The sequence below is a fragment of the Streptomyces sp. NPDC006610 genome, from assembly GCF_040611575.1.
GTDB lineage: Bacteria > Actinomycetota > Actinomycetes > Streptomycetales > Streptomycetaceae > Streptomyces.
Genome location: NZ_JBEXOP010000040.1, coordinates 1 through 57,327, shown reverse-complemented (window position 1 = coordinate 57,327; position 57,327 = coordinate 1). Strand labels below are relative to the sequence as shown.

The 57,327-nt window shown below is 73.7% G+C and carries 49 protein-coding genes and 1 pseudogene (1 of these 50 only partly in view); 27 read left to right on the top strand and 23 right to left on the bottom strand.

Going from position 1 to position 57,327, the window contains the following annotated elements:
* The 4 genes from ABZY13_RS26955 to ABZY13_RS26940 form a co-directional block, all read left to right on the top strand.
* Positions 1-897, top strand: partial view of a glycoside hydrolase family 13 protein gene (locus ABZY13_RS26955; protein WP_356635148.1) — the 3' portion only. 729 nt of this gene lie to the left of the window's left edge; the window shows 897 of its 1,626 coding nt (coding positions 730-1,626); its start codon lies off the left edge, out of view; its stop codon occupies positions 895-897.
* Positions 898-967: 70 nt separating this feature from the next.
* Positions 968-1,978: a LacI family DNA-binding transcriptional regulator gene (locus tag ABZY13_RS26950; protein ID WP_356635146.1), complete on the top strand. Its 1,011-nt coding sequence runs from the start codon at positions 968-970 to the stop codon at positions 1,976-1,978.
* A gap of 327 nt (positions 1,979-2,305) precedes the next feature.
* Positions 2,306-5,683 carry a CARDB domain-containing protein gene (locus ABZY13_RS26945; protein WP_356635144.1) on the top strand — a complete coding sequence of 1,126 codons (3,378 nt, stop codon included), beginning with the start codon at positions 2,306-2,308 and terminating at the stop codon, positions 5,681-5,683.
* Positions 5,684-5,747: 64 nt separating this feature from the next.
* Positions 5,748-10,037, top strand: coding sequence for a discoidin domain-containing protein (locus ABZY13_RS26940; protein WP_356635142.1), 4,290 nt, complete (start codon positions 5,748-5,750; stop codon positions 10,035-10,037).
* Positions 10,038-10,122: 85 nt separating this feature from the next.
* On the opposite strand, the gene ABZY13_RS26935 is transcribed toward ABZY13_RS26940, so the two are convergent.
* On the bottom strand, positions 10,123-10,965 hold the full coding sequence (locus ABZY13_RS26935) for a GntR family transcriptional regulator (protein ID WP_356635140.1): 843 nt from the start codon (positions 10,963-10,965) through the stop codon (positions 10,123-10,125).
* Between the two features lie 273 nt (positions 10,966-11,238).
* Between ABZY13_RS26935 and ABZY13_RS26930 the strand changes: the two genes are divergently transcribed.
* Together ABZY13_RS26930 and ABZY13_RS26925 are read left to right on the top strand one after the other, a co-directional pair.
* Complete coding sequence (locus ABZY13_RS26930; protein WP_356635138.1) at positions 11,239-12,678, top strand: cellulose binding domain-containing protein; 1,440 nt, start codon at positions 11,239-11,241, stop codon at positions 12,676-12,678.
* Between the two features lie 317 nt (positions 12,679-12,995).
* Positions 12,996-15,128 (top strand): cellulose binding domain-containing protein, encoded by a 2,133-nt coding sequence (locus ABZY13_RS26925; protein ID WP_356635136.1) that lies wholly within the window; start codon positions 12,996-12,998, stop codon positions 15,126-15,128.
* Between the two features lie 190 nt (positions 15,129-15,318).
* Here the strand turns inward: ABZY13_RS26925 and ABZY13_RS26920 are convergent, their stop codons facing one another.
* The 3 genes from ABZY13_RS26920 to ABZY13_RS26910 form a co-directional block, all read right to left on the bottom strand.
* Complete coding sequence (locus ABZY13_RS26920; RefSeq protein WP_356635134.1) at positions 15,319-15,573, bottom strand: EF-hand domain-containing protein; 255 nt, start codon at positions 15,571-15,573, stop codon at positions 15,319-15,321.
* Positions 15,574-15,730: 157 nt separating this feature from the next.
* Positions 15,731-16,201, bottom strand: a complete 471-nt coding sequence (locus tag ABZY13_RS26915; protein ID WP_356635132.1) for a hypothetical protein — start codon at positions 16,199-16,201, stop codon at positions 15,731-15,733.
* A gap of 13 nt (positions 16,202-16,214) precedes the next feature.
* Entirely contained in the window at positions 16,215-16,592 is a 378-nt protein-coding gene (locus ABZY13_RS26910) for a metalloregulator ArsR/SmtB family transcription factor (RefSeq protein WP_356635130.1), read from the bottom strand.
* Positions 16,593-16,811: 219 nt separating this feature from the next.
* Here ABZY13_RS26910 and ABZY13_RS26905 point away from each other — a divergent pair, with 219 nt between their 5' ends.
* From ABZY13_RS26905 to ABZY13_RS26885, 5 genes are read left to right on the top strand one after another with little or no spacing between them, the layout of a single operon-like run.
* Positions 16,812-18,398 carry an ABC transporter substrate-binding protein gene (locus ABZY13_RS26905; RefSeq protein ID WP_356635128.1) on the top strand — a complete coding sequence of 529 codons (1,587 nt, stop codon included), beginning with the start codon at positions 16,812-16,814 and terminating at the stop codon, positions 18,396-18,398.
* A 20-nt stretch (positions 18,399-18,418) separates the two neighbouring features.
* The gene (locus tag ABZY13_RS26900; protein WP_356635126.1) at positions 18,419-19,387 is read left to right on the top strand and encodes an ABC transporter permease; all 969 of its coding nucleotides are present in this window, start codon (positions 18,419-18,421) and stop codon (positions 19,385-19,387) included.
* A 5-nt stretch (positions 19,388-19,392) separates the two neighbouring features.
* A complete protein-coding gene (locus ABZY13_RS26895; RefSeq protein WP_356635124.1) occupies positions 19,393-20,271 on the top strand; it encodes an ABC transporter permease in 879 nt (292 codons plus the stop codon).
* Positions 20,268-21,248, top strand: coding sequence for an ABC transporter ATP-binding protein (locus tag ABZY13_RS26890; RefSeq protein WP_356635122.1), 981 nt, complete (start codon positions 20,268-20,270; stop codon positions 21,246-21,248). Before ABZY13_RS26895 ends, ABZY13_RS26890 begins: the two co-directional genes overlap by 4 nt.
* Positions 21,241-21,888 carry an ATP-binding cassette domain-containing protein gene (locus ABZY13_RS26885; protein ID WP_356635120.1) on the top strand — a complete coding sequence of 216 codons (648 nt, stop codon included), beginning with the start codon at positions 21,241-21,243 and terminating at the stop codon, positions 21,886-21,888. Before ABZY13_RS26890 ends, ABZY13_RS26885 begins: the two co-directional genes overlap by 8 nt.
* Positions 21,889-21,979: 91 nt before the next feature.
* Here ABZY13_RS26885 and ABZY13_RS26880 read toward each other — a convergent pair whose 3' ends face one another.
* Positions 21,980-23,554, bottom strand: coding sequence for a carboxylesterase/lipase family protein (locus tag ABZY13_RS26880; protein WP_356635118.1), 1,575 nt, complete (start codon positions 23,552-23,554; stop codon positions 21,980-21,982).
* 275 nt (positions 23,555-23,829) lie between these two features.
* On the opposite strand from ABZY13_RS26880, the gene ABZY13_RS26875 reads away from it, so the two are divergent.
* The 3 genes from ABZY13_RS26875 to ABZY13_RS26865 are packed head-to-tail and all read left to right on the top strand — an operon-like array spanning position 23,830 to position 25,647.
* A complete protein-coding gene (locus ABZY13_RS26875; protein ID WP_356635116.1) occupies positions 23,830-24,807 on the top strand; it encodes a pirin family protein in 978 nt (325 codons plus the stop codon).
* 14 nt (positions 24,808-24,821) lie between these two features.
* Entirely contained in the window at positions 24,822-25,349 is a 528-nt protein-coding gene (locus tag ABZY13_RS26870; RefSeq protein ID WP_356635114.1) for an AAA family ATPase, read from the top strand.
* Entirely contained in the window at positions 25,324-25,647 is a 324-nt protein-coding gene (locus ABZY13_RS26865; protein WP_356635112.1) for a hypothetical protein, read from the top strand. Before ABZY13_RS26870 ends, ABZY13_RS26865 begins: the two co-directional genes overlap by 26 nt.
* A gap of 15 nt (positions 25,648-25,662) precedes the next feature.
* Here the strand turns inward: ABZY13_RS26865 and ABZY13_RS26860 are convergent, their stop codons facing one another.
* The 3 genes from ABZY13_RS26860 to ABZY13_RS26850 all read right to left on the bottom strand — a co-directional run bounded on the left by ABZY13_RS26860 (position 25,663) and on the right by ABZY13_RS26850 (position 29,096).
* Positions 25,663-27,336, bottom strand: coding sequence for a RecQ family ATP-dependent DNA helicase (locus tag ABZY13_RS26860; RefSeq protein ID WP_356635109.1), 1,674 nt, complete (start codon positions 27,334-27,336; stop codon positions 25,663-25,665).
* Positions 27,337-27,413: 77 nt separating this feature from the next.
* Positions 27,414-27,971 carry a class F sortase gene (locus ABZY13_RS26855; protein ID WP_356635106.1) on the bottom strand — a complete coding sequence of 186 codons (558 nt, stop codon included), beginning with the start codon at positions 27,969-27,971 and terminating at the stop codon, positions 27,414-27,416.
* Positions 27,972-27,998: 27 nt separating this feature from the next.
* A complete protein-coding gene (locus tag ABZY13_RS26850; protein ID WP_356635104.1) occupies positions 27,999-29,096 on the bottom strand; it encodes a DUF4142 domain-containing protein in 1,098 nt (365 codons plus the stop codon).
* Positions 29,097-29,346: 250 nt separating this feature from the next.
* Here ABZY13_RS26850 and ABZY13_RS26845 point away from each other — a divergent pair, with 250 nt between their 5' ends.
* Both ABZY13_RS26845 and ABZY13_RS26840 read left to right on the top strand, forming a co-directional pair.
* Complete coding sequence (locus ABZY13_RS26845) at positions 29,347-29,757, top strand: SseB family protein (RefSeq protein WP_356635102.1); 411 nt, start codon at positions 29,347-29,349, stop codon at positions 29,755-29,757.
* A 169-nt stretch (positions 29,758-29,926) separates the two neighbouring features.
* A complete protein-coding gene (locus ABZY13_RS26840; protein WP_356635100.1) occupies positions 29,927-30,739 on the top strand; it encodes an MBL fold metallo-hydrolase in 813 nt (270 codons plus the stop codon).
* Between the two features lie 26 nt (positions 30,740-30,765).
* On the opposite strand, the gene ABZY13_RS26835 is transcribed toward ABZY13_RS26840, so the two are convergent.
* The 7 genes from ABZY13_RS26835 to ABZY13_RS26805 form a co-directional block, all read right to left on the bottom strand.
* Positions 30,766-31,602, bottom strand: coding sequence for an arylamine N-acetyltransferase (locus ABZY13_RS26835; protein ID WP_356635098.1), 837 nt, complete (start codon positions 31,600-31,602; stop codon positions 30,766-30,768).
* Between the two features lie 178 nt (positions 31,603-31,780).
* Entirely contained in the window at positions 31,781-32,206 is a 426-nt protein-coding gene (locus ABZY13_RS26830; RefSeq protein ID WP_356635096.1) for a MarR family transcriptional regulator, read from the bottom strand.
* Positions 32,207-32,249: 43 nt separating this feature from the next.
* On the bottom strand, positions 32,250-32,606 hold the full coding sequence (locus ABZY13_RS26825) for a VOC family protein (protein WP_356635094.1): 357 nt from the start codon (positions 32,604-32,606) through the stop codon (positions 32,250-32,252).
* A 136-nt stretch (positions 32,607-32,742) separates the two neighbouring features.
* Entirely contained in the window at positions 32,743-33,774 is a 1,032-nt protein-coding gene (locus ABZY13_RS26820) for a LacI family DNA-binding transcriptional regulator (RefSeq protein ID WP_356635092.1), read from the bottom strand.
* Positions 33,771-34,676, bottom strand: coding sequence for a carbohydrate ABC transporter permease (locus tag ABZY13_RS26815; RefSeq protein WP_356635090.1), 906 nt, complete (start codon positions 34,674-34,676; stop codon positions 33,771-33,773). Before ABZY13_RS26815 ends, ABZY13_RS26820 begins: the two co-directional genes overlap by 4 nt.
* Entirely contained in the window at positions 34,673-35,599 is a 927-nt protein-coding gene (locus ABZY13_RS26810; protein WP_356635088.1) for a sugar ABC transporter permease, read from the bottom strand. Before ABZY13_RS26810 ends, ABZY13_RS26815 begins: the two co-directional genes overlap by 4 nt.
* A complete protein-coding gene (locus ABZY13_RS26805) occupies positions 35,596-36,915 on the bottom strand; it encodes an extracellular solute-binding protein (protein WP_356635086.1) in 1,320 nt (439 codons plus the stop codon). Before ABZY13_RS26805 ends, ABZY13_RS26810 begins: the two co-directional genes overlap by 4 nt.
* A 181-nt stretch (positions 36,916-37,096) precedes the next feature.
* Between ABZY13_RS26805 and ABZY13_RS26800 the strand changes: the two genes are divergently transcribed.
* The 9 genes from ABZY13_RS26800 to ABZY13_RS26760 all read left to right on the top strand — a co-directional run bounded on the left by ABZY13_RS26800 (position 37,097) and on the right by ABZY13_RS26760 (position 47,403).
* Positions 37,097-39,118 carry a beta-galactosidase gene (locus tag ABZY13_RS26800; RefSeq protein WP_356635084.1) on the top strand — a complete coding sequence of 674 codons (2,022 nt, stop codon included), beginning with the start codon at positions 37,097-37,099 and terminating at the stop codon, positions 39,116-39,118.
* 113 nt (positions 39,119-39,231) lie between these two features.
* The gene (locus tag ABZY13_RS26795; protein WP_356635082.1) at positions 39,232-40,794 is read left to right on the top strand and encodes an arabinogalactan endo-1,4-beta-galactosidase; all 1,563 of its coding nucleotides are present in this window, start codon (positions 39,232-39,234) and stop codon (positions 40,792-40,794) included.
* A 177-nt stretch (positions 40,795-40,971) separates the two neighbouring features.
* The gene (gene crcB / locus ABZY13_RS26790; RefSeq protein ID WP_356635080.1) at positions 40,972-41,433 is read left to right on the top strand and encodes a fluoride efflux transporter CrcB; all 462 of its coding nucleotides are present in this window, start codon (positions 40,972-40,974) and stop codon (positions 41,431-41,433) included.
* A complete protein-coding gene (locus tag ABZY13_RS26785) occupies positions 41,430-41,789 on the top strand; it encodes a DUF190 domain-containing protein (protein ID WP_356635078.1) in 360 nt (119 codons plus the stop codon). Before crcB (ABZY13_RS26790) ends, ABZY13_RS26785 begins: the two co-directional genes overlap by 4 nt.
* Positions 41,786-42,160: a fluoride efflux transporter CrcB gene (gene crcB / locus ABZY13_RS26780; protein ID WP_356635076.1), complete on the top strand. Its 375-nt coding sequence runs from the start codon at positions 41,786-41,788 to the stop codon at positions 42,158-42,160. The genes ABZY13_RS26785 and crcB (ABZY13_RS26780) overlap by 4 nt, the downstream gene beginning before the upstream one ends.
* Before the next feature lie 496 nt (positions 42,161-42,656).
* Entirely contained in the window at positions 42,657-43,469 is an 813-nt protein-coding gene (locus ABZY13_RS26775) for an FCD domain-containing protein (protein WP_356635074.1), read from the top strand.
* Between the two features lie 11 nt (positions 43,470-43,480).
* Positions 43,481-44,497 carry an asparaginase gene (locus tag ABZY13_RS26770; protein WP_356635072.1) on the top strand — a complete coding sequence of 339 codons (1,017 nt, stop codon included), beginning with the start codon at positions 43,481-43,483 and terminating at the stop codon, positions 44,495-44,497.
* A gap of 153 nt (positions 44,498-44,650) precedes the next feature.
* Positions 44,651-46,045 carry a polyprenol phosphomannose-dependent alpha 1,6 mannosyltransferase MptB gene (mptB, locus tag ABZY13_RS26765; RefSeq protein ID WP_356635070.1) on the top strand — a complete coding sequence of 465 codons (1,395 nt, stop codon included), beginning with the start codon at positions 44,651-44,653 and terminating at the stop codon, positions 46,043-46,045.
* Positions 46,042-47,403 carry a glycosyltransferase 87 family protein gene (locus ABZY13_RS26760; protein WP_356635068.1) on the top strand — a complete coding sequence of 454 codons (1,362 nt, stop codon included), beginning with the start codon at positions 46,042-46,044 and terminating at the stop codon, positions 47,401-47,403. Before mptB ends, ABZY13_RS26760 begins: the two co-directional genes overlap by 4 nt.
* 38 nt (positions 47,404-47,441) lie before the next feature.
* On the opposite strand, the pseudogene ABZY13_RS26755 reads toward ABZY13_RS26760, so the two are convergent.
* A pseudogene (locus ABZY13_RS26755) lies at positions 47,442-48,188 on the bottom strand (serine hydrolase); the annotation flags it as partial.
* Between the two features lie 234 nt (positions 48,189-48,422).
* Positions 48,423-49,568, bottom strand: coding sequence for a transcription termination factor Rho (rho, locus tag ABZY13_RS26750; RefSeq protein ID WP_356635066.1), 1,146 nt, complete (start codon positions 49,566-49,568; stop codon positions 48,423-48,425).
* 373 nt (positions 49,569-49,941) lie between these two features.
* On the opposite strand from rho, the gene ABZY13_RS26745 reads away from it, so the two are divergent.
* Positions 49,942-50,706 carry a class I SAM-dependent methyltransferase gene (locus tag ABZY13_RS26745; RefSeq protein WP_356635064.1) on the top strand — a complete coding sequence of 255 codons (765 nt, stop codon included), beginning with the start codon at positions 49,942-49,944 and terminating at the stop codon, positions 50,704-50,706.
* Here the strand turns inward: ABZY13_RS26745 and ABZY13_RS26740 are convergent.
* From ABZY13_RS26740 to ABZY13_RS26715, 6 genes are all read right to left on the bottom strand, one after another.
* Positions 50,684-51,415, bottom strand: a complete 732-nt coding sequence (locus ABZY13_RS26740) for a GntR family transcriptional regulator (protein ID WP_356635062.1) — start codon at positions 51,413-51,415, stop codon at positions 50,684-50,686. The two genes, ABZY13_RS26745 and ABZY13_RS26740, sit on opposite strands and share 23 nt — an antisense overlap.
* A 129-nt stretch (positions 51,416-51,544) precedes the next feature.
* The gene (locus ABZY13_RS26735; protein ID WP_356635060.1) at positions 51,545-52,711 is read right to left on the bottom strand and encodes a serine hydrolase domain-containing protein; all 1,167 of its coding nucleotides are present in this window, start codon (positions 52,709-52,711) and stop codon (positions 51,545-51,547) included.
* A 157-nt stretch (positions 52,712-52,868) separates the two neighbouring features.
* Entirely contained in the window at positions 52,869-53,837 is a 969-nt protein-coding gene (locus ABZY13_RS26730) for an acetylxylan esterase (RefSeq protein ID WP_356635058.1), read from the bottom strand.
* Between the two features lie 102 nt (positions 53,838-53,939).
* Positions 53,940-54,155: a hypothetical protein gene (locus ABZY13_RS26725; RefSeq protein WP_356635056.1), complete on the bottom strand. Its 216-nt coding sequence runs from the start codon at positions 54,153-54,155 to the stop codon at positions 53,940-53,942.
* 459 nt (positions 54,156-54,614) lie between these two features.
* Complete coding sequence (locus ABZY13_RS26720; RefSeq protein ID WP_356635054.1) at positions 54,615-55,379, bottom strand: ferredoxin reductase; 765 nt, start codon at positions 55,377-55,379, stop codon at positions 54,615-54,617.
* The gene (locus tag ABZY13_RS26715; protein WP_356635052.1) at positions 55,372-55,977 is read right to left on the bottom strand and encodes a sulfite oxidase-like oxidoreductase; all 606 of its coding nucleotides are present in this window, start codon (positions 55,975-55,977) and stop codon (positions 55,372-55,374) included. Before ABZY13_RS26715 ends, ABZY13_RS26720 begins: the two co-directional genes overlap by 8 nt.
* 244 nt (positions 55,978-56,221) lie before the next feature.
* Between ABZY13_RS26715 and ABZY13_RS26710 the strand changes: the two genes are divergently transcribed.
* Positions 56,222-57,040 carry a putative protein N(5)-glutamine methyltransferase gene (locus tag ABZY13_RS26710; RefSeq protein WP_356635050.1) on the top strand — a complete coding sequence of 273 codons (819 nt, stop codon included), beginning with the start codon at positions 56,222-56,224 and terminating at the stop codon, positions 57,038-57,040.
* Positions 57,041-57,327 lie beyond the last annotated feature (287 nt).

Genomic DNA, 57,327 nt, shown 5'->3' with positions numbered 1-57,327 from the left:
TCCTGGCGGGCGATCGCCGACGAGTACGGCGGCGTCTTCGTGGGCGAGGTCTGGCTGCCCGACGCCGAGCGCTTCGCCCGCTACCTCCGCCCCGACGAACTGCACACCGCCTTCAACTTCTCCTTCCTCACGTGCCCCTGGGACGCCGGCTGCCTGCGCCGCGCCATCGACGCCACCCTCGCCGAGCACGCCCCCGTCGGCGCCCCCGCCACCTGGGTCCTGTGCAACCACGACGTCACCCGCACCGTCACGCGCTACGGACGCGCCGACACCGGCTTCGACTTCGCCACGAAGCGCTTCGGTACCCCGACCGACCTGCAGCTCGGCACCCGCCGTGCCCGTGCGGCCGCCCTGCTCACCCTCGCTCTGCCCGGCTCGGTCTACCTCTACCAGGGGGAGGAACTCGGCCTGCCCGAGGCCGACATCCCGCTCGACCGCATCCAGGACCCCATGCACTTCCGCTCCGGCGGCACCGACCCCGGCCGCGACGGCTGCCGGGTCCCCCTGCCGTGGGAGGCGGAGGCCAGATGGTACGGCTTCGGCGCCGGCGACGAGCCGTGGCTGCCGCAGCCCGACGACTGGGCCCCCTACGCCGTCGACCGCCAGGCCGCCGCCCCGGACTCGATGCTCGCGCTCTACAAAGAGGCGCTGCGGCAACGGCGTTCGGGCGCGGGCTTCGGCGACGGACCGCTGACCTGGCTCCCCGTCGGCGAGGACGTCCTCGCCTTCGCCCGGCCGCAGGGCCTGCTGTGCGTCGTCAACCTCTCGGACGTGCCCGCCGTGCTCCCCGAGCACGAGCGGCTGCTGCTCGCCAGCGGACCGCTGGACGCCGAGGGGCGGCTTCCGGCGGACACGGCGGTGTGGCTGCGCGCCCGGTCGTCCGACCTCGCAACGTGACGGCACCGCATGGTCGCGGGGAGCGTGAACGACGCAACTGGCTTGCGTAGTTTGCGATAATCTTGCGTTCATGACGCGAGGACTTGCGCTGGTGGCGAAGAAGGTGGGGGTGAGCGAGGCCACGGTCAGCCGTGTCCTCAACGGCAAGCCGGGGGTCTCCGAAAGGACCCGCCAGGCCGTGCTCACGGCCCTCGACGTGCTCGGTTACGAGCGGCCCACGCAACTGCGCGGGGAGCGCGCCCGGCTCGTCGGCCTGGTGCTCCCGGAGTTGCAGAACCCCATCTTCCCGGCGTTCGCCGAGGTCATCGGAGGCGCCCTCGCCCAGCAGGGGCTCACGCCCGTCCTGTGCACGCAGACCAGAGGCGGTGTCTCCGAGGCCGATTACGTGGACCTGCTGCTCCAGCAGCAGGTCTCCGGTGTGATCTTCGCCGGGGGCCTGTTCGCGCAGGCCGACGCGCCGCACGAGCACTACCGCCGGCTGGCCGAGCGGAAGATCCCGGTCGTCCTCGTCAACGCCTCGATCGAAGGGCTCGACTTCCCCTGCGTCGCCTGCGACGACGCCGTCGCCGTCGAGCAGGCGTGGCGGCATCTCGCCTCGCTCGGCCACGAGCGGATCGGTCTCGTCCTCGGCCCCGACGACCATGTGCCCTCGCGCCGCAAGCTGGAGGCCGCCCGGGCGGCGGCGCGGACCACGGGTACGCAGTGGGACGACCTGCTCGTGCAGCGGTCGATCTTCTCGCTGGAAGGAGGGCAGGCCGCGGCCTCGCGTCTGCTGGCGCGGGGCGTCACCGGCATCGTGTGCGGCAGCGACCCGCTCGCGCTCGGGGCCGTCCGGGCCGCCCGCCGCCACGGCCTGCGGGTTCCGTCCGACGTGTCGGTCGTCGGTTTCGACGACTCGGCCTTCATGACCTGCACGGAGCCGCCGCTGTCGACGGTGCGCCAGCCCATCGAGGCCATGGGGCGCGCGGCCGTCGACCTGCTGTGCGCCCAGATCCTGGGAACGCAGGCGCACCCCGGCGAACTGCTCTTCGAGCCGGAACTCGTGGTCCGCGCGTCGACCGCCCCGCCGCCGGCCGGCTGATCGCGTCCCCCTTCCCCCACCTGCCCGGATCCGGGCCCTTCCCGGCCCCTTCTCGGCCCTCCCGGTCCGCGTCACCTCACGGCACCGGTGTCACCGCCGCCCCGTCGGCTCCGACGCCGGTGCCGTCCGCGTTCTCGGGACGGCCGTCGACGTCGGCGGGCCGACCGGTGCCGCGGATGACCGGACCGTTGACAAAGCCGTCACGCGGTAGAAACCTGTCTCCCCGATGACGCAAATCTGACGCAGATTTACTCAAAATCCTAGCCCTGCGTCGCCACTTCCCATCAGCCATGCCGGGCGCACGCCCGCGTGGTGGAGAGGCGCCCCATGAGAGGCACACAGACACGCAGACGGACAGGGGTCGGCCTGCTGACGGCGGGACTGATCGCCGTCGGTCTGCTTCCCGCCCCGGCGCAAGCCGCGCCCCAGGCGGCGGCGGAGACCAACCTCGCCCTCGGCAGAGCGGCGACGGCCGGCGGAGCCCATGGCGGCTACCCGGCGTCCAACGTCACCGACGGAAGCCAGCAGTCGTACTGGGAGGGCCCGTCGGGCTCCTTCCCGCAGTGGGTGCAGGTCGACCTCGGCGCAGCGGTCCCGCTGGACCGCGTCGCGCTGAAGCTGCCCACCGGCTGGGAGGCGCGCTCCCAGTCCCTGGCCGTCCTCGGCAGCACCGACGGCAACTCCTTCGGCACGCTCGCCGCCGCGGCGGCCCGCTCCTTCGACCCGGCCGCGGCCAACACCGTGGCCATCGACCTGCCCGCCGAGAAGGCGCGGTACGTGCGCGTTCAGGTCACGTCCAACTCGGGCTGGAACGCAGCCCAGCTGTCCGAGCTGGAGGTCTACGGCGACGAAGGGCCCGTCGACCCGCCGGTCGAGGGCACGAACCTCGCCCGGAACAAGCCGATCGAGGCGACGTCCGTGACGCAGAACTACACCGCGGCCAACGCCAACGACGACAACACCGGCACCTACTGGGAGTCCGCGGGCTTCCCGTCGAGCCTGACGGCGAAGCTCGGCGCCGACGCGGACGTCGAGGCCGTGGTCGTCAAGCTCAACCCCGACCCGGTCTGGGGGCCGCGCACCCAGTCGCTCCAGGTCCTCGGCCGCGCGTCGGGTGCCTCCGGCTTCACCTCCCTGAAGGCCCGCGCCGACTACGCCTTCAGCCCGTCGGGCAACAAGAACACCGTGACCATCCCGGTCACCGGCCGCGTCGCCGACGTACGGCTCACCTTCTTCTCCAACACCGGTGCCCCCGGCGCCCAGGTCGCCGAGTTCCAGGTGCTCGGCAGGGCCACGCCCCAGCCCGACCTCGTCGTCACCGACCTGACCTGGTCGCCCGCCTCCCCGTCCGAGGCCGACGACGTCACGGTGCGGGCCACCGTACGCAACGCGGGCAGCGCACCGGCCCCCGCCACGACGGTCGCCGTCAGCGTCGAGGGCACCGTCGCCGGCTCCGCCCCGGTCGCCGCCCTGGCCGCGGGCGCCTCCACGACCGTCGGCGTCCCCGTGGGCCGGCGCCCGCAGGGCTCGTACACCGTCTCGGCCGCCGCGGACCCGACCGACACCGTCGTGGAACTGGACAACGGCAACAACAGCCGCACCGCCGCGACGAAACTGACCGTCGCGCAGAGCCCGGGCCCGGACCTGCGCGTCACCGGCATCACCACCAACCCGGCGACACCCGCGGTCGGCGCCGACGTGTCCTTCACGGTGGCGGTGAACAACCGCGGCACCACCTCCGCCCCCGCGGGCACCATCACCCGCCTCACCGTCGGCGACACCACGCTCCAGGGCACCACCGGCGCCGTCGCGGCGGGGGGCACGACCACCGTCGCCCTCTCCGGCACCTGGACCGCCAAGAGCGGCGGCGCCACCCTGACCGCCACGGCCGACGCCACCGGCGCCCTCACCGAGACCGACGAGAACAACAACGTCTTCGCGCGCTCCCTCGTCGTCGGACGGGGCGCGGCCGTTCCCTACACCGAGTACGAGGCAGAGGACGGCAGTTACGACGGAACGCTCCTCACCGCCGACCGCAAGCGCACCTTCGGGCACACCAACTTCGCCACCGAGTCCTCCGGCCGCCGTTCCGTGCGGCTCGACGACACCGGCGACCACGTGGAGTTCACCTCCACCGGCGCCGCCAACTCCATCGTGGTGCGCAACTCCGTCCCGGACGCGGCCACGGGCGGCGGGCGCGAGGCGACCCTCAGCCTCTACGCCGACGGGAAGTTCGTCCGCAAGCTGACCCTGTCGTCCAAGCACAGCTGGCTGTACGGCACCACCGACGACCCGGAGGGACTGACCAACACCCCCGGCGGGGACGCACGCCGGCTGTTCGACGAGTCCCACGCGCTGCTGACCCAGAGCTATCCGGCGGGCACGAAGTTCCGCCTCCAGCGGGACGCCGGCGACACCGCCGCCTTCTACGTCGTCGACCTGATCGACCTGGAGCAGGTCGCCCCGCCCGCGGCCAAGCCCGCCGGGTGCGTCTCCATCACCGAGTACGGCGCCGTCCCCAACGACGGCATCGACGACACCGACGCCCTCCAGCGGGCCGTCACCGCCGACCAGAAGGGCGAGATCCCCTGCGTGTGGATCCCCGCCGGTCAGTGGCGCCAGGAGCAGAAGATCCTCACCGACGACCCGCACAACCGCGGCCAGTACAACATGGTGGGCATCCGGGACGTCACCATCCGCGGCGCCGGCATGTGGCACTCCCAGCTGTACACCCTCACCCCGCCGCACCAGGCGGGCGGCATCAACCACCCGCACGAGGGCAACTTCGGCTTCGACATCGACCACAACACCCAGATCTCCGACATCGCCATCTTCGGTTCCGGCACCATCCGCGGGGGCGACGGCGGCGCCGAGGGCGGCGTCGGCCTCAACGGCCGCTTCGGCAAGGGCACCAGGATCAGCAACGTGTGGATCGAGCACGCCAACGTCGGCGTCTGGGCCGGCCGCGACTACAGCAACCTCCCCGAACTCTGGGGCCCTGGCGACGGCCTCGAATTCACCGGCATGCGCATCCGCAACACCTACGCCGACGGCATCAACTTCGCCAACGGCACCCGCAACTCGACCGTGTACAACTCCTCGTTCCGCAACACCGGCGACGACGCCCTCGCGGTGTGGGCGAGCAAGTACGTCAAGGACACCTCGGTCGACGTCGGCCACGACAACCACTTCCGCAACAACACCGTCCAGCTGCCGTGGCGCGCCAACGGCATCGCGATCTACGGCGGTCACGGCAACACCGTGGAGAACAACGTCGTCGCCGACACCATGAACTACCCGGGCATCATGCTGGCCACCGACCACGACCCGCTGCCGTTCTCCGGGCAGACCCTGATCGCGAACAACGGCCTGTACCGTACGGGCGGCGCGTTCTGGAACGAGGACCAGGAGTTCGGCGCGATCACCCTCTTCGCACAGGGTCCGGACATCCCCGGCGTCATCATCCGGGACACCGACATCGTCGACTCCACCTATGACGGCATCCAGTTCAAGACCGGCGGCGGCGCGATGCCGGACGTGAAGGTCAGCAACGTCCGCATCGACAAGTCGGTCAACGGCTGCGGCGTCCTCGCGATGAGCGGGGCCAGGGGCAGCGCCACCCTCACCGACGTCACCATCACCGACTCGGCGGAGAGCGACATCTGCGTCGAGCCGGGCTCGCAGTTCGTCATCCACCGCGGCTGACACCCGTGCGCCGGTCCGCCGGCGCACGGCTCCCCCCTCCCTCCCCGTCGACCTGCGAGGACAGATGAGAATCCCCACCTGGAGATCACGGTGCCTGAGCGCCGTGATCGCGACGAGCCTGCTGGCGCTGGGCGGTCCGCTCGCGACCGCCCGCGCGGCGGGCGGGCCCAACATCGCGCTCGGCGACACCGCGTCGTCGAGCAGCTCCCACGCCGAGTACCGCGCCGCCCACGTCACGGACGGCGACCAGGGCACCTACTGGCAGAGCGCCGGCTCCGGCCTGCCCCAGTGGGTGCAGGCCGACCTCGGCACGACCACCCGTGTGGACGAGGTCGTCCTCAAGCTGCCCGCCCACTGGGAGAGCCGCAACCAGACGCTCTCCGTGCAGGGCAGCACCGACGGCACGAGTTTCACCACGCTGAAGAGTTCCGCGGGTTACGCCTTCACCCCGGGCGCGGGCAACACGGTCACCGTGTCCTTCCCGGCCACGCAGACCCGCTTCGTCCGCGTCGACATCACCGCCAACACCGGCTGGCAGGCGGCCCAGCTCTCCGAACTGGAGGTGTACTCGGCGACCGAGTCCACCGCCGACCTCGCCGCCGGACGTCCCCTGACGGCCAGCAGCCACACCCAGGTGTACACGGCCGCCAACGCGGGCGACGGCAACCGGGCCACCTACTGGGAGAGCGCCAACAACAGCCTGCCCCAGTGGATCCAGACCGACCTCGGCGCCTCCCGCGCCGTCAACCGCGTCGTGCTGAAGCTGCCGCCCGGCTGGGAGAGCCGCACCCAGACGCTGAAGCTCCAGGGCAGCACGAACGGCACCGACTTCACCGACCTGTCCGCCTCCCGGGACCACGCCTTCACCGCGGCGAACGACAACACGGCGACGATGACCCTCGACACCGCCACCACCCGCCACGTGCGTGTACTGTTCACCGCCAACTCGGTGCAGAACGCCGGCCAGTTGTCGGAGCTGGAGGTCTACGGCCCGCAGACCGGCGACACCCGGGCGCCGACGGCCCCGGCGAACCTGGCCCTCACCGAGCCCGCCGCCGACCGGATCCGGCTCACCTGGACCGCGTCGACCGACAACGTCGGCGTCACCGGCTACGACGTCTACGCCAACGGCGAACTGCTGACCGGACTCCCCGGGAACGTCACCACGTACACCGACACCCGGCCCGCGAACGCCACCGTGTCCTACCGCGTGCGCGCCAGGGACGCCGCCGGCAACCAGTCCGCCGACAGCAACACCGTCACCCGCATCGGCGACGCCGGCGACACGCAGGCGCCGACGGCCCCGGCGAACCTGGCCCTCACCGAGCCCGCCGCCGACCGGATCCGGCTCACCTGGACCGCGTCGACCGACAACGTCGGCGTCACCGGCTACGAGATCTACGCCAACAACGTGCTGCGCGACACCGTCGCCGGGAACACCACCACGTACACCGACACCCAGCCGGCCTCCGCCACCGTCACCTACCGCGTCCGCGCCAAGGACGCCGCCGGCAACCGGTCCGCCGACAGCAACGCGGTCACCAGGAACGGCTCCGGCAACACCGGCTCCAACCTCGCCGTCGGCAAGCCGATCGAGGCCTCCTCCACCGTGCACACCTACGCCGCGGCCAACGCCAACGACAACAGCACCGCCACCTACTGGGAGGGCGCCGGCGGCGGCTACCCCCACACCCTCACCGTCAGGCTGGGCGCCAACGCCGACCTCGACCGGCTCGTCCTCAAGCTGAACCCGGACAGCGCCTGGTCCGCCCGCTCCCAGACGATCGAGGTCCTCGGCCGGGAACAGGACGCCACCGCCTTCTTCGGCCTGGTCGCCGCCAAGAGCCACGCCTTCGACCCGGCGACCGGCAACACCGTCACGATCCCGGTCACCGGCCGCGTGGCCGACGTCCGGCTGAGGTTCACCGCCAACACCGGCGCCCCGGCCGGCCAGCTCGCCGAGTTCCAGGTCGTCGGCGTCCCGGCGCCCAACCCCGACCTCGTCGTCACCGGCCTGACCACCACGCCCGCCGCCCCCGTGGAGTCGGACGACATCACCGTCTCGGCCACCGTCCGCAACGACGGCCCGGCCGCCGCGCACGCGCACACGCTCGCGCTGCGCCTGAACGGCACCGAAGCGGCCACCGCACCGGTCGGCGACCTCGCGCCGGGCGCCCAGACCACCGTCACCGCATCCCTGGGCGCGCGCGACGCCGGCTCGTACGAGCTGAGCGCGATCGCCGACAGGACGAACAGGGTCGTCGAACAGAACGAGACCAACAACACCTACACCCGCCCCACCGCCCTGGTCGTCAAGCCGGTCGCCGGCTCGGACCTGGTCGCCGGCCCGGTGACCACCACCCCGTCCAGCCCCGCCGCCGGCGACAGCGTCACCTTCACGGCGCCGGTGCGGAACCAGGGCACCGAGGCCGCCGCGGCAGGCGCCCACGCAGTGACGCTCACCCTCGTCGACGGCAGCGGCGCCACGGTCAGGACCCTGACCGGCACGCACACCGGCGCCCTCGCCGCCGGCGCCACGGCCGAGGTGACCCTCGGCCCCTGGACCGCGGCCAACGGCTCGTACACCGTGCGGACCGTCATCGCCGCCGACGCCAACGAACCGCCGGTCAAGCGGGAGAACAACACCTCCACCCAGCCGCTGTTCGTCGGACGCGGCGCGAACATGCCGTACGACATGTACGAGGCGGAGGACGGCACACCGGGCGGCGGCGCCCAGGTCGTCGGACCGAACCGGACCGTCGGCGACATCGCGGGCGAGGCCTCCGGCCGCAGGGCGGTGACCCTCGACGCGACGGGGGAGTACATCGAGTTCACCACCCGCCGCCCGACGAACACCCTGGTGACCCGCTTCTCGATCCCCGACGCGCCGGGCGGCGGAGGCATCGACTCCACGATCAACGTCTACGTCGACGGGGTCCTCGAGAAGGCGATGCCGCTGACGTCCAAGTACGCCTGGCTGTACGGCGCCGAGACCTCGCCCGGCAACTCGCCGGCGGCGGGCGCCCCGCGGCACATCTACGACGAGGCGCACCTCCTGCTCGGCGAGACCGTCCCGGCGGGCGCGCGGATCCGGCTGCAGAAGGACGCCGCGAACACCACCACGTACGCCATCGACTTCGTGAACCTGGAGCAGGTCGCCCCCGCGGCGAACCCGGACCCGGCGACGTACGCCGTGCCGGCCGGCACCACCCACCAGGACGTGCAGAACGCGCTCGACAGGGTCCGCATGGACACCACCGGCAAGCTCGCCGGGGTCTACCTGCCGCCCGGCGACTACCAGACCGCCGGCAAGTTCCAGGTGTACGGCAAGGCGGTGAAGGTGGTCGGCGCCGGCCCCTGGTACACGAGGTTCCGTGCGCCGGGCGCCCAGGAGAACACCGACATCGGCTTCCGCGCGGAGGCGACGGCCAAGGGCTCACTCTTCAAGGGCTTCGCCTACTTCGGCAACTACACCTCGCGCATCGACGGGCCCGGCAAGGTGTTCGACTTCGCCAACGTCTCCGACATCGTCATCGAGGACATCTGGAACGAGCACATGGTCTGCCTCTACTGGGGCGCCAACACGGACCGGATCACGATCAGGAACTCCCGCATCCGCAACATGTTCGCCGACGGCGTCAACATGACCAACGGCTCCACCGACAACCTGGTCAGCAACAACGACGCCCGCGCCACCGGCGACGACAGCTTCGCGCTGTTCTCGGCGATCGACGCGGGCGGCGCCGACATGAAGAACAACGTCTACGAGAACCTGACCAGCACCCTCACCTGGCGCGCCGCCGGCCTGGCCGTCTACGGCGGCTACGACAACACCTTCCGCAACATCCGTATCGCGGACACCCTCGTCTATTCCGGCATCACGATCTCGTCGCTCGACTTCGGCTACCCGATGAACGGCTTCGGCGCCGGGCCCACGACCGTCGAGAACGTGTCGATCGTGCGGGCGGGCGGCCACTTCTGGGGCAACCAGACCTTCCCCGGCATCTGGCTCTTCTCCGCCTCGAAGGTCTTCCAGGGCATCCGTGTCAACCACGTCGACATCGTCGACCCCACCTACAGCGGCATCATGTTCCAGACCAAGTACAGCGGGAGCACGCCGGAGAACCCCGTCAAGGACACCGTCTTCACCGACATCTCCATCACCGGGGCCCGCAGGAGCGGCGACGCCTGGAACGCGAAGTCCGGCATCGGCGTCTGGGCCAACGAGATGCCCGAGCCGGGCCAGGGTCCCGCCGTCGGCGAGGCCACCTTCAACTGCCTTCGCATGAACGGCAACGCGGAGGACGTCCGGAACACCACCAGCACCTTCAAGCTCCACATCAACCCCTGCTGAGCCGGGGCTCCGGCCCCTCGCGGGAGTGGGACCGGCGCCCGCCGCGATCCGCGGCGGGCGCCGGTCCCTTGTCGCCTTCCAGGGCTCAGCGCGCTCTGTGCACGTCGCCCAGGGTCGAGGCGGAGACCGCGTCGCCGTGCGGGAGGTCGCCCGGCGGAATGCCCGGATGGTGGCCGGCGGACCGGGAGACGGGCGCGGTGCCGGCGGGCACGGCGCCGACTTCGAGGGTGAGGCGGGAGACGATGCGGTAGCGGTCCCCGCGGTAGAGCGAGTGGACGTACTCCACCGGGCGTCCGCCGGTGTCGGTGGTCAGGCGCTCGAAGAGCAGGGCGGGGGAGAGCTCCGGCACGTCCAGGACGGCCGCCTCCTCACGGGTCACCACGGTCGGTTCGATCGACTGCGTCGCCTCGCTCACGTGCACGCCGTGGTGCGTGCGCAGATGCTCGTACAGGTCCCCCTGTTCCAGTTCCGCCGCGGTGAGACCGGGGACCAGGCCGGCGGGGATGTGCAGGTGCTCCACGGCCATCGGGGCGCCGTCGACCAGACGCAGCCGGGCCACGTAGACGATGTCCGCGGCGGGAGACAGACGCAGCCTGCGGCCCACCCGGGCGCCCGCCGGCAGGACGGCGAACTCCAGCAGCCGGCTCGACCAGACCCCCGACGCCGGGGGCACCCCGAGCGAGTGGTGGCCCGCCACCAGTTCCTGGGTGATCTTCTCCGGCGCGACGAAGACGCCCCGGCCGTGCGCGCGGACGAGGACACCGGAGGTGACCAGTTCGTCCACGGCCGACCGCAAGGTGGGGCGGGACACCCCGAGCCGCGCGCACAGGGTCCGCTCGGAGGGGAGGGCGTCCCCCGGCCGGCGTGCCTCCACCATCTCCAGGACGGCGTCACGGACCCGCTCGCGTTTGAGCACGCTTGCCCTCATCTCCCCTCCGCCGACCCCTGCCGCCGCGACGACAGGACGGACTGGTCAATACCAGTTAAACGCCGATCGCTCATCGGCGGAAGCGTTTCTGCTCCTTCGGCTCGAGGCAAATGCCGTTGTTTCAAGGGGGGTTGACGACCCGATTGGTCTATGCCACTTTCTTCCCTCATCGACAGGTCACCTGTCCAGTGGACAACCGGTCGGCCGGACCGACTCCGCCCCCACCCCCCACGCACGCCCCCACCGGGCCTGGACATCACGGAGGACACCACTGTGACCAGCAACGACACCCGACCCTCCCGACGCCGCACCCGCCTGCGCGCCGCCGTCGCCACGGCCGCCGCGACCGTCCTGGGCGCCGCCGCTCTCGCCGCCCTGCCGGGCACCGCCGCCGCAGCGGGCGGACTGTCGGTGCAGTACCGCACCAGCGCCCCCGGCGCCACCGCCGACCAGAGCGAACCCTGGTTCAAGGTGCGCAACACCGCCGACACCGCCCTGCCGCTGAGCGAGGTCAGGCTCCGCTACTACTTCAAGGCCGACTCGCCCGGCGCGGTCTACCGCTTCGCCTGCTCCTGGGCGGCCAAGGGCTGCGCCAACATCACCGGCGTCTTCGGCACCCTCGCCAACCCGACCGACACCGCCGACCGCTACCTGGAGATCGGCTTCACCTCCGGCGCGGGCTCCCTCGCGCCGGGCGCCGACACCGGCGACATGCAGCTGCGCTTCCACCAGTCCACCTGGCAGCCGCTGCGGCAGAGCGACGACTACTCCTTCAACGCCGCCCAGACCGCCTACGGCGACTGGACCAAGGTCACCGCCACCCGCGCCGGCCAGCAGGTCTGGGGCGTCGCACCGGCCGGCGGCGGCCCCACCGACCCGCCGCCCACCACGCCCCCGCCCGGCGGCTCCGGCACCCTGTGGGACGACTTCAGCTACACCTCGCACACCGACCCGAGGATCTCCGCCAACGGCTGGAGCGTCCGCTCCAACTCCGGCGGCCCCGGCGTCCCCGGCGCCATCTGGGACCCGTCCAACGTGACCTTCTCCACCAGCAACGGCAACACCGTCATGCGGATGGAGACCTCTACGGCCGGCACCCCCGCCACCACCGAGCAGACCGAGATCCTCACCAAGGCGACCAAGTTCCGCAACGGCACCTATGCCGCCCGCGTCAGGTTCAGCGACGCCCCCCAGTACGGCCCGGACGGCGACCGCCTCGTCCAGACCTTCTTCACCATCAACGACCTCAAGGCCCCGATGGCCGACGACTACGCCGAGTACGACTTCGAGTACCTCCCCAACGGCGGCTGGGGCGAGCCCGCGAACATCCTCTACACGACCTCCTGGGAAACCTACAACCCCGACCCGTGGCAGGCGGTCAACCAGCACACCGAGAGCCGCCAGAGCTACGCGGGCTGGCACGACCTGGTGCTCACCATCGACGGCAGCTCCATCAAGTACTACGTCGACGGCCGGCACTTCGGCACGCACGACGCCGCCTACCTGCCCGAGCGGCCCATGTCGATCAACTTCAACCAGTGGCTGATCGACCTCCAGGGCCAGACGTCGACCACGCCGAGGGCGTACGAGGAGCAGGTCGACTACGTCCTCCACGTCAAGGACCAGGTCCTCACTCCCGCCCAGGTCCAGGCGAAGGTCGACGCCTACCGCTCGGCCGGCACCGCCTTCGAGGACACGGTGCCCGCGGGCTGACAGGGCGCAGGTCCGCGCGACACGCGGGCGGAACCGTCCGGTGGCGGGATGTACGGGCCCCGCCGCCGGAGGGCTCCGCCCGTCCGTCTTCCCCCGCCCCGTCCCCGCCGCCCCCTCCCCGACACGCCCTCTCGCCGTCTCCGTCCTGCCCTTCTGCCGTCCCCGTCCCGTCCGTTGACAGATCATCACGTCACTTCCATCATGGGAGCGCTCCCACCGGCGGGATCATGCCGCCGCTCGCTCGTGCACCACACGTCGCACCGCACCGCAGCCACGCACCGTTCCCCGTGCCGCCTGCTCCTAGGGAGGACCCCCGCATGCCCCACCCCCACAGATCCGGCCGGCCGGCCGGCACCGGTCTGCGCCGCCTCGTGCGGACCGCCGCCGCCCTGGCCGCCGGTCTCGCCCTGCTGTCCCCGCCGGGCGCGGCCGGCGTCGCCTCGGCGGCGTCGCAGGAGGAGCCCGCCGCGGACGTCGCGGTCCGGATCAACACCCAGGCCGCGCTGGGCCGCATGACCGACGTCGCGCGCGGTGTCAACGCCGCCATCTGGGACTCGCACATGAACGACCCGGAGGTCGCCGACCTGATGAAGGCGGCCGACGTCGGGGCGATGCGCTACCCCGGCGGCTCCTACGCGGACATCTACCACTGGGAGACCCATACGGCGCCCGGCGGATACGTCGCCCCCGGCACCGGCTTCGACGCCTTCATGGGCACCGTCCGCGCCACCGGCGCCCAGCCCATCCTGATCGCCAACTACGGTTCGGGCACGCCCGAGGAGGCGGCCGGCTGGGTCCGGTACGCCAACGTCACCAAGGACTACGACGCCAAGTACTGGGAGATCGGCAACGAGATCTACGGCAACGGCCACTACGGCAGCGGCTGGGAGCACGACGAGCACCCCGACAAGAGCCCCAAGGAGTACGCCCGTCAGGTCCGCGCCTACGCCGAGGCCATGAAGGCCGTCGACCCGACCATCAAGATCGGCGCGGTGCTCACCACCCCGGGCCACTGGCCGGACGGCGTGGTCGGCGCGGGCGATCCGGGCGACTGGAACCACACCGTGCTCTCCCAGGTCACCGACGTCATCGACTTCGTGAGCGTGCACTGGTACGCGGGCGGCGCCGACACCACCGCCGAGGCCGCCATGAACCGGCTCACCAGGCTCCCCGGCGAACTGCGCGAGGTCCGCAACCAGTTGGACCGGTACGCCGGCGCCGACTCGCCGCGCATCGGCATCGCCCTCACCGAGATCAACACCAACACCGGCGGCGCCATGCTCACCGCGCGCCCCAACGGCCTGTTCGCCGCCGACGCGTTCATGACGGCGCTGGAGAACGGCGTCTTCACGGTCGAGTGGTGGGACACCCACAACGGACCGGGCCGCATCACCACCGTCGACGGCGAGACCGACTACGGCGACATGGGCATGCTCTCCAGCGGCGGCTGCACCGGTGACGTGTGCGAACCGGCGCCCAACACGCCGTTCCACCCGTACTACGGCATGAAGATGACCAGCGAACTCGGCGGTGCGGGTGACACGTTGGTCGCCGCCGCGTCCTCCGCGCAGGACGTCTCCGCGCACGCCGTGCACCGCCGCGACGGCAGGCTCAGCGTGCTGCTGATCAACAAGGACCAGGACGCCGCACGGACCGTGGACCTGGACTACGCGGGCTTCACCCCGTCCGCCGCCGCACCCGAGGTCAGCCGCTACGCGCGCGGCGACAGCGACATCACCGACGTCGCCGCCGGCCCCGCCGCCGCCTCCCAGGTCACCGTGCCGCCGTACGGGATGCTCGCCGTCACCCTCACTCCCAAGGCCGGCACCGGGCCCGCCGCCTCCGCGGCAGGCACCCCGGGAACCCCGCGCCTGGAGTCGGTGACCGACACCACCGCCCGCCTGTCGTGGCAGGGCGCGCCCGGCGCGGCCCGCTACCTGGTCCAGGCACGCGACGGCGCCCACACCCGGCTGATCGGCGAGGCCACCGGCACGTCCGTCACCCTGCGGAACCTGCCCCCGGGCAGCTCCCACACGGTCAACGTGCTCGCGGCCGACGCCTCCGGCCGCCTGTCCGCCCCGTCCGATCCGCTCACCTTCACCACCGGCACCCCCGGGGAGGCATCCTGCGCGGTGACGTACCACCGTGACACGAGCTGGGGCAACGGCTTCGTGGCCACGGTCACCGTGCGGAACCTCTCCGACACCCCGATCACCGGCTGGACCGTGGACTGGGACTGGCCGACCGACCGCCAGTCGGTGTCCAACGGCTGGAACGCCACGTTCCAGCAGACCGGCCGGCACGTCCGGGTGACGGCGCCCGACGGCGCCGGAGCGCTCGCCGCGGGCGGCACGTCGTCGGCCTCCTTCGGGTTCGTCGGCGCCAACGACGGGCCCAACCCCGATCCGACGGTCTTCCGCCTGAACGGCGCCGTCTGCTCGGCCGGCTGACACCCGCTCCGCCCGGGAGCGGTGGCAGGACCACCTGCTCCCGGGCGAACCGGCCGGCCCGGTCCGACTGCGGATTGCCGGTGCGGACGCCCGCCCCGGGAGCCCGCCGAGGACCGCCGGGGCTCGTGTCTCCTGCGAGACGTATCCGGAGCGGGCCCTCTCCAGGGCCGGGGTAGACCAGGGGAAGGGATCAGCTCCAGCCGAACCGGCGGTCCACCACCGCCGCGAACTCCTCCGGGGTGAGGACGGCGTCCCCGTTCTGGTCGGCGGCGTCGAAGAGGGCGGAGGACGCCTCGGCGTCCTGGACGCCCCAGAACGGCAGGACGCCCGAAGCGGCCAGGGAAGGGCCCTTCGTGCGCAGGGCTACGATCACCTCTTCCCTGGTCAGCGTGCCGTTGTGGTCAAGGTCGAGGGCCTCGAACAGCTTGCGGGCCTTGTCGCTCATACCTCGTCCTCGTCGTTCGGCGGCAGCGGGCCGGTCCGTCCCGCTCATGGGGAGAACGCCTCGTGCGGCGGTCCGGTTCCGTCTGGCTCCGGGCTGGGGGGCGACGCGTACGAAGCCGGGTGTCCGTCCGACGCGGCGGTGGGGCTCAGGCGTGCTGCTACGCGGCCTCGCGCAGGTCGAGCAGTTGCCGCGTGTGCCCGGGTACGTGGTTTTCGGCCAGACCGTCGATGAGCCCCGCCAGCGGCACCGGCTGGTCCAGCACCACGGCGTCGTGGGACAGCAGGAGCGTCGGCACCGGGACCGAGGCGTCCTCCTCGCCGAGGCGGTCCGCGATGTCGCACAGGACGCCCGCCTGGGCGCGGACGTGCACGACGAGGTCGGCGCGCCCCGTGTGCCCGGCGACGATGCGGCGCAGGTTCCAGGTGTCGAGGCAGACGCGGTTGTCGAAGGAGGGCCGTCTGCCGGCGACCATGTCGAGGGCGACCGCCGTGACCGAGGCGTCGACGCTGAGGAGGTGAGCCAGGATCAGGTCGGCGTTCCATCCTCCGTCGTCGGGCTCGCCGAGACCGGGCAGGGCCGCCGTGTCGAGCAGGGCCTCGTAGGCGTCCCGCAGTGCTGTCGTGTCCATGGCTGTGCCTCTCTCAGTCGTGGTCCGGCGGATCCGGGTCCCCCTCCGCCGCCTCGGCGACCCGTTTGACGTGCGCCAGCCGGCGGTCCCACTCGGACGCGAGCGAGGCCATCCAACGGGCCGTCGCGTCCAGGGCCGCGGGGCGCACGGCGTACCGCACCTCGCGGCCGGCCCGGCTCGCCGACACCAGTCCGGCGGCGTCCAGGACGGCCAGGTGCTTGACCACGGCCTGCCGCGAGACGGGGAGTCGCCCGGCGAGCGTCGTGGCGGTGGCCTCGCCCCGCGCGGCGAGCAGATCGAGCAGCCGGCGCCGCGTCGGGTCGGCCAGCGCGCCCAGGACGCCGTCGACGGTCTCGGCTGCCCCGTCGGCGCCGGGGCGTTCCTCCGTCATATGGCTCCCTCGCGCTCGGTCCGGCCCTCGCCCACAGCGGAACTCCTCCGTCGCCGTCGTTCGATGCAACCCAAGAGTTGCACAGGTCAGAGCCTAGTGCAACCGAACGGTTGCGTAACTGTCGTGGCGCGTTCTGTTTGTCGGGGGACCGTCACGAGCAGCCTCTTGCTGCGATTAATATGCAACAACAGTTGATCAGCAATAAAGGGTGTGAGGTTCATGACGACCCGACGGATACGAGGCGCCGCCGTCGTGGCGGCGCTGGCGGGCGGCATCGCCGGCTGTTCGGCCCCCGGCGGCGGCACGGGCGGTGAGGAGGCCGGCGCGTCCGTCGTGATCGGGGTCGCCTCCGAGCCGGACACGCTCAGCCCGCTCCTCGGCTACGGCAAGGACGGCAACTCCAAGATCTTCGACGGGCTGCTCACCCGCGACGCCGACCTGAACCTCAAGCCGGCCCTGGCGGCCTCGCTGCCCGAGGTCGGCGACGACGGCCGTACGTACACGTACACCCTGCGCGACGGTGTGAAGTTCAGCGACGGCGAGCCGCTCACCTCCGCCGACGTCGTCTTCACGTACCGCACCATCCTCGACGACCGGACGAACAACACCGCCAAGAGCGAACTGGACGCCGTCGAGGAGGTGCGGGCGGCAGGCGACGACAAGGTCGTCTTCACCCTCAAGTACCCCTACGCGCCCTTCGCCGCGCGCACGGTGCTGCCGATCGTCCCCGAGCACATCGCCGGCGGACAGAACCCCAACACCGGCTCCTTCAACACCAGGCCGGTCGGCACCGGCCCCTACGTCCTGACCGGCTGGAGCAGGGGCGAGAAGCTCACCTTCAAGGCCAACCCGCACTACTGGGGCGGCAAGCCCGAGGTCGAGAAGTTCACCATGGCGATCGTCGAGGACGACGACGTACGCGCCACCCGGCTGCGCTCCGGCGACCTCGACGGCGCCGTCCTCCCGCCCAACCTCGCCGCCACGTTCAGGAACGACGACGGGAGGCGGACCCACGTCGCCGAGTCCTACGACTACCGCACCGTCACCCTCCCCACCGCGAACGCGGTCACCGGCGACCGCGCCGTCCGGCAGGCCCTCGACGCCGCCGTGGACCGCGAGGCCATGGTCGACAAGATCCTCGACGGCGCGGGCCGCCCGGCGTACGGGCCGCTGCCCGGCGACGACCCCTGGTACGCCCGGGGAATCGAGCGCGCCCAGGACCTGGACCGGGCCCGGAAGATCCTCGACGAGGCGGGCTGGAAGCCGGGCGGCGACGGCGTCCGCGTCAAGGACGGCCGCAGGGCCGCCTTCACCCTGCTCTACCCCTCGGGCGACAAGGTCCGCCAGGACCACGCCCTCGCCTACGCCTCCGACGCCAAGAAGGCCGGCATCGAGGTCGAGGTCGAGAGCGCCACCTGGGAGGTCATCGAGCCGCGGATGAAGGACGACGCCGTCCTCGCGGGCTTCGGCAGCACCGGCGACCCGGACTTCGGCCTCTACACCATGCTGCACTCCTCCCTCGCCGGGGACGGCTTCAACAACATGGGCCGCTACGCCAACCCGGCCGTGGACAAGGCGCTCGACACCGGCCGCCGCAGCCAGGACCCGGCCGTGCGCGAGGCCGCCTACGACACGGTCCAGCGCGAACTGGTGAAGAACCCCGGCTACACCTTCCTCACCCACATCGACCACGTCTACGTGCTCGCCGACCGCTGGGACGGCCTGACCACCCAACTCGAGCCGCACGAGCACGGCTTCGCCAGCGGCCCGTGGTGGAACATCGAGGACTGGCGGCCGAAGAAGTGACCTCACCGCCCTGGGGAGCGATGGCGCGTCTGGCGGGACGGCGGACCCTGTTCGCCGCCCCCGTCCTCCTCGTCGTCACCTTCGGCGTGTTCGCCATCGCCGCCGCCTCCCCGTTCGACCCCGTCAAGGCCTACGCAGGCACCGCCGCGCTCGGCGCCGACCAGGAGACGCTGGACCGGCTGCGGGCCAACCTCGGCGTGGACGAGCCCTTCGCCGTGCGCTGGTGGGAGTGGCTGACCTCCGCCGTCACCGGCGACCTCGGCCAGTCCGGCGTCATGCGGCAGCCGGTGGCGCAGGTCATCGGTGAACGCCTGGTGTGGTCCACGCTGCTGTGCGCGGTCGCGTTCGCCGCCGCGGTGCTCGTCGGCACGCTGCTGGGCGTGCTCGCCGCCCGCCGCCCCGGCTCGTGGCTCGACCGCGCCGTCACCTCGCTCGCCTACACCCTGGAGGCCGCACCGGTCTTCTGGACCGCCCTGCTCGCCGTCTGGCTGTTCGCCCTCCAACTCGACGTGCTCCCCGCCGGGGGACTGACGGACACCGCGAGCGAACGGGTCACCGCGGGACAGGTCGCGCACCACCTCGTGCTGCCCGCCGGCGTCCTCGCGCTGTCCCAACTGCCCTGGTTCACCCTGTACGTCCGCCAGGGGGTGGGCGACGCGCTCGCGGAGGACCCGGTCCGCGGCGCCCGCGCCCGCGGGCTGAGCGAACGCACCGTCCTGCTCGGTCACGCCCTGCGCTCCGGACTGCTGCCCGTCCTCACCCTGATCGGCTCCCGCGTCCCCGAACTCATCACCGGCGCCCTGCTGGTGGAGAGCGTCTTCAGCTGGCCCGGCATCGCCGCGGCCACCGTCGAGGCGGCCACCGCCGTCGACTTCCCGCTGCTGGCCGCCCTCACCGCCCTCGCCACCGTCGCCGTCCTCGCCGGCAACCTGCTGGCGGACCTCCTGTACGGCCTGATCGACCCGAGAGTGAAGCTCAGTGAAATGTGACTCCCATGGCTGAGGCCGCGGCCGAGACCACGTGGCGTTCGCGCGTCCCCGACCGCCGCTTCGCGCACACCGTCCGGGCGCGCACGTCCGCCGCGCTGGTGGCCGTGACCGTCCTCGCCGTGCTGCTCGTGCCCCCGCTGGTCCAGCTCGACCAGCAGGCGGTCGACCTCGCCGCGAAACTCCGGCCACCCAGCTGGGCGCATCCCTTCGGCACCGACGACGTCGGCCGGGACCTGCTGCTGCGCTGCGTCTACGGCCTGCGCGTCTCGCTGCTGGTCGGGGTGGCGGCGGCCCTGACGGCGACCGTGATCGGCACCGCCGTCGGAGCCACCGCGGGCGCCTTCGGCGGCTGGGTCGACCGTGCCGTCATGCGGCTGGTCGACACCTTCTCGTCCGTGCCGCATCTGCTGCTCGGCATCTTCATCGTCGCCATGTTCCGGCCCGGCGTCTGGCCGGTGGTGGTCTCGGTCGCCCTCACCCACTGGCTGTCGACCGCCCGCATCGTGCGCGCCGAGGTCCTCTCCCTGCGCCGGCGCCCCTACATCGACGCGGCCGTGTCCGGCGGCGCCTCCCGGTGGCGGGTGGCGGTACGGCATCTGCTGCCCGGCGTGCTGCCGCAGGCCGCGCTGGCCGCCGTACTGATGATCCCGCACGCCATGTGGCACGAGTCGGCCCTGTCGTTCCTCGGGCTCGGGCTGCCCACCCACACCGCGAGCCTCGGCACCCTGATCCAGAACGCGCGCGGCTCGCTGCTGGCCGGGCAGTGGTGGCCGACCCTCTTCCCCGGGCTGTTCCTCATCGTGCCGACCCTCGCCGTCGCCGGTCTCGCAGGGGCCTGGCGGGAGCGGATCAACCCCCGCCGCCGATCGGAGCTGATGCTGTGACCGAGCCAGAGACCGTCCTGTCGGTCACCGGTCTGTCCGTGCGCTTCCTCATGCCGGGCGGGCGCCGCGTCGCCGCCGTCACCGACGCGCACTTCGACGTGGCGGCCGGGGAATGCCTGGCGCTGATCGGCGAGAGCGGCTGCGGCAAGTCCGTGCTCGCCTCCGCCCTGCTCGGCCTGCTGCCCGGCAACGCCCGCACCGCCGGCGAGGCGCGCCTCGGCGACCTCGACCTGCTCGCCGCGGACGAGCGGACCCTCGCCCGCACGGTACGGGGCCGGCGCATCGGCCTCGTACCGCAGAGCCCGGCCGCGCACCTGACCCCGGTGCGCACCATCCGCTCCCAGCTGGAGGAGACGGTCGCCGAACTCACCGGCGCCCGCGGCCGCGCCGAGATCCGCGCCGCGGCCCGGGCCGCCGCCGAACGCGCCGCGTTCCCCGCCGATCACCTCGACCGCCATCCGCACGAACTCTCCGGCGGCCTCGCCCAGCGCGCCGCCACCGCCCTCGCCCTCGTCGGCGGCGCGCCCCTGCTGCTCGCCGACGAACCGACGACCGGACTCGACCGCGACCTCGTCGAGCGCACGGTCGACGAACTGCGGCGGCACGTCGACGGTCCGGACGCGACGGGCCGCGGACGGGCCCTGCTGATGATCACCCACGATCTGGCCGCCGCGGAGCGCATCGCCGACCGGGTCGCGGTGATGTACGCGGGCCGCATCGTCGAACTCGCCGACGCCACCGCCTTCTTCGGCGCCCCGGGACCCCGCCACCCCTACAGCCGCGGCCTGCTGAGGGCCCTGCCCGACCGCGACTTCACCCCCATCCCCGGCATGCCGCCCGAGCTGGGCGATCTCCCGGGCGGCTGCGCCTTCGCCGCCCGCTGCGCACGGGCCACCGACGCCTGCGCCGCCCTGCCGCCGACGGTGGACGGGGTCGCCTGCCACCACCCGTACGTGCCGGAGGACGTCCGTGCTTGAACTGCGCGCCATCACCGCCGGATACGACCGGCGCGCCCCCGTGTTCCGGGACGTCTCCCTGACCGTCGCCCCCGGCGAGGCCGTCGGCCTGCTCGGCCCCAGCGGCTGCGGCAAGTCCACCCTCGCCCGCGTCGCGGCCCTGCTGCACCGCCCCGACTCCGGCACCGTCGTCCTCGACGGCGTCCCGGTGCGGCGCTGGCGCCATCGCGCCCCGCGCGAGCAGCGGACCGCCTTCGGCGTCGTCTTCCAGCAGCCCCGGCTCTCCGCCGACCCCCGGCTGCCGCTCGCCGACCTGATCGCCGAACCGCTGCGCGCCACGGGCCGCCGCGCCGAGGCCGCCGCACGGGTCGCCGAACTCGCCACCGCCGTCGGCCTGACCGGCGACCTGCTGCACCGACGCCCCCACGAGGTCAGCGACGGCCAGCTGCAGCGCGCCTGCCTCGCCCGCGCCCTGGCCCTGCGCCCGCGCTGGCTGATCTGCGACGAGATGACCGCGATGCTGGACGCCTCGACGACCGCGGCACTGGTCGCGGCCGTCGAGGACTACCGCGCCACCACGGGCGCGGGCCTGCTCGCCGTCGGCCACGACCGCACCCTCCTGCACCGCTGGTGCGACCGCACGGTCCACTGGGAGGGCTGACCTCGGGCGCCCACCGCGTTCGCCGTTCGTGCCAGTGCTCCGCTCCCCGCCGGTGGGCACCGGCGGGGAGCGGAGGCGACCGGGGCGCCGGTCAGGTGGTCGTGGGCGGGTTCCACAGGTCGCACTTGTGGTGCTGCGGGAAGGCCGTTCCGGAGGTGATCGCCTCGGGGGCGAGGGTCTGCACGTTCGGGTGGAGGCTCCAGCGCGGCGCGTCGGCGGCGTAGGGGACGCCGGTCTTCGCGAAGTTGGTCCAGTAGCCGAGCATCCGGTCGGCGAGGGCGTTCTGTTCGGGGGTGCCCGAGACGCCGCCGAAGACGTACCGGATCTCGGAGCCGTGCGGGGCGCCGAGCGGGAAGCTCACGGGCAGGCCGAGGTAGTCCATGGCGTGCCGGTCGGCGAACTCGTACTGGTACGAGCGGACGTGCCGGGCCGCCAGGCGGGCCGTGCGGGACTGGAGGCACGCGAACTGGGAGTCCGTGAAGATCGCGCCCAGGGCCTCGGCGGGCGTGCCGTACTCCGAGAGGGGGTAGCGGGCGAGGATCGCGTCCGTCCGGTCGCCGTAGACCGCGCGGACGGCCGACGGATAGGCGGCGGCGGTGAGTTGGCGGCCCGCCAGGTCGTACGTGGTCGCCACGGTGAGCCTGCCCTCGTCGGCGGTGGTTCCCTGCAGGAGGGGTACGCGGTGGAACCGTCCGCTCTCCAGCGCCTCCGGCACCTGCAGCGGCAGGACCAGGCCGTCGACGTTGGGCGTCCAGCGGGCGGTCGGGCTCGACGCGGCGGCGAGCAGGTCCGCGGCGGGCCTGGCGCGCAGGCAGGCGACGTCCGCGCAGCCCAGCGAGTCCGCCCAGGCCGTTCCGGAGCGCTGCTGGGACTCCTGCGTCGGCAGGGGGAAGCCGCAGCCGGACTGGGCGACGGCCCGGTCGAACAGCCCGGCCGTGCGCGGCGAGACCAGGTTCTGGCAGACGCTGCCGCCGCCCGCCGACTCGCCGAAGATGGTGACGTTGCCGGGGTCCCCGCCGAACGCCGCGATGTTCTCCCGCACCCAGCGCAGGGCCGCCTGCTGGTCGAGCAGGCCGTAGTTGCCGGACAGGCCCAGCGGCGACTCCGCGGCCAGGCCCGGGTGGGCGAGGTAACCGAACGCGCCCAGGCGGTAGTTGAAGTTCACGACGACCACGTCGCCGCGTGCGGCCAGCTTGCCGCCGTCGTAGAAGGCGCCGGAGCCGACGGTGAAGCCGCCGCCGTGGATCCACACCATCACCGGGCGCTTGTGCGCCGACGGCCGGGTGGGCGTGTAGACGTTCAGGTAGAGGCAGTCCTCACTGGGCGTGCCGGGTCCCGCGAGGTCGCCCCAGGGGGTGGATCCGCCGCGCTGCATACAGGGGTCGCCCGGCGCGGTGGCGTCCCGGACGCCGGACCAGCGCTCGGGCGCGGCCGGCGGCTTCCAGCGCCGCTGGCCGACCGGCGGGGCGGCGTACGGGATGCCGAGGTAGGACGTCGCGGTCTCGGCGGCCGTGCCCCGCACCTGCCCGTAGCGGGTGGTGACGGTCGGGCCCTCGGCAGCCGCGGCGGGCGTGAGGGACATCCCCGCGGCCGAGAGCAGCAGGCCGGCCAGTAACGCTCCTGTTCGACGCGTCCACGACATATTGCGGGCGGGTGGACCGGACATCGGCACCTCCATGCGGATGAGCGGCGGTTACGGTCCCCGAAGTCTCCTGACCCGCCCGGCGCCCGGGACCGCGTGAATCACCAGTCCCGTCGGAGGGGGCGAGAGGCCGGCAGCATCCCCGACCGGCGTGCGCACCCGCCGTCACGCGGAGCCGCCGTCGTGTGCGGGGAGAGGCGATCACCCGCGCTCCCTCGTCGCGCGGACTCCCGCCGGACGTCCTATCATCGAGAGGTGAATGTTGAACGGGGAACCTTCCCCGGCGGGGAGGCCGTACGGTGAGCAACACCGAGGCACGTCCCGCCGAGTTGACCTGCGGGACCGAAGCCGAGGGGACGCCGGGCCGGCCCGTGGAGGTGCTCACCCCCAGGGACGTGCCCCTGGGCGGACCCCGCGCCATGCGGGTGCGCCGCACGCTGCCCCAGCGGGCCCGGACGCTCATCGGCGCCTGGTGCTTCGCCGACCACTACGGACCCGACGACGTCTCCGCGAGCGGCGGCATGGACGTCGCCCCGCACCCGCACACCGGGCTGCAGACCGTGAGCTGGCTGTTCAGCGGGGAGATCGAGCACCGCGACTCCCTCGGCAGCCACGCCCACGTCCGGCCCGGCGAGCTCAACCTGATGACCGGCGGCCACGGCATCTGCCACTCCGAGGTCTCCACGCCCGCCACCACCGTCCTGCACGGAGTGCAGCTGTGGGTGGCGCTGCCCGCCGAACACCGTGACGCGGCACGGGACTTCCAGCATTACGAGCCCGCGCCCGTGACCTTGCCCGGCGGCGCCGTCCGCGTCTTCCTCGGCGAACTGGCCGGCGACGCCTCCCCCGTGCGCACCTTCACCCCGCTGCTCGGCGCCGAGATCACCCTCGACCCGGGTGCGACCGTCGCCCTCGACGTCGACCCGGCCTTCGAACACGGCGTCCTCGTCGACGCCGGCGACCTCCGCATGGACGGGACGCCGCTGCGCCCCGCCGAACTGGGCTACGCCGCCCCCGGCCGCACCACGCTCACCCTGGCCAACGAGGCAGCCGAGCCGGCCCGGCTGGTCCTGCTGGGCGGCCCGCCCTTCGGTGAGGAGATCGTCATGTGGTGGAACTTCATCGGGCGCAGCCACCAGGACATCGTGGAGGCCCGGCAGGCATGGGAGGCCGAGTCGGACCGCTTCGGCCGCGTCGAGGGCTACCCCGGAGACCGGCTCCCGGCGCCCGCCCTGCCCAACGCCACGATCAGGCCGCGCAGGAACCCGGCGCCGTAGGGCATTGTGGGCACATGCGCATGGACCCGGACCTCGCCGTGCTGGTCGGGCTCCAGGCGTCCGGGAAGTCGACCTTCTACGCGCAGCGGCTGTCCGGCCGATACGCGCTGGTGAGCAAGGACCTCTTCCCGCGGAGCGCGCGGAACAAGCAGAGCCGGCAGATGCGGCTGGTGGCCGAGCACCTGGCCGCCGGGCGCTCGGTGGCCGTCGACAACACCAACCCCTCGCCGAAGGAGTGGGGCCCGCTGGTCGAGGCGGCCCACGCCCACGGCGCCACCGCGACGGCGTACTGGTTCCCGCCCGACGCGGCCGGCTCGCTGCGCCGCAACGCCGCCCGCGAGGGCCGGGAGCGGGTCCCGGACGTCGGCGTCCTCGCCACGCTCCGGCAGTTGTGCGAGCCCTCACGGGCGGACGGCTTCGACGCCGTGCACGAGGTCCGCTTCGACGGCCGCGGCGGCTTCGAGGTGACGGGCCGAGCCCTTGCATGGCGCCGGGCCACGGGGTTACCCGAAAGGCATGACGAAACCAGACAAAAAGCCTGAATCCGAGAACCGTGCCTCCGAGACCCCTACCTCCGAGACCCCTGCCACCGAGATCCGTGCCTCCAAGATCCCTGCGTCCGAGATCCGCGAGTCCGAGGAGGAACGCGCCGACGCCCGGCCGTTCAGCTATCCGTACCCGGAACGTCGCTCGAACGTCCGCGCGGTCCGGCACATGAGCCGCGAGGAGGCCGACGCCGACAGCGTGCCGGGCGTACCCGGCGGCTACGGAACCAGCGGCGGCGGGCAGCCGAGCCGTACCGGCAGCGGCGGCGACGAAGCCGACCCCGACCGGCACTGAACGCCCCGCCGCCCCTCAGCCGTCGGGTTGTTCACCCGCTTCGCGCGCGGTGAGCAGACCCTTCTCGGCGACCGCGGCCAGCGACAGGGTCCGGTACCCCATGGAGTCGAACAGCACGGTGATCCGGTCGCCCTCCTCGCTCATGATCGTGCCGTCGCCCCACTCCCGGTGCCGTACGGGCGTCCCCGGCGGGTAGGAGTCGGCCGCGGCGTGCCGGGGCGCCTCGGCGGGCGGGGCGGCGCCCGAGCGGCACACGTCGCAGGCGTCGCACGGGGGGTCGTACGCCTCCCCGAAGTAGCCGAGGAGGAAGCGGCGCCGGCACCCCGTCGTCTCCGCGTACCCGACCACCATCTCCAGCCTCGACCGCTCCAGCCTGCGGTGCGCCTCCGCCGTCTCCACCGCCCGCCGCGCAGCCTCCCGAGACGTGACGCCGGGCACGGCCCGCACCTCGCCGTCGGCGTCGCCGCGCACGGCGCCCGCCTCCTCCAGCAGGTTGGCCGCGGCCGTCACCCGGCGGCGCGACAGGTCCGTCCGCTCGCCGACCTCGTCCAGCGCGACCGCACCGTCCTGCTCGTGGATCTCCTCCGCGACCTCGCCGAGGGTCTCCTCGTCGGGCGCCCGGGCGGCGAAGAGGCGCTGCAGGCCCCGGTCCTCGGGGCGGTAGTGCAGCACCGCGAGAGCAGGCTCACCGTCGCGGCCCGCCCGGCCGATCTCCTGGTAGTACGCGTCCAGGGACCCCGGCATCGACGCGTGCAGCACGAACCGCACGTCCTCCTTGTCGATGCCCATCCCGAAGGCGGACGTGGCCACCACCACGTCCGTCTCGCCGCTCAGGAAGGCGTCGTGCACCCGCGAGCGCACACCGGCGGCCAGCCCGGCGTGGTAGGCCGCCGCCGTCAGACCCCGCTCGATCAGCTCGGCCGCGTACGCCTCGGCGTCCTTGCGGGTCGCGGTGTAGACGATCCCGGGCCCCGGCTCCGCCGCCGCGCGCTCCACCAGCGTCCGGCGCTTGTCGGCGTCCTCCTGGAACCGGCGTACCTCCAGGGCGATGTTCGGCCGGTCGAAACCGGCCACGACCAGTGCGGGGTCGTCCATCTCGAGGCGCTCCACGATCTCCTCGCGCACCGGGGGAGCGGCGGTGGCCGTCAGCGCGAGGACCGTCGGCCCGCCCACGCGCGCGATCGCCCCGGCCAGGCGCAGATAGTCGGGGCGGAAGTCGTGGCCCCACGACGCCACGCACTGCGCCTCGTCGACGACGAACAGCGAGGGGCGGGCGCGGGCCAGCCGCTCCACCACCTCGTCCTTGGTCAACTGCTCGGGGGAGAGGAACAGATACTCGGCGTCCCCGCGCCGCACCGCCTCCCACGCCGCCTGCGTCGCCCCCTGGGACTGGGCGGAGTTGACCGCGACGGCGTCCGCGGCGCCGTGATCCGGCAGGCCCGCGATCTGGTCCCGCTGGAGGGCGATCAGCGGCGACACGACGACGGTGGGCCCGGGCAGCAGCAGCCCGGCCACCTGGTACACCGCCGACTTCCCCGCGCCGGTCGGCATGACCACCAGCGTGTCGCGGCCCGCGACGACCGCCTCCATCGCGGCGAGCTGGGCGGGCCGCAGCTCACGCCAGCCGAACACCTCCGACGCGGCCCGCCGCAGACGTTCCGCCGGCGCGAGGGCGTTCTCCCGTGGCATGGCCCGCCTCTTCTCCGTCGACCCGTGTGTGGGTGTCCGCAGTACCCCGATCCCGGGAAGCCAAGACGACCCCGGCGTCAGCCCGCCGGCGCCGGCGCGACCGGCGTGGCGTACACGACGAGATTGCGCCGGTACCGTCCGGTCTCCCGGTCGTAGGGCCGGGCGCAGGTGACCAGTGCCAGCCGGTGCCCGCCGGCGCCGGCGAAGAGGTCCGCGGGCAGCCGCTCCTGCCGGTAGGTGCGGCGGGCCGTGACCCGGTAGGCGCGCACCCGGCCGTCGGCGCCGGTCACCTCGACCCGGGCGCCGGGCGGTGTCCGGTGCAGCGCGGCGAACGGGCCGAGGCCGTCCTCGCGGGTGTCGACGTGCCCGGCGATCAGCAGCGTCCCGTCGGCCGCGCCGGCCGCCGCCCCCAGCGCCCACCATCCGCCGGTCCGCGGGTCGTCGGGGAGGGCCAGCGACCCGTCACGGTGAGCGGCGACCGGAACGACGGCGGCCTCCAGGCCGTGCGGTCCGCGCAGGCGCGTCGGGGGCGAGACGGCCGCCGTGCGTCCGGCGTCCGCCGGGCGGGCATTCGGCTCGTCGGGGAGCAGCCATCCGGCGGCCAGCGCGCCCAGCCCGCACGCGGTCGTGAGCACGGCGGCCGACCGGTGGCGTGCCACGCGTCAGCGCCGGTCGGCCGAGGGCCGCCGGGTACGCCAGAGCCAGACGGCCCCACCTGCGGCGAACAGCCCACCGCCCGCGGCGAGCATCCCTGCCGCGACCGGGGCGCCACCGTCCACGGCGAGGCGGCGGTCGGCGTCGTCGGGGGTGTCGCCGACAGGGGTGAGCCCGACGAGGCCGCGGTCGGTGTCGTCCGGGGTGTCGTCGGCGGGGAGGTGGCGCCGGTCGGTGGCTGGGTCGGCGGTGTCTCCGTCGTCGGGGGTGTCGCCGGCGGGTGTCAGGCCGCGGTTTTTGTCGTCCGGAGTGTCCCCGGCGGGGGTGTCGTCGTCGGGCGTGAGGGTGCGGTCGGTGTCGTCCGGGGTGTCGTCGTCGGGCGTGAGGGTGCGGTCTGTGTCGTCCGGGGTGTCGTCGTCGGGCGTGAGGGTGCGGTCTGTGTCGTCCGGGGTGTCGTCGTCGGGCGTGAGGGCGCGGTCCCTGTCGTCCGGGGTGTCGTCGTCCGGCGTGAGGGCGCGGTCCCTGTCGTCCGGAGTGTCGTCGGCGGGCGTCAGGAGCCCCGCGCTGCCCGCACGGACCGTGCCGGCCTCTCGCACCTCGTGGCAGACGCCGCCGCGCACCATGTCCAGGTGCATCGCCACCACCGGACGCGCGGCCCGTGCCGCGGCCTTGACCTCGGCGTTCGTCCCGGCGGTCAGCTCCTGGTCGATCAGCGCGAGCGTCTTGCGATGGGCCGCGTCCTGCGAGGCCAGCCAGGCCGCGTCGTACGCCGGACCGCCCGCCTTCGCCCGTACGGCGGCCAGGGCCTTCTTCTGCTCGGCGGACGGCGAACCGGGCAGCGTCACGCCCAGCGCGCCCGCGAGCGCCCGCAGATCCGCGTCCAGCTTGGAGTGGTCCCGCACCAGGACGGCGCCGGCCCGTTTCACACAGTCGGTCGTGGCGTGCTTCCGGGCGTCCTGCCCCGCGGCGATCTCCGCGAGATTGCCCTGGTGCGCCCGCATCACGAGCATCTCGTCCTGCGCGCTCACCTCGGCGGCGAACGCCTGCGGCGTGGATATGCCGGACAGGGCCATCACCACGGCGGCCGTCAGCAGTCTTCTGCGCATCGGTCTTGCTCCCTTCGGGACGGGGCGCGTGGACAGCGCCCGGCGTCCCCGGCGTCCATGCCTGCCCGCGCGCCCCGCATTCCTCCCGGGCGCGGCGTGCCGACCACCCGCACGGCCGACGCGGGCGGGTTTCGGCCGGGCCCGGGAATCCGGCATGTTTGCCACCGGGCCGGGTACGCGTCGCACGCCGCACCCCGGTGCGGACTCGCGCCGGGTCGGCCGTTCGACCGCCGCTACCAGGGGATGTGCCATGCAGACACCCGCCAACGACGACGACAACGCCACCACCGCCCAGCGCGCGCTGGACGCGCTCGTGGAGAACACCGAGGACCGGGCGGCGCTGGACGCGCTCGCCGGCAGTGACGTGCTGATCCCCGTGCCCGACGACGTTCCCGAGGAGGACGCCACCGACCCCACGGCCCTTGCGCTGCCCGTACTGGAGGAGCCGGGCGGACGCCCGGTGGTGCCGGTGTTCACCTCGGAGCTGGAGATGGCGGAGCTGCTGCCGTTCGTCTCGCGCTACCGCATGGTCCCGCTCGGCGCGCTGGCCTCGCAGTGGCCCTCCGACGACCTGTCCCTCACCATCGACGCCAGCTCCGCCCACGGACTGACCCTGACCTCGGACGGAGTGCGCTCGCTGCTGGCCCGGCCGCAGGGCTGAGCCGGGCGTTCACCTCGCGGGAACGCCCTCGTCACGCGGGGTCCGCCGGGCCGACGCGCGGACCGAGGACGGCCGGAAATCCCCCCTCCGGCAGGGTGGGCACGCGGTGCCGGAGGGGAAGACCCCAGCCGGAAGGACCGGACCGCAGCGAGGAACGCCGGGGGTCGTCTTGAGGGTCGTACTGCTCGGCACCGCCGCCGGTGCCGGCTTCCCGCGGTGGAACTGCGGATGCCCGCCGTGCTCCGCCGCCCGGGACGGCAAGCTGCCCTCCCGCGCCCCGGAGGCGGCGGCCGTCACCGGCAACTCCCGCGACTGGTGGCTGCTCAACGCCACGCCCGACGTCCGCACGCAGCTCGCCGCGGCCTCGGCGCTGTGGCCCGGCGCCGGACCGCGCAGCCCTGTGGTCCGCGGCGTGCTGCTCACCGACGCCGAACCCGAGCACGTCTCCGGGCTGACCGTGCTGCGCGGACAGCCCGGCCTGAAGGTGTACGCCACCCCGCCCGTGCTGGCCGCGCTGGCGCCGGCCCGCGCCATGGTCGACCGCTACGCCCCGTGGGGCTGGGAGGACAGCCTCACCGAGGGCGGGTTCGTGCTCTCCGGCGGACTGGTCGTCACCGCCCACTCCACCGGCCGGACCCCGCCCGGGTACCTTCCCGGCCGTCCGGACGACGGCTGGACGACGGCGTACCGCATCGAGGACCTCGCCACCGGGGGAGTGCTGCTGTACGCGCCCCGCATCGGCGACTGGGGCCCCGAACTGGCCGAACTCCTCACGAGCGCCGACTGCGCCCTGCTGGACGGCGCCTACCTCGCGGCCGACGCGACCGCCGCGCGGGCCGTCGCCGACGCCGGCGGACCGCGCCGGGTCCACATCGGCCTGGACGACGCCGATCCGCTTCTCGACCCGGCCTCGGCGGACCGCGCGGAACTGGCCGGGGCGGGCGTGGAGGTGCTCGACGACGGGGCCGAGTTCGTGCTGTGACGTCCTGTGCGGGCCGCCCGCGCCGGTCACATCGGCAGGGCCGTGCCCTCCGGTACGGCGATGCCGAACTCCTCGTCCAGCACGCGCCGCGCCTCCCGCTCGCTCAGCAGCCGGCGCTCCTTGACCGTGCCGTCCGCGTGCGTCTCGGTGAGGAGCGCGCCGTCGAGGAGGAGGTCGCGGTCGGCGGCGGACCGGTGGGCGTAGACGCGCCGGGTGAACGGCGAGCGCGGATGCGCGCCGACGTACCAGTTGAAGACCTCGTAGTCGGACCGCTCGAACGGCTCCAGCGTGAAGAGGTACTGGTCCGTCCAGGTTCCGCCGTCCCCGCCCGTGTGCTCCTGGTACGACCACTGCTCCAGCGGGCCCTCGTGCGGCAGGCGCACGAGCCGGTTCAGGCGGACCCCGTGGCGGAACTCGGCGCCGTCCGCCAGCGGCGCGGGCTCCCGCAGCGTGCCGGGGCCGAAGCCGACGTCGGCCAGGTACGGCCGCGGGTCGCCGGGCACGCCGACCAGCAGGGCCATGTGGGTGCGGGGCCGCCGTTCGTACGCGTCCGCGTCCGCGCCGGCGACGACCCGTGCGGCCAGCCGGGTGACCCGGAAGCCGAGGCTGCGCAGGACGTGCTCGAACAGCAGGTTGTGCTCGTAGCAGTAGCCGCCCCGCCGGCTGTCCACCAGCTTCGCCGTGATGTCGCCGATGTCCAGGGAGGGCGGCTCGCGGCGCAGGGCGTCGAGGTTCTCGAACGGAATGGCCCGTACGTGGGCCAGGTGCAGGCTCCGCAGCGTGGCCAGGTCGGCGCGCCGCGCGCCCGGCCCGCCGATCCGTCGGAGATAGGCGTCGAGATCGAACTGTTCGGTTCCGGACATGCGTGCACTGTAGGCACGAGCCCGTCGCGAATCACCGCGGTCCGGGGGCGGAGACGACGTCCGGCTTTGGTCGTAGGGCGGTCGTAGGGGGGCGGTGCGCGGTCGTGGGGCGGTCATCGGGGGCGGTGGTACGGCGTGACCGGACCCGGCGGACGCGGGACCGCCGCCCGCGCCCGGCTCACCCCTCCCGGCCGCTCTCCCCGCCCTCCGGGCCCGCCAGCGTCCGCGCCAGCGCGGCCCGTTGCAGCGGTCGCACCCGGGTGTGCAGGTCACGGCCCTTGCGGGTCAGCGTGACGAACACGCCCCGCCGGTCCTCGGCGCACGCCGAGCGCTCGACCAGGCCCTCCTTCTCCAGCCGGCCGATGAGCCGGGACAGGGCGCTCTGGCTCAGGTGCACCCGGCCGACGAGGTTCTGCACCCGGCACTGCTCGCCGCCCCCGGAGGAGGAGGCGGAGGCCGCCAGGATGTCGAGAACCTCGAAGTCGCTCGCGCCGAGGCCGTGCGGATGCAGCACGCGGTCGATCTCGCACATCGTGCGGGCGTGCACGGACAGGATGTCCCGCCACCGCTCCTCGAGAGCCGACTCGGCCGTGTTCGTTCCCATATCCGCACGGTAACACCGAACCCGGCTTTCGTTGAGCGCACAACTAGCTCGGTCGGCCCGGGTCCTGGAGCAGCCCGATCAGGTTCCCGTCCCGGTCCTTCACGGAGGCGATCCGCCGGCCTTTCCCGACCTCGCGGATCTCCTGGAGCGGCTCCGCCCCGGCCTCGACCAGCGCCGCGAAGCGGGCCTCGATGTCGTCGACGTGCCAGTAGGGCACCGGCCCGGTCAGGCCCTGGGCGTGCCCGTTGGGGTCCAGGCCGACGTCCTGGCCGGCGTCCTTGTAGCCGACGTAGTAGGGCTCGTCGGCGTACGGCTCGGTGCCGAGCAGGGCGCCGAACAGGGCCTTCGCCCCGTCCAGGTCCTTGACGGGGTAGATGATCGTCTTCAGGCCGGCGGTCATGGTCGTTCCTCCCGGGTGCGTGGCCGGCGCCCTGTGACGCCGGTGGTTCCACGCTAGGCCGGGGGAGCGGGTGGACGCTTCTCCGATCCTGACCGGTTGCGCCGGGCGCCCCTGCCGCCCGCATGCCGCGACGGCGTCACGTCGACTCCCGCTTCACCAGCTCCGTCGGCAGGATCACCGCCGACGGGTCCTCCCCGCCGATCTGGGCGAGCAGGACACGGACCATCTCCGCGCTGATCCGGTCCCAGGGCTGCCGTATGGTCGTCAGCTCCGGGCTCGCGGCCACCGCGGCCGGGGAGTCGTCGAAGCCGCCGACCGCGACGTCCTCGGGGACCCGGCGGCCCGCGCGCTGCAACGCCGTCAGCACGCCCTGGGCCATCAGGTCGGAGGCGACGAACACCGCGTCCATGTCCGGCGCCCCGGCGAGCAGCCGCTCGGCGCCCGCCTCACCGCTGGCCCGGCTGTAGTCGCCGGAGACGATGAGCCGTTCGTCGATCTCCATGCCCGCCTCGGCGAGCACCTCCTTGTACCCGGCGAGGCGCTCCACACCGCCCGGCGTGTCGAGCGGGCCGGTGACCACGCCGACCCGGCGGCGGCCCAGCGACAGCAGATGACGCACCATGTCGCGGGCGCCGTCCCGGTCGTCGGCGGCGACGTAACTCACCTTGGAGGCCAGGCCGATGGGCTTGCCGCAGGCCACCAGCGGCACCCCCGCCTCGCGCAGCCGTTCGGCCACCGGGTCGCCGGAGTGGCTGGAGACCAGCAGCACCCCGTCGACGTGGCCGGCGGTGATGTACCGCGTGATGCGCCGCCGTTCGTCCTCGGTGCCGGCCAGCATCAGCAGCAGCGGGATGTCGTGCTGGGCCAGCGCCTGGGTGCAGCCGCGCAGGAGCACGTTGAAGTTGGGGTCCTCGAAGAACCGTTCCTGGGGCTCCGTCAGCAGGAAGCCGACCGAGTCCGACCGCCCGGTGATCAGCGAGCGGGCGTGCCGGTTGACCACGTAACCCGTCTTGCGGATGGCGGCGTTGACCGCCTCCTGCGCCGAAGGGCTCACGTAGTGGCCGCCGTTGAGGACGCGCGAGACGGTGCCGCGCGAGACACCCGCCTCGCGCGCCACGTCGTGGATCGTCGGCGGCTTGCGCCGACCCCCCGTGTTGCTCATGGTCATGACTTTACGGCTCCGGAGAGCAGGTCGAGGCTCCAGAACCGCTGGATCACCAGGAACAGCGCCACCAGGGGGAACACCGCGAGGAACGCCCCCGTGATCACCAGCGTGTACAGGGCCGGCGTGTTGGCGCCCTGCTCCAGCAGCGTGTACAGGCCGAGCGTGATCGGGAACTTCTCGTCGTCGCTGAGCATGATGAACGGCAGCAGGAAGTTGTTCCAGATGGCCACGAACTGGAAGAGGAAGACCGTCACCAGGCCGGGCAGCATCATCGGCAGCGCGATCCGGGTGTAGATCCGCCACTCGCTCGCGCCGTCCATCCGCCCGGCCTCCACCACGTCGGAGGGGACCGCTGCGGCGGCGTAGATCCGCGAGAGGTAGACGCCGTACGGCGACAGGATCTGCGGGAGCAGCACCGACAGATAGGAGTCGGTGAGGTCGGCCTGCGCCAGCAGCAGGTACTGCGGGACGGCGAGGATGACCGGTGGCATCAGCACGCCCGCGAGCAGCACGTTGAACAGGGTCTCGCGACCGCGGAAGCGGTAGACCGCCAGCGCGTAGCCGCTGAACGACGACACGATCGTCGACAGCAGGGCGCCGACGACGGCGTAGAGGGCGGAGTTGCCCATCCACTGCCAGTACACGCCGTCGCGGTACGCGCTGAGGTCCGACAGGTTCTCCGTGAACCCGGTGCCCGGCAGGAAGGTGAACGTGGAGAACAGCTCGCTGCCGGACTTGGTGGACGCGATGACCACCCAGGCCACCGGCAGCAGGCAGTACAGGGCGCCGATCAGCAGCGTCACCGTCGGGATCAGCGCGATCCGGCGGCGCAGCGGGGGGCCCTGGGCGGTGCCGGGGGTGGTCCCGGCGGCCGGGGCGGACTTGCGGACGGCAAGAGAACTCATCGGGCTGCCTCCTGCTTGTTGCGGCGGTTCGCGGCCCGCAGGAAGCCGAAGGACAGCACCAGGGTGGCGAGCGCGATGATCGTGGCCTGCGCCGCGGCGGCGTGGATGTCGCCCCTGCCGAAGGCGTCCTGGTACACCTTCATCAGCGGACTCCAGGTCGTCGAGACGGAGTTGGTGAGCGGTTTGAGGGTGGTCGGCTCGTTGAACACCTGGAGCGTCGCGATGATCGAGAAGAAGAAGGTCAGCACCAGCGAGGGCGCCACCATCGGGATCTTGATCTTCAGCGCGATCTGCAGCGGGGTGGCACCGTCCAGCTCGGCCGCCTCGTACACCTCGGTCGGGATGGCCTGGAGCGAGGTGTAGATGACGATCATGTTGAAGCCGGTGCCGCCCCACACCGCGATGTTCGACAGGGCGAGATAGAGAGGACCGCCGTCCAGCAGGTCCGGCTGCGGCAGACCCAGCCGGTCGAGCACGAAGTAGAACGGGCTGACGTCCGGCAGGTACAGGAAGCCCCACAGCAGCGCCGCGACGACGCCGGGGATGGCGTACGGCAGGAAGATCGCGAGCCGGGTGAAGGGGGCGAGCCTGACCTTGTCGGAGTCGAGCATCAGCGCGAAGACCAGGGCGAGGCCGAGCATCACCGGGACGACGATGCAGCCGTAGCCGAGGACGCGCAGCGCACCGTCGAGCAGCTCACTGTCGGTGAGGGCGTCGGTGTAGTTCTCCAGGCCGGCCCAGACCTCCGTGCGGGCGCCGGAGCCCAGGCCGAGGCCGGACACCTGCACCTTGCGGAAGCTGAGCCACACCGCGTAGCCGATGGGCAGCGCGAAGAACAGCGCGAAGAGGATCGTGGCGGGGAGGAGGAAGGCATACGGGGCCCCCTTGACCCCGTACGACTTCCGGCGTGCCGTGCTGGTCACTCCGCGACCTCGAAGCCCTGCTTCTTCATGTCGGCGACCGTGTCGTCCTGCATCGTCTTCAGGGCGGCGGTGAAGTCCGACTTGTTCTTCGCGGCGGCGCCGAAGGCGTCCTTGAAGGTGGTGTAGGCGACGTTGACGTTCGGGCCCCACGCGGAGGGCGCGGTGGTGCCGGCGATCTCGGCGGCCTTGGTGTAGAAGTCGGGCTGGTTGGAGAAGTACTCCGGCGGGTTGGTGAAGGCGCCGCTGAGCTGGGCGGACGTGGAGGCCGGGTAGATGCCGCTCTCCTTGGCCAGTGCGTTGAGCGCCTCGCCGTCGGTGTTCAGCCAGGCGGCGAACTTGGCGGCGGCGGCCTTGTTCCTGGAGTCCGTCGTCACGGCCGTGGACGAGCCGCCCCAGCTGCCGGTGACGTTCTCGCTCTCGGACCACTGGGGGAGCGGGGCCATGGCCCACTTGCCCTTGGTGTCGGGCGCGGCCGTGCTCAGCGTGCCCGGCGCCCACACGGCGCTGACCCAGGCGATCTGCTTGCCGGTGTTGAGCGCCTTGTTCCAGGCCGGCGTGTACATCGGCTGGTTGTCGATGGCGCCCTCCTCGACGAGGCCGCCCCAGAACTCGGCGACCTTGCGCGTCGCCTCGTCGTCGATGCCGACCTTCCACTGGTCGCCCTCGGTCGTCCACCACTTGGCGCCGGCCTGCTGGGCGAGGCCCGCGAAGAGGCCGGAGTCGTTGGCGGAGAAGGTGGTGAGGTCGGTGCCGGGCGACGCCTTCTTCAGCTTGCGCGCGGTCTCGGCGAAGTCCTCCCAGGTCGCGGGGACCTCGAGGTCGTACTTCTCGAAGAGGTCCTCGCGGTAGTAGAACATCATCGGCCCGATGTCCTGCGGCACCGCGTAGACCGCGTCCGTGCCGAGCGTGGTCTGCTGCCAGACGCCCTCGGCGAACTTGCTCTTCGCGTCGCCGACCTCGCCCGAGATGTCGGCGAGCGCGTCGTTGCTGACCAGGGTCGGCAGCGCCTGGTACTCGGCCTGCACCAGGTCGGGGGCCTTGCCGGCCTTGTGCGCGGTGAGGATCTTGGTGACCAGCGTGTCGCCGGACGCCTGCTTCTTCACCGTGACGGTGATCTGCTCCTTCTTGCCCGGCCCCTTGTTCCACAGGTCGACGACCTTGTCCATGCCGGGCGCCCAGCTCCAGTAGGTGAGCGAGACCGGCCCGGACTGGGACTCGTCGCCCTCGTCGGACGAGCCGCAGGCGGCGAGGGCGGTCGCGCCGAGGGTGACGGCGACCGAGACGGCCACGAGGCTACGGCGCTTCGTGTGTGGCATGGAACTCTCCCCTGACCAGGGTCCCCGCCTGCTGCGAGGACCTGCCATGCTTCTGTGAGCGTTCACAGTAGAGAAACATCCCGGACACTTGTCAATGGTTGTTGCTGTGCGGTTATGTTGGGCTCGCACCGCCGAAGACGTGTGTGCACGTTCCCAAATGATCGATACCCGGGAGACACCCATGCCGGACACCACCCCCAGGGGCCTCACCAGGCTCGCCTTCGGTGGGGACTACAACCCCGAGCAATGGCCGGAAAACGTCTGGCACGAGGACGTCCGGCTGATGCGCGAGGCCGGCGTCTCGATGGTGAGTGTCGGGATCTTCTCCTGGGCCCTGCTGGAACCGGCGGCGGGGGAGTACGACTTCGGCTGGCTCGACCGCGTCCTGGACCTGCTGCACGAGGGCGGCATCCGTGTCGACCTGGGCACCCCCACGGTCGTGCCGCCCGTGTGGTTCTACCGGGCGCACCCCGAGGCGCTGCCCGTGCGCGAGGACGGCACCCGCTACGAGTTCGGCTCGCGCGGCGCCATCTGCCACAGCAACGCCGACTACCGCGCCGCCGCCGCGAACATCGCCACGCGGCTCGCCGAGCGCTACGGCGACCACCCGGCGCTGGCGATGTGGCACGTCCACAACGAATACGGCGTGCCCGTCTCCGCCTGCTACTGCGACTCCTGCGCGGCCCACTTCCGCCGCTGGCTGGAGACGACGTACGGCACGGTCGACGCCGTCAACGAGGCCTGGGGCACCGCCTTCTGGGGCCAGCGCTACACGGACCTGGAGCAGATCAACCCGCCCCGCGCGACCCCGACGGTCGGCAACCCCGGGCAGGCACTGGACTACAAGCGCTTCGCCGACGCCACCATCCGCGAGAACTTCCGCATGGAGCGGGACATCCTGCACCGGCTGTCACCGGGCGTGCCGGTCACCACCAACTTCATGACCGCGCTCAGCCAGTGCGACTCCCTGGACTACTGGGCCTGGGGCCGCGAGGTCGACCTGGTCACCAACGACCACTACCTGATCACCGACGGCCGCCGCACCCACGTCAACCTGGCGATGGCCGCCGACCTCACCCGCTCCGTCGCGGGCGGCGCTCCCTGGCTGCTGCTGGAGCACTCCACCTCCGGCGTCAACTGGCAGCCCCGCAACCCCGCCAAGGCCCCCGGCCAGATGGCCCGCAACTCGCTGGCGCACGTCGCCCGCGGTTCCGAGGGCGCGATGTTCTTCCAGTGGCGCCAGTCCCGGCGCGGCGCCGAGAAGTTCCACTCGGCGATGGTCCCGCACGGCGGCACCGGGACCCGGGTGTGGCGCGAGGTGGTCGAACTCGGCAAAGCCCTCGACGCGCTCGGCGAGATCCGCGGCACCCGCACGGTCGCCGACGCGGCCGTCCTGTGGGACTGGCAGTCCTGGTGGGCGCAGAACCTCGACTGGCGCCCCAGCGAGGACCACGACGCCCGCGAACGCGCCGACGCCTTCTACGAGGCCCTCTACGACCGCCACCTCACGGTCGACTTCGCCCACCCGGAGGCCGACCTGTCGGCCTACCCCCTCGTCGTCGTGCCCGCCCTCTACCTGATGACGGAAGCGGCCGGCCGCAATCTCACCCGGTACGCGGAGGGCGGCGGCACCCTGGTGGTGTCGTACTTCTCCGGCATCGTCGACGAACACGACGCCGTGCACGACGGCGCCTACCCGGGGCCGCTGCGGGAGGCGCTGGGACTGACCGTGGAGGAGTTCTCGCCGCTGCTGCGGGACGAGACGGTCCTGGTCACCGGCCCCGACGGGGTGGCGCTGGAGGCCGACGTGTGGACGGAGTTCGTCGTGCCGCGCGGCGCCGAGACCGTGTGGACGTACGCCGACGGGCTGACCGCCGGCCGCCCCGCCGTCACCCGGCACCGCCTCGGCGAGGGCACGGCCTGGTACGTCTCCACCCGCCTCGGGCGCACCGGCCTCGACGCGCTCCTCGGCCGGGCCGCCGAGGACGCCGGCCTCGCGCTGCGCCAGGACCTGCCCCGCGACGTCGAAGTGGTGCGCCGCACGGGCGATTCGGGCACCTTCCTGTTCGCCCTCAACCACACCGCCTCCGACGTCAAGGTGCCGCTGGACACGCCCGGCACCGAGCTGCTGACCGGAGAGCGGGCCGCGGGCCGCCTCGCGCTGCCCGCCGGAGCCGTACGGGTCGTCCGACTCGACGGCTGAGCCGACTCCCCTCCGCCCGCGCGTGCCACGAGAGCCGCGGGCGGAGGGGCCCGCCCCTCGCCGCCATGGACGGGGCGACTCTCATCCCCATCACGTCGAAGGGACGACGGACGATGAAGTTCCATCCCAGACGCACCCTCATGGCCCTGCTGCCGCCGCTGGCCGCCGGGCTCGCCCTCGCCACCCTGCCCGCCCAGAGCGCTCAGGCCGCGAGCACGCTCACCAACGGCGGGTTCGAGGCCGACGGCGCGGGCGCCGCCGCGCCGAGCGGCTGGTCGGAGTACGGCTCGACCGCCGCGTCCTTCGCGGAGTCCGGCGGCCGCAGCGGGGGCTACCGGCTGAGCCACTGGGCGTCCACCGCCTACAAGGTGGAGACGTACCAGTATCTGTCGGGGCTCACCAACGGCAACTACAGGCTGACCGCGTGGGTCCGCTCCGGCGGCGGCCAGAAGTCGGCCTACATAGCCCTGAAGAACTGCGGTGGCGCCGAGCAGCGCACCGACATCCCGGTCTCGTCCAGTGGGTGGATCAGGATCGTCGTGCCGGTCAATGTGACCACCAACCAGTGCACCATCAGCGTCAACAGTGACGCGAACGCCGGCAACTGGATCAATGTGGACGACCTGACCTTCGCATCGGGCACGTCCGGCACCACGATCAAGGGCGCCGACGTCTCCTCCCTGCCCAAGAGCGAGGCCAAGGGCGGCGTCTACAAGACCGCCTCGGGCACCACCGGCGACGCCCTGGCCATCCTGAAGTCGTCCGGCATGAACTACGCGCGCCTGAAGGTCTGGGTGAACCCCGCCGACGGCTACAACAACAAGGCGCGCGTGCTCGCCATGGCCAAGCGGGTCAAGGCGCAGGGCATGAAGCTGCTGGTGGACTTCCACTACTCGGACACCTGGGCCGACCCCGGCGCCCAGTCGAAGCCGGCCGCCTGGGCGGGCCACACCTACACCCAGCTCAAGGCGGACGTCTACAACCACACCTACGACGTCCTGAACGCCCTCAAGGCGCAGGGCACCACCGCCGACATGGTCCAGGTCGGCAACGAGATCAACGGCGGCATGCTGTGGAACGAGGGCTCCACCAGCAACTGGGCACAGCTCGCCGGACTGCTCAACAGCGGCTATGACGCGGTCAAGGCGGTCAACACGTCGACGCCGGTCGCGCTGCACCTCGCCAAGGGCGGCGACCTGACCGGCACCCGCTGGTGGTTCGACAGCGCGGTGGCCAACGGCGTGAAGTTCGACGCGATCGGACTGTCGTACTACGGCTACTGGCACGGCACCCTGTACGACTTCCAGACCACGCTGGACGACGCCGCGGCCCGCTACGGCAAGCCGGTCTTCGTCGCCGAGACGGCCTACCCCTTCCGGCTCGACAGCGAGGACGCCCACGAGAACATCATCGACCTGGCCGAGGAACTGGTCCCCGGCTACGCGGCCTCCACGGCCGGGCAGACGCAGTGGATGAAGGACATCGCGAGCATCGTGGAGGCCGTCCCGAACGGCCGCGGTCTCGGCGTCTTCTACTGGGAGGCCACCTGGACCGCCCGCACCGGCAACGGCTGGGACCCCACCGATCCCGCCTCCGGCAACGGCTGGGAGAACCAGGCCCTGTTCGGCTACGACGACCGGGCCCTGCCCGCGACGGCGTGGTTCAGCCACCGCTGACCCACTGAGCCGCACCGGCGGACACCGGCCCGGCCGCGGGAGCACGCACCCCGCGGCCGGGCCGGCGCCGCGTTCCCGGGCCCTCGCCCGCCGCGCCCCGCGCCGGGAGGCCGTACTAGCCTGGGCACGGCCGCGATCACCCCCCGGCGGCAGGGGCCCAGTAGGAGACGTACGACCATGACAGCCCGGCCCGTTCCCACGAACAGGCCCGCGCGGCACCCCGCACGGCCTCCGGCGTGGCGCGACCGGGCGCCGGTCCTCGCGGTGGTCTCCGTCGGCGGCGGAATCGGGGCCGCCGCCCGGTACGCCGCCGGCCTGTGCTGGCCCACGCCCGAGGGCGGGTTCCCCTGGGCGACCTTCTGCGTCAACGCCGCCGGATGCGCGGCGATCGGCGTGCTGCTGGTCGCCGTCACCGAACGGGGCACGGCCCACCCGCTGGTCCGGCCGTTCCTCGGCACCGGAGTGCTCGGCGGGTTCACCACCTTCTCCACCTACGCCGTCGACGTCCAGCAGCTGTTCGACACGGGCCGCACGGGCACCGCCCTCCTCTGCCTCGCCGGGACCCCGCTCGCGGCGCTGGCGGCGGTGTGGCTCGCGGCGACGGCGGCCCGCCGCGCACCGACCCGGAGGCAGACATGACCCGACCGGCCGGCCCCGCCCTGCGCCTGACCGTCCTCGTTGCCGAGAGCGACACCTGGCACCACCGCCCCGTCCACACCGAGATCGTGCACCGCGCCCACGCGGCCGGTCTCGCGGGCGCCTCCGTCTTCCGGGGCGTCGAGGGCTTCGGGGCGTCCTCCCGCATCCACACCTCCCGGCTGCTCTCGCTCAGCGAGGACCTGCCGGCGGCCGTCGTCATCGTCGACGCCGAAGAACGCGTCCGCGCCTTCCTGCCCCAGCTCGACGGGCTGATCGGCGGCGGGCTGGTCACCCTCGAACCCTGCGAGGTCGTCCAGTACCGGGCCCGGGGCGAGGGGAGAGGCGGCGGACGATGAACTGGTTGCTGGTCGTCGCCGGCGCCATGGTCGGCGCCCCGCTGCGCTATCTCACCGACCGCGCGGTGCAGTCCCGGCACGACTCCGTCTTCCCCTGGGGCACCTTCGCCGTCAACGTCGCCGGCAGCCTGATCCTCGGCCTCCTGACCGGCGCCGCGGCGGCCGGCGCGGCCGACTCCCGCCTCATGCTGCTGCTCGGCACCGGACTGTGCGGGGCGCTCACCACGTACTCGACCTTCTCCTACGAGACCTTGCGGCTGGCCGAAACCGGGGCCGGGGGGTACGCCGCGCTCAATGTCGCCGGCAGCGTGGCGGCGGCGCTCGCGGCCGCTTTCGCCGGGATGGCGGTGGCGCGGGCGGTGTGGGGCTGAAGGCGGGGCAGGGCCCGGGGGAAAGCGGTCCGGGTCTGGGCAGCAGCTGACCGGCAGCGCCCGATGTCGCCACCACTCAGTCACGCAGCACCGCTCCGGGGTGGGAGCACCGCTCCGGGGTGGGAGCACCGGTCACGGGGGTGAGAGCACCGTTCCGCCGCTCTTGGGCGGGAGCACTGCTCCGTAGAGGGAACGCTGCTCCAGGCGAGAGCGCCGCTCCGGGGCGAGAGTGCCGCTCCGGCCGAGAGCGCCGCTCCGGGCCGAGAGCGCCGCTCCCGGACAGAGCCGGGCCCGACCCCGGGGGAAGACGGTCCGGGGGCAGGGCCGTTCCCGTGCGGGCGGCTCCTGCCGCGCCGTGTCCCGGCTGAAGCGTCCGCGGGGGACGGTCACGCCGAGTGGCGGCAGCGTGCGAACGGCCCGGAGCCGATGCACGACCCGCCCGAGACGCACGACCGCCGCTTGACAGGCGCACGGCCCGCGCCCGACCATCGCTCCCGTGAACCTGTCAGACAGCCAGACAGGTGGACTGCCCGCACCACGCCGCGTCGGCGCGATGGAAGCGGTGCTCACCCACCTCCGCGGCGCCATCGAGCGCGGCGAGTACGCCATCGGCGACAGACTGCCCTCCGAGGCGGAGCTGTGCCGCACCCTCGAGGTGTCCCGGCCCGTGCTGCGCGAGGCGCTGCGCGCGCTCGGCGCCCTGGGGCTGACGGTCGCCAGGACCGGCAAGGGCACCTTCGTCGTCGCCGACCGCGTCGACGACCCCACGTTCGGCGACTACGCCGCCAGCCACCTGCTGGAGGTGCGCCGCCACGTCGAGATCCCCGTCGCCGGATACGCCGCCGTGCGCCGCACGCCGGAGAACCTCGACCACCTCGCCCGTTTGCTGGAGCGGATGGAACGGGAGACCGACACCATCGCGTGGGTCGCGATGGACACCCTCTTCCACCTCGCCGTCGCCGAGGCCGCGCAGAACCCGGTCTTCCGCCGCGTCATCGAGGAGATCCGCGACGCCCTCGCCCGCCAGTCCGCGTTCCTCAACGAACTCGGCGGGCGCCGCGAGCAGTCCAACCGCGAGCACCGTGCCATCGTCGAGGCGCTCGCCGACGGCAGCGAGCAGGACGCCGTCGCGGCCATGGCCCACCACCTCGACCGGGTCGAGACGACCCTCACCGACATCGTGCGCTCCGCATCCCCCGCGCCCGCCACCCGTCCCGAACCCGCCACCCGTCCCGAACCCGCCACCCGTCCCGAACCCGCCACCCGTCCCGAACCCGCCACCCGTCCCGCCCCCACCCCTCCCGAATGAACCAGGCAGCCATGCACAGCAACTCCGTCGCCGCGGCGCCCCCCGTCCGCGAGCCCCGGCACGTCCCCGTCGCCCACGTGATACGCGGTGGCATGGTCGAGGGCGTGCACCACGGGTCCGTCGTCGTCCTCGGACCCGGCGGCGGCACCGCCTTCCGGCTGGGGGACGCCGACGCCGCCTTCTACCCGCGCTCGGCGGTCAAGCCGCTCCAGGCCGTCGCCATGGTCCGCGCCGGACTCCCGCTCGACGGTGCCCTGCTGTCGCTCGCCGCCGCCAGCCACTCCGGCGAGGACCGCCACCTCGATGCCGCCCGCCGCATCCTCCGCCTCGCCGGACTCACCGAGGACGCCCTCGGCAACGTCGCGGACCTGCCCCTCGGCCCGGCCGTCCGCGACGCCTGGCTGCGCGCGGGCCGAGCCCCTTCCCGCCTCGCCCAGAACTGCTCCGGCAAGCACGCCGCCATGCTGCACACCTGCGTGGTCAACGGCTGGCCCCTCAACGGCTACCTCGACCCCGCCCATCCCCTCCAGCAGGCGATCGCCGCGGCCGTCGAGGACCTCACCGGGCAGCACGTCGCCCGGGTGAGCATCGACGGCTGCGGCGCGCCCCTGTTCGCGATCTCCCTCACCGGCCTCGCCCGCGCCGCCGCCCGGATCGTCACCGCCGCGCCCGGCACCCCGGAGGCCCGGGTCGCCGACGCCGTGCGCGAGCACCCGGAGATGGCCTCCGGCGCCGGCCGGGACGTGGCCGAACTGATGCGGGCCGTCCCCGGGCTGCTCGCCAAGGACGGCTACGAGGGCGTCCAGGTCGCCGCCCTGCCCGACGGCCGCGCCGTCGCCGTGAAGATCGCCGACGGCGCCACCCGCGCCCGGATCCCGGTCGTCGCCGCCGCACTGGCCCGGGCCGGCGTCGACCCGGAGCGGCTCGCCCCGTTCACGGGCGAGCCGCTGCTCGGCGGCGGCCGGCCCGTCGGCGCCGTCCGCGCGGCGCCCGCGCTGGGGACGCCGCCCGTCTCCGCGTGCGCCTGAACACGGCGCGGCGCCGGGCAGGCCGCGGGGACCGGCGGCCCACCTGCGCAGGAGGAGCGCCGCTCACGCGCCGGTAACACGTCGGCCCACGGCCGGAAGGGCACCCGTCGTTTTCCGGCCACCCGGCGTTGACACGCTGACCGAGTGTTGGCCATGGCTTCTTCCGTCAATCTCCGCCGCTGTCAGATCCTGGGACTGGGCGGCACCGCATGCCTCGCGCTGGGCGGCGAGACGGCCGGAGCCCTCCCGGTGCGGGAACTGCTCTCCCCGTCCTCGGCAGGCGCGGCCCTCGGTCTGGTCGGCGTCTACTTCGGCGTCGTCCTGCTGATCGCCGCCTGGGCGCTGCTCGGCCCGCTGCTCCGCGGCCCCCAACCGCCCACCCCGCGCGCCCTGCTGCTGGTCCTGGCCACCTGGGCCGCCCCGCTGCTGCTCGCCCCGCCGCTGTTCAGCCGGGACGTCTACAGCTATCTCGCGCAGGGCGCCATGGTCGAGGCCCGGATGGACGTCTACGCCCACGGGCCGTCCACCCTCGGCGGCCCGCTCGCCGATGAGGTCGCCCCCGTCTGGCAGCACACCGCCGCCCCGTACGGCCCCGTGTTCCTGGCCGCGGCCTCCGCCCTGTCCGGGCTGACCAGCGGCGAACTCCCGGCCGGCCTGATGGGGATGCGGCTGCTGGCGCTGGCGGGCGTCGCCCTGATGGCGGCGGCCCTGCCGCGGCTGGCCCGGCACTGCGGCGCCGACCCGGCCGCCGCGCTGTGGCTCGGCGCGCTGAACCCGCTGGTCCTGCTGCACCTGGTGGCCGGCGCCCACAACGACGCCATGATGCTGGGCCTGCTCGGCGTCGGCCTGGTCGCGGCGCTCGGCGGCAGGCCGGTCCTGGGCGCCGTACTGATCACGCTCGCCGCCCTGGTCAAGGCGCCCGCCGTGCTCGGGCTCGCCGCGATCGTCGTCCTGCGCATGCGCGGCGGCCACCGCCCCGCCCGGGCGATCGCGGTGACCGCCCTCGCCTCGGCCGCCACCACCGTCGCCGCGACGGCCGCCGCCGGCACCGGCTATGGCTGGATCGCCGCCCTCAACACCCCCGTCTCGCCGCACAACTGGGCGCTCACCAGCCTCCTCGGCCGCGCCACCGGCGCCCTCCTGGAACGCCTCGGCAGCGACCTCGCGCCGCTGGCCGTGCCGGTGTGGCATCTGATCGGCCTGGCGGTCACCGCAGGCCTGCTGCTGCTCATCTGGCTGCGGCTGCGTCCCCGCCCGGTCTACGCCCTCGGCCTGAGCCTCGCGGCGGTGGCGGCGTTCGGTCCCGCGATACGGCCCTGGTACGCGCTGTGGGGGCTGTTCCTGATCGCCGCGGCGGCTCCGGACACCTCGGTGCGGCACCGGGTGGCGGCCGTCACGGGCGTGCTCGCGCTCGCCGTACTGCCGCACGGCGGCCCGGCCGACCTCGGGCAGCTGCTCCTCGCGGTCTGCGGCGGCGCGCTCGGCGTGGTCGTCCTGTGGCAGGCCCACCAGGCGACGCAGGCCCCGGCCCTCGGGCGGGCGGCATGAGAGCGCCCGCCACCGACCGGGGACGGCTGCTGGTCGTCGTGTGCGCGGCGGTCGCCGTGACGGTGTTCACCGCGACCGTGCCGCTCCTGCGCGACTGGTTCGACCTGCGTGTCTACCACGGCACCGTGCACACCTGGATCCACGACGGCGGACGCATCTACGACTACCGGGTGCCCGGCACCGTGTACGGCTTCACCTATCCGCCGTTCGCCGCCGTCGCCATGCTGCCCATGGCGCTCGTCGGGATGACCGCGGCCGTCGTGATGTCGCTGCTGCTGAACCTGACGGCGCTCGCCGTCTCGCTGCGGGTCCTCACCGGGCGGGCCTGGAAGCGCCACGGATGGTACGGCTGCGCCCTGGCCGCCTGCGCGCTCGCGCTGTACGAACCGCTGCGCGACACCTTCAGCTTCGGGCAGGTCAACGTCCTGCTGCTGGCCCTGGTCCTGGTCGACGCCTGGCTGCTGAGCACCGGACGCGGCCGGTGGGCGGGGATCGGCATCGGCCTGGCCGCCGCGATCAAGCTCACGCCCGCGCTCTTCATCGGCCTGCTGCTGCTCGCCGGCCGGCGGCGGGCCGCCGCGCTCGCCACCGGCGTCGCCGCCGGGGCGACGGGCCTGGCCGCGCTGATCGCGCCGGACGCCTCGCGCTTCTACTGGACGCACGCCATGTGGGACACCACCCGGGTGGGCCGGCTGGACTACGTCTCCAACCAGTCGCTGCAGGGCGTGCTGGCCCGGCTGGACGTGGAGGGCCACGCGGCGTGGGCGTCGGTCGCCCTGACGGTGCTGCTCGTGTGGGCGTGGCGGGCCCGCCGGGCCGTCGCGGCCGGGGACTGGTACGCCGCCTTCGCGCTGACCGGACTGACGGCCTGCCTGGTCAGCCCGATCACGTGGGTGCACCACCTGGTGTGGCTGCTGCCCTCGTTCGTGCTGCTGGTGCGGGCCGGGCAGCCGCGGGTGGCGGCGGCGCTGTACGCGGTGCTGTGCACCAGCGTGGTCTGGCTGTGGTTCGACGACGCCTCGGGCGTCGACGGGTTCCTCGGCGCGAACACCTACGCCTGGATCACGCTCGGCCTGCTGCTGTGGCTGCCGGCCGGTCAGACCGCCGCCCTGTCCTTCCGGAACCGGCGCACCAGCACGGCCGCGGCGACCGCGCCGAGGCAGGCGGCCGCGGCGATCGCGGCCGTCGCGACCACCGGCTCGTCCTCCGGGGCGGCCGCAGCGACGGCGGGCACGGGCTCGGGCGGCGGCTCCGGCCCGGGACGGGGGGCGCTGCGCAGACCGTCCAGCGAGCCCACCGGATCGACGAACCCGGTCGCGCCGAAGCCCCAGTCGAGCAGCGACCGCGCCTCCTCGTAGACGGCGAGACCGCCGGCCCGGCGCGGGTCGAGCACGGTGACGAGGAGGGTCCGCCCGCCCCGGCGGGCCGCGGCGACGAGGGTGTGGCCGGCGCGGCTCGTGTAACCGTTCTTGACGCCGATCAGGCCGGGGTAGCGGGGCAGGCCGGCGCTGCCGGTCAGCAGCCGGTTGGTGTTGCGGATGCCGAAGGTCGTCCCGCCCGGGCCGGGGAAGCCGGCCTCGACGGTGGCGCAGTAGTGCGCGAAGTCGGGGTTGCGCAGCCCCGCGCGGCCGAAGACGGCCAGGTCGTACGCCGAGGAGACCTGGCCCGGCGCGTCGTAGCCGTCGGGGGAGACGACCCGGGTGTCGTGGGCGCCCAGGGCGCGGGCCTTGGCCTGCATCCGGGCGGCCGTGGCGCGCCAGCCGCCGTTCAGCCCGGCCAGGACGCGCACGGCGTCGTTGCCGGAGCTGAGGAACACCCCGCGCCACAGATCGGAGACCCGGTAGATGCCGCCCTCGGCGACGCCGACGAGGCTGCTGCCCGGGCCGATGCCGGCCAGGTCGCTGCCGGTGACGCGGTGCTGGACGCCGGCGGGCAGGGACGGCAGCAGCGTGAGGGCGAACAGCGTCTTGAGGGTGCTCGCGGGCGGCAGTCTGCGGTGCGCGTCGCGTGCGGCGAGCACCTCGCCGCTGTCGGCGTCGGCGACCAGCCAGGCTCGCGCGGTGACGTTCGGCACCACGGGGGCCCCGGGCCGGGGCCGCACCTGTGTGCCGGCGCGGTACAGCAGCGCGGGGCGCGGCGCCATCATCCGGGAGCCGCCCGGCGCGCCGGGGTCCGCACCGGCGTGGGTGGCCGCCGCGGCGGGCGCGAGGGCGAGGGCGCCCGTCAGGCAGAGGCCGCATCCCGCCATGGCCACCCGGGAAGAGAATCCGATCGTCATACGGATCACGCTAGGAAGGGGTGGCATCCGCGCCCCGCTGCCCGGGCCGAGGACCGGGCGCGTGCACCCGGATGCCGTACCGGAATCGGCGTGTCGCCGTCAGGCCGTGGGCAGCGTCGGCTGGACGCGGCGCAGGAAGGCCGCGTTGTCGGGGGTCTCGCGCAGGCGCTGGAGCAGCGTCTCCAGGGTCGACTCGCCGTCGCGGCCGTGCAGCGCGCGGCGCAGACCGCGCACGGCGGCCGACTCGGCCGGGGTGAGCAGCAGCTCCTCGCGGCGGGTGCCGGAGCCGGTCAGGTCGACGGCGGGGAAGACCCGGCGGGAGGCGAGTTCGCGGCTGAGCCGCAGCTCCATGTTGCCGGTGCCCTTGAGCTCCTCGAAGAAGAACTCGTCGGCGCGGGAGCCGGTCTCGACCAGGGCGGTGGCGAGGATGGTCAGCGAGCCGCCCTCCTCGGCCAGGCGCGCGGCGCCGAAGAACCGCTTCGGACCGGTCAGCGCCGCCGCGTCGACGCCGCCGCTGAGGGTACGGCCGCCGGACGCGGCGGCGTTGTTGTGCGCGCGGCACAGCCGGGTCAGGGAGTCGAAGAGGATCACGACGTCCTCCCCGGCCTCCACCAGCCGCTTGGCGCGCTCGATCACGAGGTCGGCGAGGGCGGTGTGCTGCTTGGGCGTGCGGTCGAAGGTCGAGGCGTACACCTCGCCGCGCACCGAGCGCCGCATGTCGGTGACCTCCTCGGGCCGTTCGTCGAGGAGCACCACCATCAGCCGGCACTCGGGGTGGTTGCCGGCGACGGCCGCGGCGATCTGCTGGAGCAGGACGGTCTTGCCGGTCTTGGGCGGGGCCACGACGAGTCCTCGCTGCCCCTTGCCCACGGGGGCGAAGAGGTCGGTGACGCGGCCGGCGAGGCCCGCGGCGGGGTGTTCGAGGCGCAGCCGCTCACGCGGGTGCAGCGGGGTGAGGTCGCGGAAGTGGCGACGGCCGCGCAGCTCGTGGTGCGGGCGGCCGTTGACGTGCCCGACCTCGGTCAGGGCGCCGTCGCGCCCGGTGCGCAGGCCTTCGACGAGGTCGCCGGCGCGCAGGCCGTGGCGGCGGATCAGCGCCGCCGGGAGCTGGGGGTCCTCGGCCGTGGGGATCAGGTCCGCCGCCCGCAGCCGGCCCTTGCCGGCGGCGTCGATCTCGAGGAGGCCGCCGACGGCCCGGGCGGCGGGCGTCTGCTGGACGGGAGGGCGTTCGAGTGTGGTGGTCACGAGGGTCGGTCCTTTCGAGGACGGAGGGCGCGAGAGACGCGAAGTGCGGGATGCGATGGGGGAGCGGCCGCGAGAGCGGGAGGCTGCGCACCGCGCGTACGGTGCGGTGCACGTCCGTACGGCTTGCCTCCGGGGCGGCGTGGAGAGGCACCGGGCGCGTGGAGCGCCTGTGCGGGGAAGCCACTGCACCGGCCGGAAACGCGGACGGTGGGGCTGGGGGGAGAGAATGGCACCGGCGCCTTTGACGTGGCGTACACAAGTGCTGCCTGCACGCTAGCACACGTCCGCCGACCGCCGCTGTGATGTGCGCCTCTCGCCTGCCGGGCCCCGCGTCTGCGGCCTGATCCGAGCGGGAGGCCCTAAGCTGACGCCGGTGTTCAGCCCCGAGGGTCCCAGTGTCCGTGAACTCGCCGTGCAGGCGCTGTCGTCCGTGCAGCGCGGCTACGACCTGCTCGCGCCGAAGTTCGACCACACGCCCTTCCGTACGCCCGACACGGTGCTCGACGCCGTCGCCGCGGCGCTCGGCCGGACCGGCCCGTTCGACTCCGGCCTCGACCTGTGCTGCGGCACGGGGGCGGGGCTGGACGTGCTGGCGCGGGTGTGCCGGCGCAGGGTCACGGGCGTCGACTTCAGCGAGGGCATGCTGGCCGTCGCCCGGGAACGTCCGCCGTCGGCCGGGGGACCGGAGGTCTCCTGGGTGCGGGCGGACGCCCGTGCGCTGCCCTTCTCCGCCTCGTTCGATCTGGTCGTCAGTTTCGGGGCGTTCGGGCACTTCCTGCCGCGCGAGCTGCCGGGACTGTTCGCCGGCGTGCGCGCCGTGCTCCGTCCGGGCGGCTGCTTCGCCTTCCCGGTGGCCGCACCGCCCCGCACGTTCTCGCGCGGGTACTGGACGCTGTTGGGCTTCGACGCGGTGATGCGGGTGCGCAACGCCGTGTGGCGCCCCCCGTTCGTCATGTACTACCGGGCCCTCCGGTTCGACGTCATGGTGCGGGAGTTGGAGCGCGCCGGGTTCGACGTGCGGCTGCACGCGCTGCCCGAGTCCGGGCGGCGGCCCGACGGCAGCCCGCGGGCGCGGATGGTGGAGGCGCGCCGCCGGCCGGAGCCGGGCGGCGCGGTCAGTGCGGGGCGGGCATTGTGAACTCGTAGACCAGCGCGTCCCGCTGGGCGTCCACCACCAGGTCGGTGATCTCCAGCGGGCGGTCGTACTGGTCGTGCACCAGGCGGGTGACCCGCACGGCCCCGGCGCAGGGCAGCGGAGTGATGGCGTCGCGGTGGCGCAGGGTCAGGCCCGCCGCGCGCATCCAGTCGTAGGCGCGGTGCAGTTGGGCCGAGGCGGTGCCGCCGGCGCGGTCGCGGTAGCGGCCCAGCTCCTCCACCTCGGCGAGGGCCACTGCCGAGAACGAGGTCACCGCCCTGCGGCGCCCGCGGCCGTCGGCGGCGGACGACTCGTAACGGTGCATCAGCGTCGCTCTGCGCGGGGCCAGTCGCAGGGCCTGGGCGTGCTCCGGCGGAGGCGTCTCCCAGGTGACGGTGGCCCGGTCGACGGCCCGCTGCTCTCCGCCGGTCCGCGCGCCGACCGGGAAGGCGAGCGACGCCGGGCGTTCGAGCGGCGGCCCGGACAGCACGGCGTGGGTGCCGCGCCGGTCGGTGGTCAGCAGGCCGTCGCGGCGCAGCACCTGGAGCGCCTGCCGGACGGTCGTCCGGCTGACCTCGAAGTGCTCCGCCAACTGCCGTTCGCCAGGGAGGCGTTCACCGGGCGGGATGGTGCCGTCCCGCAGGTCGCCCAGCAGTTGCCGGGCGATCCGCCAGTAGACGGGTGAGCGGGGGGACGGGGTGGTGCGGGCCATGCCGGGCCCTCCTGTGGTGACGTGCCGTAGCCGTGCGGGCTCATTGCGCCACTAGACCTATCATTGGTCTAAACCACTGCGGAAGCCGGGTCCGGCGGTTCGGCCGAAACAGCGCGGTCCCGCCGGTCGTCACAGGGCGCTGTAGACGGCCTCCACCAGCGCCATTTTGCGGGGGTCGTCGGCGATGTGCGGGCCCATGCGGTTCATCGTGTACCCCAGCGACACCCCCGCCTCCGGGTCGGCGAGCCCGCAGGAGCCGCCGAACCCGTCGTGGCCGAAAGCTCGCGGATTGGGCCCGTAGGAGCCGTGCGGCCCGCTCAGCCACAGGCCGAGCCCGATCTCGGTCTCGTGCGCGAGTCCGGCGCCCAGCACCAGGTCGCGGCAGCTGCCCTGCCCCTCGCGCACCCGCTCGGCCGCCTCCGGGGACAGGATCCGGCGCCCGTCGTGCGTGCCGCGACCCGCGAAGACGCCGTACAGCGCGGCCACGGCCCGTGCCGTGCCGTGGCCGTTGGCGGCCGGTATCTCGGCGGCCCGCCACCGTGCCGTGTTGGCCTCCGCGGCGCCCACCGGGGGGTTGGCCAGTGCGGCGAGCGCGACGGGCGGCAACTGCCCGTAGGCCGCCGCCCGTTCGTCGCTTGCCGGTGAGCGCCGGTGCTCCAGCTCCGCGACCCGGCCCGCATCCTTCTCCGGCAGGCCGATGGTGAAGTCGACGCCGAGCGGCCCGGTCACCTCCCGCGCCAGGAACGCGCCCGGCAGCAGCCCGGAGATCCGCCGCACCACCTCGCCGACCAGGTGACCGTAGGTGAGCGCGTGGTACCCCGACCGCGTCCCCGGCTCCCACCAGGGCTCCGTCGCCGCCAGTCGGGCCGTCGTGGTCTCCCAGTCGCACAGGTCGGCGAACGAGTGCGGTTCCCGCAGCCCGGCCAGCCCGGCGCGGTGCGACAGCAGATGCCGTACGAGCACCCTCTCCTTGCCGGCCGCCGCGAACTCGGGCCAGTACGCCGCCACCGGCGCGTCGAGGTCGAGCAGCCCCCGGTCGGCCAGGATGTGCGCGCACAGCGCCGTCGGCCCCTTCGACGTCGACCACACGTTGACCGGCGTGTCGCGTTCCCAGGCACGGGTGCGCCCCCGGTCGGCCCAGCCGCCCCACAGGTCGGCCACCGTCACCCCGTCGACCGTGACGGCGACCGCCGCGCCCAGCTCGTCCCGCTGGCGGAAGTTCTCCTCGAACGCCTCGCGCACCGCAGCGAAACGGCTGTCGCAGTGGCCCTCGATGACCGGTTCGCGCTCGGACACGGCCCCTCCCTCGTCTCTCGTCCGCCGTCCGTCGGCCGCACCGGTCCGCCGTGGCGCGCACCGGGCGCACCGAACGTACCGACTGGTCGGACTGGAGGGAAGTGGGCGGACGCCCCGGGACCGGCCGGCCGGGGGCGCCCCGCGGGATCCGCGGCGGTCAGATGTACGACCGCAGCCAGCGCATCCGCGCGGCCTCCTGGAAGGGGCCACCGCCCTCGTGGTCGTTGAACTCGTACACCTCGATCGCCTTCTCCTCGTGCGCCCAGGCGTTGAAGGCGGCGAAGACCGTGGACGGCGGGCAGGTCTGGTCCTCCAGCGCCGCCGAGAACAGGGCGGGCGCCCGGCCGCGCGCGGCGAAGTGCACGCCGTCGAAGTACGACAGGGTGCGCTGCACCTCCGCGGTGCGGCCCCGGTGCGTCTTGAGGTAGAGGCCGACCTCCCGGTACGGGTGGCGGTCGGTCGTCGTCGTCGCGCGCGGGAAGTCGCACAGGAACGGCACGTCCGGCAGGACGGCGGTCAGGTCGGGGACGAGCCCGCCGACCGCGATCGAGATGCCGCCGCCCTGGCTCGCGCCGAGCGCAACCGTGCGGGACGCGTCGGCCAGGGGGTGCGAGCGGGCCGCCTCCACCGCGCGCACCGCGTCCGTGAACACCCGCCGGTAGTAGTAGTTCTCGGGCGCGTCGATGCCGCGCGTCATGAAACCGGGGTAGGAGGGGGCGCCGCCGACCGGGTCGGGGGTGCCGCCACCGCCGCCCCAGGCGCTGCCCTGGCCGCGGGTGTCCATCATGAAGTGAGCCCGGCCCGTCGACGCCCACAGCAGGTGTTCGTGCGGCAGCCCGCGCCCGCCGCCATAGCCGACGAACTCCACGACGAGCGGCAGCGGTTCCTCGGCCCCGGCGGGCAGCCGCAGCCAGCCCTTCACCGGGTGGCCGCCGTAACCGGCGAACGTCACGTCGAAGACCCGCACCGTGGACAGGCCCGTGTCGACGGGTTCGAACCGGGCGTCCAGGTCGAACGAGCGGGCCTCCTGGAGCGTCTTGGACCAGAAGGCGTCGAAGTCCTCGGGCTCCGTGGAGTCGCTGCGGTACTCGCGCAGTTCGTCGAGCGGGAGATCGAACAGGGCCATGGGCGACCGCCTTGTTGCGCAGGAGAGCTGGTAATGATCACACCGTACGTGTCCGCCGTGATCGATCGCCAGAGCCGACCACCTGGTGAGCGGACCGGCGGCTCAGACCCTGCGCGACCAGCCCGGCTCGACGCGGGCCCAGTCGCGATCCCATTCCCGCAGGCGACGCCGGTCCGCCGCCCGGCGCACGGCGGCGTGGACGAGCAGGACGACGAGGACCGTTCCCCCCGTCGTGGCGAGGGCCAGGCACAGGGTGTGCCGCCAGACCGCCGCCGCGTCCGCGGGCGGCGGCACCGCGCGGCCCGCGCGTCGAACCACACGTCGGCCCGGTCGCCCGCGCGGGTGCCCGCCGGGACCCGCGCCTCGCCCGTCCGGGCGCCACCGCCGGGCTCCGTCCAGCGCACGGTCGCCCGGTAGGCGTACCCCGGGCCGCCGTGCGACAGCGGCAGCGTCTCGGGTGCGCAGCCGGTCACCTCGGCGGTGACCCGCTGCCGCTCCGCCCGCTGGGCCGCCGCATGTGCCCGGGCGTCGCCGTACGCCCACCGGCCGACCGCCGCCCCGGCCCACGGGGCGCAGAGGAACAGCGCAACGGCCACGGCCAGGACCGTCCACGCCTCGACGACCTCCGACCGGCGGCGCAGGGGGTTGGGCCGCCGACGCCGGCCGGGCGCCAGGGTCCGCATCCGCCGCCTCCTCGCCGCGCGTACGAGTGCCACACGACCTCGTACCCCGTCGAGGAGGCTTCCTGCACGGGCGCGGAAGGCGCTTCGGGGGTGTTCAGCCGAAGCGTTCGACGCGGATGCGGTCCACCGGCTGGCCGGCCGCGACCAGCAGCCGGGAGGCGTGCTCGGCGAACGCGTCGGACCCGCACACGTACGCCTCCCACCCGCCGGCCGGCGGCTCGGCCAGCAGCGGCGCGAGGTGCGAGGCCGCCAGCCTCCCCACCGGCACGCCCGGCGGGGCCGAGCGCGTGAACACGGGTGTGGTCTCCGCGCCGTACTCGCGCGCGAAGATCAGGTCCTGTGGGCTGCGCGCGGACACCAGCAGCCGCAGCGGCACGGACAGGGCGCGCGCCCGGTGGTGCCGGACCATCGACATCAGCGGTACGACGCCGGAGCCGCCGCCGATCAGCAGTGCGGGCCGGTCGCCGGGCCAGGCGAAGAAGCCGCTCACCGGGCCGCGCACCTCCAGGCGGTCCCCGGGCCGGGCCAGGGTGTGGAACCAGCCGGAGACCTCGCCGCCCTCGACGTGGTCCAGGGTCAGCTCGACGTGCCCGGAGTCGTCGGGCGCGGACGCGAGGGAGTAGTGGCGCTGGGCGGTGTAGCCGTCCTCGGCGGTCAGCCGCAGCAGCAGGTGCTGACCGGGCACATGCCCCGCCCAGCCGGGCACGGCGAGCCGGAACGTGGCCACGCGCGGGGTCTCGCGGCGGATCTCCGTGAGGGTGGCGGGCTGCCAGACGTTCGCCGTGGCGTTGCTCACCGCGATGCGGCCGGGCACCGCGAACCGGGTCGGCGGCGTGAAGGCCGCTGTCGTGTCAGTCACCGGAGTACCGCTGCTCCTCCCAGGGGTTGCCGCGCGCGTGGTAGCCGTTCTGCTCCCAGAAGCCCGGCTCGTCGTGGTCGAGGACGCGCAGGCCCGCGATCCACTTGGCGCTCTTCCAGAAGTACAGGTGCGGCACCAGCAGCCGCGCCGGGCCGCCGTGCTCCGGGGCGAGCGGCCGGCCGTCGTACTCCCAGACGATCCAGGCCCGGCCGCCGGTGAGGTCGGCCAGCGGCAGGTTGGTGGTGTAGCCGGTGTGGGAGTAGGCGACGGCGTGGGTCGCCTCCGGGAGCGGGCGGACCCGGTCCAGGAAGGCGTCCAGGGACACGCCGCCGAAGCGGACGCCGAACTTCGACCAGCTCGTCACGCAGTGGATGGCCCCCTCGTACGCCGACGCGGGCAGCTCGTGCGCCTGCGCCCAGTCCCAGGTGCGCTCCTGTTCGACCAGGCCGTCGACGCGGAACGTCCAGTCGGCGGGCGCCAGCTCGGGAGTGACCTCGGCGGACAGGACGGGCCAGTCGTCGCCCGCGTCGTACTGCCCGGGCGGCAGCCCCGGGTCGTGGACGCGCGGGCGCCCGGTGAAGCCTCGGGTGACGTTCATGCGGGCGGTGCCTCCAGCGGTGGTTACTCCTTCAACCGTAACGGGCGGTGGGGCGACCGCCCGCGGCGGCGTCCCGCTGGGATAGGGTGGCCGCCGGCCGTGGTCGGTCCCGGCCGCAGGAACCGAGGAGGTGAGTCCCGTTACCGCTGTGTCAGGTCGGGTGCTCTCCCCTCGCGACGGCGCGGGTCGCCGGCAGTAGGCGACCGCGGGAGCGCCCTTCGGATTCCGGAAGGCCTTCGGCTGCATGTCCCTCACTTCGTCACCCTCTCCCCCCTCCACCTCGCCCTCCTGCCGTGCCTCGGTGGCCGCCGCACTGCGCGCCGCCGGCTGCGTCTTCGCCGACGACGAGGCCGAGCTGATCCTCTCCGCCGCCCGCACCCCGGACGAGGCCGCCGCCATGACGGCCCGCCGCGGCGCCGGGCTGCCGCTCGAACTCGTCATCGGCTGGGCCGAGTTCCGGGGGCTGAGGATCACCGTGGAGCCCGGCGTCTTCGTGCCCCGCCGCCGCACCGAGTTCCTCGTCGAGCAGGCCCTGGCCCTCGCCCCGGACGCCTCCGTCGTCGTCGACCTGTGCTGCGGCTCCGGAGCGGTGGGCGCCGCCTTGGCCGCCGCGCTCGGCCCCGTCGAACTCCACGCCGCCGACATCGACCCCGTCGCGGTCGAGTGCGCCCGCCGCAACATCGCCGGGCACGGAGGACGGGTGCACCGGGGCGACCTGTACGAGGCGCTCCCCGGCGAGCTGCGCGGGCGCGTCGGCATCCTCGCGGCGAACGTGCCCTACGTCCCCACGGCCGAGGTCGGCCTGCTGCCCGCCGAGGCCCGCGAGCACGAGCCGCTCACCGCCCTCGACGGCGGCGCCGACGGCCTCGACGTGCTCCGCCGCGTGGCCTCGGACGCCGCGGCCTGGCTCGCCCCCGGTGGCTGCCTCCTGACGGAGACCGGCGAACGGCAGGCCCCGGCGGTGCTGGACGCCTTCGCCCGGGCGGGGCTGACCCCGCGCCTGGCGGTCTCGGAGGAGCTGTACGCGCATGTGGTGAGCGGGCGGAAGGGGGCGGGCGGCTGAGCGGGAGGACAGCGAGGGATCACGGGCCGCTCGCAGTCCGCCGGAGGCGCGGGCGGACGCAGGACGGCCGGCGACCGACCGTGGGCCGGGCCGGGGCTGCCGGGCCCTCGGGGGGCGACACGGGCGTGCTGCGCCCGGCCCCGGCCCTGCGAGCAGCGGGCGCGGGGCGTGGCGGCCCGGCCGGGCTGCCCGGGCCGTGGGGGGGGGGGGGGGGGGGGGGGGGCGGGGGGGCCCCCCCCCCCCCCCCGGGGCGCCCCCCCCCGGGCCCGCCCCCCCGGGGGGAGCCG

Coding starts and splice junctions, on each gene's coding strand:
- ABZY13_RS26950 (WP_356635146.1), top strand. CDS start 968: ATGACGCGAGGACTTGCGCTGGTGGCGAAGAAGGTGGGGGTGAGCGAG.
- ABZY13_RS26945 (WP_356635144.1), top strand. CDS start 2,306: ATGAGAGGCACACAGACACGCAGACGGACAGGGGTCGGCCTGCTGACG.
- ABZY13_RS26940 (WP_356635142.1), top strand. CDS start 5,748: ATGAGAATCCCCACCTGGAGATCACGGTGCCTGAGCGCCGTGATCGCG.
- ABZY13_RS26935 (WP_356635140.1), bottom strand. CDS start 10,965: ATGAGGGCAAGCGTGCTCAAACGCGAGCGGGTCCGTGACGCCGTCCTG.
- ABZY13_RS26925 (WP_356635136.1), top strand. CDS start 12,996: ATGCCCCACCCCCACAGATCCGGCCGGCCGGCCGGCACCGGTCTGCGC.
- ABZY13_RS26920 (WP_356635134.1), bottom strand. CDS start 15,573: ATGAGCGACAAGGCCCGCAAGCTGTTCGAGGCCCTCGACCTTGACCAC.
- ABZY13_RS26915 (WP_356635132.1), bottom strand. CDS start 16,201: ATGGACACGACAGCACTGCGGGACGCCTACGAGGCCCTGCTCGACACG.
- ABZY13_RS26910 (WP_356635130.1), bottom strand. CDS start 16,592: ATGACGGAGGAACGCCCCGGCGCCGACGGGGCAGCCGAGACCGTCGAC.
- ABZY13_RS26905 (WP_356635128.1), top strand. CDS start 16,812: ATGACGACCCGACGGATACGAGGCGCCGCCGTCGTGGCGGCGCTGGCG.
- ABZY13_RS26900 (WP_356635126.1), top strand. CDS start 18,419: ATGGCGCGTCTGGCGGGACGGCGGACCCTGTTCGCCGCCCCCGTCCTC.
- ABZY13_RS26895 (WP_356635124.1), top strand. CDS start 19,393: ATGGCTGAGGCCGCGGCCGAGACCACGTGGCGTTCGCGCGTCCCCGAC.
- ABZY13_RS26880 (WP_356635118.1), bottom strand. CDS start 23,554: ATGTCCGGTCCACCCGCCCGCAATATGTCGTGGACGCGTCGAACAGGA.
- ABZY13_RS26870 (WP_356635114.1), top strand. CDS start 24,822: ATGCGCATGGACCCGGACCTCGCCGTGCTGGTCGGGCTCCAGGCGTCC.
- ABZY13_RS26865 (WP_356635112.1), top strand. CDS start 25,324: ATGACGAAACCAGACAAAAAGCCTGAATCCGAGAACCGTGCCTCCGAG.
- ABZY13_RS26860 (WP_356635109.1), bottom strand. CDS start 27,336: ATGCCACGGGAGAACGCCCTCGCGCCGGCGGAACGTCTGCGGCGGGCC.
- ABZY13_RS26850 (WP_356635104.1), bottom strand. CDS start 29,096: ATGCGCAGAAGACTGCTGACGGCCGCCGTGGTGATGGCCCTGTCCGGC.
- ABZY13_RS26845 (WP_356635102.1), top strand. CDS start 29,347: ATGCAGACACCCGCCAACGACGACGACAACGCCACCACCGCCCAGCGC.
- ABZY13_RS26835 (WP_356635098.1), bottom strand. CDS start 31,602: ATGTCCGGAACCGAACAGTTCGATCTCGACGCCTATCTCCGACGGATC.
- ABZY13_RS26830 (WP_356635096.1), bottom strand. CDS start 32,206: ATGGGAACGAACACGGCCGAGTCGGCTCTCGAGGAGCGGTGGCGGGAC.
- ABZY13_RS26825 (WP_356635094.1), bottom strand. CDS start 32,606: ATGACCGCCGGCCTGAAGACGATCATCTACCCCGTCAAGGACCTGGAC.
- ABZY13_RS26820 (WP_356635092.1), bottom strand. CDS start 33,774: ATGACCATGAGCAACACGGGGGGTCGGCGCAAGCCGCCGACGATCCAC.
- ABZY13_RS26815 (WP_356635090.1), bottom strand. CDS start 34,676: ATGAGTTCTCTTGCCGTCCGCAAGTCCGCCCCGGCCGCCGGGACCACC.
- ABZY13_RS26805 (WP_356635086.1), bottom strand. CDS start 36,915: ATGCCACACACGAAGCGCCGTAGCCTCGTGGCCGTCTCGGTCGCCGTC.
- ABZY13_RS26800 (WP_356635084.1), top strand. CDS start 37,097: ATGCCGGACACCACCCCCAGGGGCCTCACCAGGCTCGCCTTCGGTGGG.
- ABZY13_RS26795 (WP_356635082.1), top strand. CDS start 39,232: ATGAAGTTCCATCCCAGACGCACCCTCATGGCCCTGCTGCCGCCGCTG.
- crcB (WP_356635080.1), top strand. CDS start 40,972: ATGACAGCCCGGCCCGTTCCCACGAACAGGCCCGCGCGGCACCCCGCA.
- ABZY13_RS26785 (WP_356635078.1), top strand. CDS start 41,430: ATGACCCGACCGGCCGGCCCCGCCCTGCGCCTGACCGTCCTCGTTGCC.
- crcB (WP_356635076.1), top strand. CDS start 41,786: ATGAACTGGTTGCTGGTCGTCGCCGGCGCCATGGTCGGCGCCCCGCTG.
- ABZY13_RS26770 (WP_356635072.1), top strand. CDS start 43,481: ATGCACAGCAACTCCGTCGCCGCGGCGCCCCCCGTCCGCGAGCCCCGG.
- mptB (WP_356635070.1), top strand. CDS start 44,651: ATGGCTTCTTCCGTCAATCTCCGCCGCTGTCAGATCCTGGGACTGGGC.
- ABZY13_RS26760 (WP_356635068.1), top strand. CDS start 46,042: ATGAGAGCGCCCGCCACCGACCGGGGACGGCTGCTGGTCGTCGTGTGC.
- ABZY13_RS26740 (WP_356635062.1), bottom strand. CDS start 51,415: ATGGCCCGCACCACCCCGTCCCCCCGCTCACCCGTCTACTGGCGGATC.
- ABZY13_RS26730 (WP_356635058.1), bottom strand. CDS start 53,837: ATGGCCCTGTTCGATCTCCCGCTCGACGAACTGCGCGAGTACCGCAGC.
- ABZY13_RS26715 (WP_356635052.1), bottom strand. CDS start 55,977: ATGAACGTCACCCGAGGCTTCACCGGGCGCCCGCGCGTCCACGACCCG.
- ABZY13_RS26710 (WP_356635050.1), top strand. CDS start 56,222: ATGTCCCTCACTTCGTCACCCTCTCCCCCCTCCACCTCGCCCTCCTGC.